The sequence below is a fragment of the Bradyrhizobium elkanii WSM2783 genome, assembly GCF_000472865.1.
GTDB classification, from domain to species: Bacteria; Pseudomonadota; Alphaproteobacteria; order Rhizobiales; family Xanthobacteraceae; genus Bradyrhizobium; species Bradyrhizobium elkanii_A.
Genome location: NZ_AXAP01000058.1, coordinates 1 through 53,417, shown reverse-complemented (window position 1 = coordinate 53,417; position 53,417 = coordinate 1). Strand labels below are relative to the sequence as shown.

Genomic DNA, 53,417 nt, shown 5'->3' with positions numbered 1-53,417 from the left:
GACGCAAGCCTCCATCCCGATCAAGCACGGCGGCAGGTTGGCGAGCCGCGTTTCCACCTGGCCGCGTGACCACTTCTGTCGCAGCACGATGGCACCGCGGTGATCATGACCCACGAGGTGGAACGAGTTCTTGCCGATATCGATGCCGATCACGGCGATCGCTGCGTTGAGCTTCTGAGACATGGTGTGCTCCTTGTCTTGAGCGCCCCTTGCCAGCTTCTCGCACTGGCAGGGCCGGAGCACGGCCGGACCATTCCATTAGCGGACACTGGGCTTGCTGCCGCAAGAGAATGGTCACCCCCTGAACGCCTCCAGCGGCATCCTTAGTTTGCGGAAACAAGTTTCAATCCGATCACGCCTGCCACAATCAAAGCAATGCAAAGCATCCGCGCCGGCGACGCAGAGTCGCCCAGCACTGCGATACCCAGAACCGCGGTACCGGCGGCGCCGATACCGGTCCAGACGGCGTACCCCGTTCCTACGGGAAGTGTGCGGAGCGCCTGCGAGAGAAGAAAGACACTCGATAAACCGGTGGCAGCCGTAAACACCGCGGGTATCAGCAACGTGAATCCTGCGGACCACTTCATACCGAAGGCGAATCCGATCTCGAGAAGGCCGGCGGAGACCAATATCATCCATGCCATGTGGGTCAATCCATTCGCTAGTCGCCGGGGTTACGGCCTGGCGGCGCTCGTGAGGGGCCCGGATGCGCATGGACGAATCTCCGTGCGCGACGCGTTGCTGATGGCGCCTCAAGCCTTACTGGCGGCGGCAGGGATCGAGCGGAACGAAATTCCCAATCGATTGAACGCGCTCATCAAGCCGATCGCATAGGTGAGGTCAGCGAGTTCCTTGTCGCTGAATTCGCGAGCGGCGGCCTCATAGTCGGCATCGGGAACGCCGGTTTCGGCGACCCGCGTCACAGCTTCGGTCCAAGCCAGCGCAGCGCGTTCGCGCTCACTAAAGACATCCCCTGCGTCGCGCCATACAGGCACCAGCACGAGCTTGTCTGCGGCGACGCCACACTTGAGCAGATCGCGGGAGTGCATATCGATACAGTAGGCACAGCCGTTGATCTCCGACACCCGCAGGTACACGAGATTGACCAGTTGCTTTGGAAGGCCGCTTTTTTGAAGATAAACGTAGACACCTCCGAAAGCCTTGAAGCCTTCCGGTGAAGCCTTGGCGTAATCGATGCGCTTGTTCATGATTGAAATCCTCATCTGGTTGAAGGATTCCATCGTCTCGTATCTTGGCCTATTCAAGAAGGTCCAAGATTGGCCTTTGTAGCTGGGCCATGATTCCAGGCTCCAGAAGATCGGGCCCAAACTGCCGTCACATCAGTTTTAAGATGCGCCGTCCGAAATTTTCGGCCGTGCGCCGAGAGTCAATATTCGTAAAATTCAGAAGAAGGGCCGAAACTCCGTCGTTACGCGTCGTCCAGTCCGTGAGCGCCTCCGCGTACAGATTCTGTTCCCGCATGCTTGCAACGAGCCGGCGGTCTGAACGGTTGCCTCGCAGACGCAAGATCAGGTGCATGCCCCCGGGCTGCAAATCTATGCGCACATATTTTCCCAGCACGCTTTCCAGGCCTGCCGCAGTCGCTTCCCGACGCTCCGCATAGAGTTTTCGCATCCGCTGGATATGGCGTGCAAAATGTCCCTCACCGATGAATGCAGTGACGATGGTTTGCGTCAGCCCGGGACAGCCCGCCGAAAGGCTTTCAGTGACCTGCTCAAACTGCTCGACCTGCCCTTCCGGCACCACGAGATAGGCGAGGCGGATGCCTGGAAATAGCACCTTGCTGAATGTGCCAGCATAGAGCACCCGCCCATCACGATCGAGGCTCTTCAACGCAGGGAGCGGGCGGCTGACATAGCGGTATTCGCCGTCGTAATCGTCTTCGATGATCCATGCCTTGTTTCGCGCGGACCAGTCCAACAACGCGAGGCGCCGGGGTAACGACAAGGACATGCCGAGCGGGCTCTGATGTGCAGGTGTGACCACCGCCGCGTGCGCCCGGGGCGCCAGCTTGACGGCATCGGAAACAACCATGCCCTCCCCGTCGACCGGCACCGAGACGCCTTCAATGTGCATACGGTTAAATATTTCCCGTGTGGGCGGGTATCCGGGGTCTTCGAGCCAGACGCGATTACCCGCTTTCAATAGGGCATGACCAATCAGTTCAACAGTTTGACGATATCCCGAGGTAACGAACACCTGTGAGGGCGAGCAGCTGAGTCCCCGCGAAACCTGGAGGTATCTGGCGATTTCCGCACGCAGCAGCGGCAAGCCGTACATAGGAGGATGGATCATATCAGAAGGCTGCATGGCTCGCACACTGCGCGCGCCAAGGCGCGCCCAGATCTTGCGGGGGAACGCATCCAAGGCCGGCAAGCCCATCTGGAACGGCAGGATGGAATCCGGGCGAAAACTGACAGTGTCGACGTTGGGATTCGGCAGCGGCACCGGGCCAGTAATGGCCGTTCGCGGCTTGAGCTCCGGGCTGACAACGGTCCCCGCTTGCCCCCGTGCCTCGATATACCCCTCCGCGGCCAGCAAGGAATAAGCAGTTTCAATGGTACCTCTGGCCAGCCCCAATTCCTTGGTCAGCGACCGCGCCGAGGGAATGCGGTCACCAGGCTTCAGCATTCCAGTAGCGATAGCGTCGCGAAACCGATCGTAAATTTGCCGGTAGAACGGTGCGGCCGCCGTTGGATCAAGCGGGGAGATTTTTTCAGGTTTCACGGCAGGCATGGCCCGATCCGACCTGTGGAGGAACGAAACCTACTATGCCACAACGGCTCGGATCGGTCTCCACCTCTCGCGGGCTGCAACGCCGAGACTATCGCACGGGCAATCATGGACCACTCGCAAAGCTCATTTATGGCCCTTGGATGCAGGCTGCAATTGCTTATCGTTGATGAACAGAGTTAGACCGCAGCGATTGGAAAGCAGATGATGAAAATACTGCATTTGATTTGCAGCCCCCGCGGACAGGCATCGGAGAGCTACAGATTATCTCAAAAAATCATCGACTATTTGCTGGATAGCGAGCCCACGGCAACCGTCATCATTCGACCGATCGGCCGCGCCATCGCCGATCTCGATGAAAGCTACGCGACTGCTCTTGGGAGCACCGAGCGATCGTCCGCGGAACTGTTTGCCGAGGGCTCCATGTCCCGGTCAGAAGAACTGATTCAGGAGCTGGAGAGCGCCGATTTCGTGGTCATCGCAACTCCAATGCATAACTTTACGGTGCCCGTCGCTCTGAAGGCGTGGATCGATCACGTCGTTCGAGTCCGTCGAACTTTCAACGTGACTTCCGAAGGAAAACTGGGCGCACTGCGCGACCGTCCAGTCTTTGTCGCGGTGTCCTCGGGCGGAAGATTTTCTGGCGAGCGCACGCATCAGCCGGATTTTCTCACGCCGTATCTGAAAGCTATCCTGAGCACCATCGGCCTGCATGACCTGACGTTCTTCTCCGTTGAAGGCTCGGCCCTTGGTCCCGATGCGTTCGCCAAAGCCCGCACCAGAGCCGATCAAGCGATGCAGGGGCTCTTTCTCCGTTTTGCGCGTAATTCAAAGGCGTCGTTTCAGCAAGTGGTATGAGCAGCGGTCGCATCGATTCAATTTGCATTCGTGGAGAACAGCATGACTATCGTCAAAGCCGCTGCCGTACAGATCAGCCCCGTGCTCTACAGCCGGGAAGGAACGGTGCAAAAAGTAATTCAGAAGATCGGGGAACTCGCCAAGCTGGGGGCTCAGTTCGCCACGTTCCCCGAAACGGTGGTGCCGTATTATCCCTATTTCTCATTCGTGCAGACCCCTTTCGAAATCAGAACCGGCAAGGAGCACCTCAGGCTGCTCGATCAGGCGGTAACGGTACCCTCGGCCACTACAAAGGCTATCGCCGAGGCTGCGAGGCGGGCCAGGATGGTCGTGTCGATAGGCGTCAATGAGCGGGACGGCGGCACGCTCTACAACACGCAATTGTTGTTCGACGCAGACGGCGACCTAATCCAGCGCCGTCGCAAGATCAGTCCCACTTTCCATGAGCGCATGATTTGGGGCCAGGGCGACGGCTCCGGGTTGCGCGCGGTGGACAGCGCCGTCGGTCGTATCGGCCAGTTGGCATGCTGGGAGCATTACAATCCGCTGGCGCGCTACGCTTTGATGGCGGACGGCGAGCAGATCCATTCGGCGATGTATCCGGGTTCATTCGCAGGTGACCGATTTGCCGAGCAGACACAAGTCAATATCCGTCAACACGCCCTTGAAGCCGGCTGTTTCGTCGTCAACGCAACAGCGTGGTTGGATAGCGAACAGCAAGCGCAGATCATGAAGGACACCGGGTGCAGCATGGGACCAATCTCCGGCGGCTGCTTCACAGCAATCATTTCGCCCGAAGGTGAATTGATCGGCGAAGCCCTCCGTTCCGGTGAAGGTCAGGTGATTGCCGATCTCGATTTCGCGTTGATCGATCGGCGCAAGCAGCTCATGGACTCGCGCGGCCACTACAGTCGACCTGAAGTTCTCAGCCTGGCCATAGACCGCACAGCGGCGGCGCACATCCATGAACGCGGTACGCATCCTTTGCCGATCGTCGTTGAGCCAATTGATGAAGATAAGGTCGAGGCAGCTTAGTGCGGGCGCAATTGCGCGAGGGTGTGTTCTTTGGAGGTCCGGGCTGCAAATCCATTGTGCTCGTATTGAATGGCGGACTCCCGGCGCTCAGTTCGGTCGCCGACACGTCCGTTCCTGGCCCATGGCCGAAACCCGGATTGAAGATTGCCACGTCAGCTCACTGGGGTAGACCGATCGAGCTTGTGGGGCCTTCGATCGCCCGCCCTTGACCCGGAACAGACGTTTGATCTGAACGGCTGATGGGCAATAACCCCTTACGCTCTCGATGATGCCTGATCGTTCCTATTCACCAATCAGTCTGGCGGAACGACTAGCCGCTCTCCGCTTGATGCAATCGGGAAAGCATGTTGCTTAAGCGAGGCGCCACAACGTCGCGGGTGCCGAGGCGTTGCACGGGCTCGCGCGCTGAACCGCTGCGCGAAATCGTCAGACCGGAAGACGAAAATCGGGAGTCCAACCCAGCTCTGCGCGTGCCTTTTCTGTCGCCACGCTTCTGTTGGACTGTGCGATGTTATAGATGCCCGGGCCGCCGTGATCGATGGCCAGCAGAGCGGCATAGGCAGCCGCATCCACATGAATGGGCGCAGAATTTGACGGCTCGTCCGAAGCAGTTCCGGGGCCATAAAGCTGGCCGTAGCGGAGGACGACGCCCTCGAGCGGCGGCGATTTCAAAGTGAGATCTTCGAGCGCAATCAGTCCCTGCACGTTAATACCGCTCTCTCCCTCGGCCCCGGTATCCAGCGGGTCCGTCTCCGCGTGCGGCTCGGCCCCCGGTGCGTAGGCCCACGCGTTGCTTTGCGCCACCAACCGGTGCGCACCCGCGGCAATTGCGGCCCCGACAAGGTTCCGCGTTCCTTCGCTACGGATGCGAGCGGTGCGAACGATCGCTGCTCCCATCTCACGTGGGTTAAGATCTTTCGGGAGGTCGGTGAGCTGATGTATCACGACATCCGGTCGTGCCGATGCGACGGCGCGCAACAACGCCGGCGCGTCGAAGACGTCGACCACGACCGGGTCCGCCCCGAGCGAGCGCAGCACGTCGGCATTCGCTTGCGACCTGGTGCTGCCACAGACGTAATGGCCAGCGCCGTGTAGGAGCGGCGTCAGGCGTCTGCCGATGGCCCCGGACGCACCTGCAAGGAAGATCCTGTAACCCATCACCGTTACTCCTTTGTCATCCTGCGCCCCGACGCCAAGGGCGAGACCGGAAGCAGGTGCGGACATTCAGATTTCCACCCGGCCGCAGCCAGCGCATCCAGTGGAATTTCGCTTTCACGATCGCTTGACAAAAAGGTTTTTGTTGGAGGCCAGTTCGATCGCACCACACTAGGTCGGGATACGAATGCGAGGTCGGCTTGTGGCCCATCACGTCGATCCTGCGATTGATCGAAAGGGCCGCTATCGAGGGGTAACCGGACCACCAGCGGAATCGGGAAGACAGCCGCTCATGAGGCGTAGCGCAAGATCGTAGTCCGTCGCTGGTTATCCGGCCGGATCGCGTTGGCGGCCGCTGCATCATAGGGGTATAGCGAAGCAGTAGTGCCCATCTTCATCGGCCGTGGCGCGCCATTTCGGTGCCGGGACGCACGTTGTCGGCGCCGGACCATGGATGACGTAGGCGTAGCACGCTCTGTTCGGTGCTTGGCAACGATAGGCGCAATCCGCGTCGCGCCGCCACGCACCGGCTACTGTGCATGGGGTTGTTTTCGACTTTTTTGTTTTGGGGCATGAAAGCGGCAGGCTGAACCGGGTCTCATCCGGCTCCTGCCCGCTACTTCATCAACCGCACGCCCTTGGTCGTGAAGCGCTGCGTCTTGCCGCCCGGGCGCATGGGACGCTTCGCCGTTATTCGATACAAAACCGCAAGCACTCGATTCCCTGCATGACCGCTGTCGGTACGAGGTGTTGTGCGATCATGCAGCCTCACGAAACGAGTGTGGCACTAAAATAAATCTCGACCTTCATCAGCTTGGAGACGGGGCAGCCGGCTTTTGCGCTTGCGGCGATCGACTGGAACGTGTCGTGGTCGACGCCCGGTATCTTCGCCGTGGTGGTGAGATGCGCCGAGGTGATCGAAAAGCCGTCGCCGTCCTTCTCGATGGTGATTTCTGATTTGCTGTCGACCTGCTCCGGCACGAAATTCGCCTGACCGAGCTGTCTGACGAATGACATGGTGAAGCACGCGGCATGCGCTGCACCTAACAGCTCCTCCGGATTGGTGCCCGGCTTCTCGCCGTAGCGGCTGAAGAAGGTGTAGGGATGATTGTCCAGCGCGTGGCTCTCGGTCGAGACTGAACCCTTGCCTTCGCGCAGGCTGCCATTCCAGGCGGCGGATCCGAAACGTTTCATCGGTCTTTACTCCTTCCTGTTGTGCATGCCCCGCAGCTTACGAGCGCGCCAGCGCCGCCGCTCGTCTCTTCCCGGTCTCGATCATGTCGAGAGCACGGCGGTCCCAACTATGTTCACCTCATCCGCGTTGGCCGGCAGCCTCCAGGATCAGTTGCGTGATTTCATCAGGTTGAGAGATCAGCGACAGGTGACTCGCCTTGACCTCGATGGTCTTGGCTCCCATGCGCTTGGCCATGAATCGTTCGAGGTCCGGATTGATCGTGCGGTCCTCGGTCGAGACGGCGTAGTAGCTCGGCTTTGATCGCCAGGCCGCGTTCGTGGTCTTGCCGGAGAGCAACGCCTTGTGGAACGGCTGCTGGACCGCATAGAGCACCTTGGCCTTCGCCTCCGGCAGGTCGCCCGCGAAGTCGCGCAGGAAAGCCTCCTCGGAAAGCCGTCCTTCATCGCCGTCGAACACGATGCCGGCCGTCGCCGGCGGGGTCGGATAGGTCTTGGCGAGCGCAGTGTAGTCCTCGCCGGCATCCGGCGCGCGCGCCGCCACATAGACGAGCGCAGAGACGTTCGGATGCACACCGGCCTCGGTGACGATCATGCCGGAGAAGGAATGGCCGACCAGAACCGTCGGGCCGTCCTGCCGAGCGAGCACGCGCTCGGCTGATGCGACCGCTTCGGGCAGCGTGGTCAGCGGATTCTGCACGGAGGTCGCGTTGAGGCCGGCCGTCTGCAATCGCGCGATCACCTCGGACCAGCACGAGCCGTCGGCGAACAGCCCATGCACCAGCACGACGTTGCGCGCCTTCGGCGGGGTTGCGTTTGCGGCCATGCCGCGTGTGGAGATCAGCGAGGCGGCTGCGCCGGCAAGCAGAGCAGTCGAAAAAGCTCGTCTGTTCATCATCGTGATGTCGCTTCCTTTGATCACGAGAGGGATCGTCTTGATGGCGCGGAATGGCCGCGCGGTCTCAAGCAGGTCCCTGCATCAACGCGTCGATGCCGGGCCAATGCGCGGCGAAGATGCCGCGCACGAACGCCTCGCGGTTGTTCTCGATGCTTTAGTGGTCGGGAGGATAGTTGACCATGATGCAGAAGGATTTCGGGATCGCACGGAGCTTGGTGTTGCCGAGTCAGTGATCAGCTCGAGCCGCGCCGTTGCCGAGGTGAAAACGCGCTACTGGGTCGATGCGATGGCCGGTCAAGCGCACGAATCTTAAGCATCCGCGGATCGCGGCGCGCTTCGATCGCTTTTGTCCTCGACTGCGATCGCCAGCAGCCATATGGCAAACCCCGCCAAAGCCAGCCCGCAGCCGACCCAGCCGGTCGATGTCCATCCGTAGCCGGCAGAGATGGCGAGGCCGCCGAGCCACGGGCCGAGCGCATTTGCGGTGTTGAAAGCCGAATGGTTGAGGGCGGCCGGAAGGGCCTGGGCTTCGCCCGACACATCCATCAGCCGGGTCTGCAGCACAGTTCCGAGCGCTCCGCCCAAACCGATGAGAAATGCGTCGATCGTCATGGTCCAGATGTTCAACGCTGCCCAGGGGAATACAGCCAACGCGGCGGAACTCCAGATCAGTAGGCCGCCCGCCGTCGGCATGATTGCGCGGTCGGCGACCCGTGGCACCACAATATTGCCGATGGTCAGGACGAGCCCGAACGCTGACAGCACCAACGGCACGAGGGCGGGCGAAACGTGCGTCACTTCCATCAGCGTCGTCGCGGTGTAGGTGTAAACCGCAAACAGGCCGCCAAAGCCGATGGCGCCGATTGCGAGCGTGAGCCAGACTTGGCCGCGCCTCAATGCGTCAAGCTCACGCAACGCGCTTGCCTTCGGGGCCGGGTGATCGACGGGCGCGAACCATGCAACCATTGAAAGGGCCGCGATGGCGAGCGCAGCGACGACGCCAAAGCTCCAGCGCCAGCCGGCCGCCTGACCCAGCCAGTTCGCGAGCGGGACACCGATCACGGTCGCAACCGTCAGGCCAAGGAACATCTTTCCGACGGCCTGTGTCCGCTTGTGGAATGGCACCAGCGAGGCTGCCACCATGGCCGCCGTGCCAAAGTAGGCCCCATGCGGGACGCCGCTCAGGAAACGGAACGCCAGCATCCAGTGATAGCTGGGCGCGAACGCGCTCAGCGCGTTGCCGACAGCGAACATGGCCATCAGCAACAAAAGGACGTTGCGACGCGCCAAGCGAGCCGTCAGTACAGCAAGCACGGGCGCACCGATCACCACGCCCAACGCATACATGCTGATGACGTTTCCGGCTGTCGGCTCATCAATCCGCAGATCCGGCGCGAAATAGGGCAACAGGCTCATGGTTGCGAATTCAGTGGTGCCGATCGCAAAGCCGCCCATGGCTAACGCGAACAGGACAAGGCCGGTCCCTCCAGGGGCGGCATTCTGCTTTTCCATATCTTTCCCGAGTTTTTGGAATGCCGATCCAAGCGCCCTAAGGCTTGATCGGATGAATGGCTCGATCAGATGGCGGTGGCTCGATCATTGACGGTTACCGCCTGCGATCGAATCCCATAACGGATGTGGGGAGATGTTCAGAGGGTGTGCAACGCATGTATTCCATGCGTCCGGCACGGCTGGAGCGCGCGTCATTCATCGGAGGTTGAGACCTGAGGGATAGAGGCACCTGAGCAAGAGCAGGCACACTGAATTACATGACATCGATCAAATAGACATGCATCCCATCAGATTCAAATAATGCCTGTGTGATGTCGGTCAGGTCCCGGCCAAGCCATTGCTATCGGGCACGCAGCCCTTCGTCCTGGATCGCTCGCGAGCAGAGGTGTCGCCGGCGTGAAATCAACCTGCTTCTCATGGCGCCACGCCAGACCGACAGAGCAAGCGGCGGTGTCAGGGCAGCCGAGCGCCCTGGGGAGTCATCTCAGGATTTTCGAAGGTGTAGATATCTGGCACGCCATTCCGAATGGCACGCCAATCGCGAACCGCGATCGCAGCACATCACTGCGCGCTGGATCCGCCCTCCACGATCTTCTCGTTCAGCTTCTGATCCACGATCTGCACGGTTCGGTCGATCTCGGCATTGGGCGCGCCAAGCTGATGCGAAATCAGCTTCACCAGCAGGTCGACCCGCTCGATGAAGGGCGCTCCGCTCGCCACCGCGCGCGCCGCCGATGAAGGCTTGAGAAGGCTTTCCGCCGCCTTGGCGTATTTCTCGAACGGCACCTGGTCCTTCGGGTCGGCTCCCAGTCGGCGAGCGATCCCATCGACGTGCTCATAGATCGACTGCGAGCGCTTCAGATCGGCGTGCACCGCGTCGCGGATCGATTGCGGCTCCTGTGGCGTGATGCAGCGGTAATTGCCGGTCAATAGCATCGACCATTTGGCCAGCGGGACGAACAGCGAGTCGAACACTTTGAGCTTCACCGGAACGTCCTGGCCATCCAGCTTCACCGCGTCGATGTCAGCCTCCAGCTCGCGAAGCAGCCGGTTATGTGCCTCATCCGCAAATGCCGCTGCCTTGAAATTTGTCGGCAGGCCGACATGAAGGACATTCGCCGCCTCGTCCGGTGGGCGGAAGGCCTGCGGATCAGGCGAGCACAGCGAAACCAGTCCCGGCTTGAACCGTTCCCATACCTGCGCATTGGTATAGGCCTCTTCGAGGTCCATCTCCGCCAGCGCCGGAATCCGTTTGAGATAGGGCAAGGGCGGCATGTTCATGATCGAAAGGCAAGGCAGCTTCGCCTCGGCGATCTTGATCATCAGAACCCGGATCGTGTGGTTGGTGTATTGCGGCTCCTGCATGGCAAGGCCAACCAGATCGTAACGGGAGAGGTCGACGTCTGCAGGCGGTGACGCGTCCAGGGTCCCGGGCAGATCACGCGAAAAGATCGAGCGGTGCGTCGGCTCGTCACGCAGCTTGATGCGAACTTCGGTGCCGTCGCGATTGATGAGCTCTGCGGTCTTCTTGCGACAAACCAAGGTCACGTTGTGACCGGCCATCAGCAGCTTCGTCGCGAGCAATGAGCCATACGAGGCTCCAAGGATCAGAACGTTGCGCGCCATGCTCCCTCTCCCAAAGGTTTTCCTCCAACGCCCCCAACCCAAGCCAGTCTCGAATCTTCGTCGGGTATCCGCTTGGGCGAAGGAACGGCGCGGGCCGAACCTTTACATCAGACGGGGACGGCCTCTTCGGGCAAGGAGCATACCTGTCTATCGCCAATTGACGAGCATTACAATCACACAGCGCTTCGCGCTTTCAGTCCGCAGAAGAAGTCTCTCCTTCAGCTTGCATCATTCGCACCGATAGTGGTGGCCGTCACGGCCAAGGAATGTGCCGGTCGCGGGACTGTACGAGCGGTGGCGCTGTGCGCAGGTGCCGATGCCGCTGTCCTCTTCGTTATAATATTGCAGAACAGAAGGTGGTCCCGATTCCAGCCTGGCCGCGGGCGTGGGCGCGCCGCCGTTCAGGATGTCTGCATTGGGATGATAGAACGCGTACAGTCCGGGCTCCTGGATGGCGGCCTGAGCAAATACTGGTGTTGCGGCTGCTACCGATAGCATCGCCGCGGCCGCGAGGATCTTGAGTGAGGTCATCGAAATTCTCCATCGGTCGATACGAAAACCCGATCGACGCGCGCGACTCCGCGTGACGCACCGTCAGGCGGTGCGCGGTCAAACGCGAGTTTTTCGTATTGGGTTGTCCGAATGCTCGGATCTTTCGATTCAAGATCTAAGTGGCCTGCGCGCGCATCCCACTAAATTCTGCTTTACGATTCTCAACTCGAGTTGACGGCGGGAGCGCTGCCGAGCGCCGACCGAATCCGCGGCGTGACCATCATCACGAAGCAGCGAAACGCGAGCCAAGTGCTTTCACGCTATGTCGGTAGCCAGCACTTCTTTGTGCTGGCTGCGCAGCGTCCCTAAACGCGAATTTAGTGGGAGCGACGAGAAAGAACCCTACCTTTCCTTGTGTAACGTTCTTTATGTCACCACTCGAAAGGACAAAGCCATGAAAGTCGCAATGGTAGCATTGGTCGCCGCGTCCATGCTCTCAAGCACGTACGCTTTTGCCAATACGGCGCGTCATGAATCGATGGTCAGGAGCTATCCTGTATACAGAGAGGCTACCCCGCCGGTCATGCTGCATCCGAACTACGGCAATCCGAACGGCGATCCGGATGGTCCGACCACGTTGAGCGGTACCGGCGATTCTCAATTCGGCGGTTCGTCAGCCGGCACCAGCGGTTACAACTGAGTGAAAGCTGCAGTTGAGCCGGCTTTGCTTGAAAGCCACTGTGCCCGCTCCAATGTAACGACGCGCGAACCTCGCGCGTCGTTGAAGTGACGCGAGACGGCGTTACCTCGACCGCCGAGGTGACGTCACTTCTTCGGGGCCGATCGTCTGTTCCGGCGAACGGTGCCGAACACGACTTGCGATGGATAGGGAGAAGCTGAGCGCTGAGGCATGCTCCCGAGGAAGCCTGCGGCGCCGATCCATGCGACGGTGGGTTGTGCGGCAAAATCGCCGGGAAATACGCCATTGGTCGGGAAGTCGCGATTGTCGTTGCGGTTGTCATAGAACCAGCCGCTCGTCTGGCCGTATCGGATGGCGCGATACCCAAACTCGGTCGCTGATCCCCGCGAGATAGCTGGCGCTGCCAGGATCGTCGCGCAAATTATGATCTTCAATCTACCCATTGGCTTTCCTATGGCCGGATCGTGCCCCAGTCGCCCTTCCAACCCGCAAGCTTTCCGCGACGAAACTGCAGATAGAGCCCGTCGCTTCGGCTCGACAGCGCACTTCCCTTGACGTTGGGCAGCGCCAGATAGAGTTCGTTGCCGGGGCGTCCTCGCATAAAGGTCAAGTGCACGCCGAGCGTGCGCGCGACCTCATCGGGCTTCATCCCGAACCGAAGCGAGGGTGCGCTCTGCTGTGCAGCCGCAGACGTTGCTTCGAGTGCTGCCAGAGCGAGCGCCATCACGAGCAAGCCGGTGTTCTTCATCCGAGACACCCATTTGAGGCAGGGCAAACGCAAGCCAATGCGGCGAAGGCGGACATCATTGTAGCGAGACCAGCGTCCCGGCCGGCGTCCAACCGCCGCCGAGCGCCTGAAACAGACTGGTCGCTGCCAATAATTTCGAGAGCCGCACCTGAACCAGCGTGGTCTCCGCGGTGAAGAGCGTCTGTTCGGCCTGCAGGACCGTAATCAGATTGATCGTGCCGCCCCGCAACTGCTTTTCCGCCACATCGAATGCCGTTCGCGAACTCGCAACGACCTGCGCTTGCAGCCGCTCCTGGAGCGTGAACTTCTGCAACGCGATGAGCGCCTTCTCGACGTCGGAGAATGCCGACAGAACCGCCTTGCGATAGGCCTGCAGGTCCTGAAGCTGCACGCCTTTGGCCTGCTTCAACTGGCTCTCGAGCAGGAAGCCATCGAAGATCGGCTGGGTGAGGCTGGCCGCGAGGGTGGAGAACGCCGCCCCGGGCGTGAACAGCGAGGCCAGCGCGCTGCTCTGGAATCCGCCGGTGCCGGTGAGTTGGATCTGCGGAAAGAAGGCCGCGCGAGCCTGCTCGACGCTGAAGTTCGATGCCGCAAGCAGCGCCTCCGCCTGGCGGATATCCGGCCGTTGGTAAAGCAGTTCAGATGGCAGGCCGGGGGTCACCCGAGGCACTTTGATGCGGCTGGTCGATCCGCCCCGCACCGAGAAGTTCGCCGGCGCTCGTCCAACAAGGACGGCGAGCGCGGCAATGTTCTGACCGATGGTGACTTCGAGAGGAGGAATCGCCGCCCGCTGCGTTCCTGTCAGCGCCTCCTGTTGCGAAACGTCGAGCTGCGAGGCTGTTCCGCCGGCAAACTGCGTCTTGATCAGCGCTAGGATTCGCTCGGCCGCTGCGAGGTTCGCGTGCGTCACCCGCAACTGGTCCTGCGCCGCCAGAATCTGGAAATACGTGTTGGCCACCGTGACGATCGCGGTCAGCGTGACCACCTCGCGATTATATCTGGAGGCTGTCGCGCTCTCTTCCGCTGCATGGAGCGCTGCCTGGTTCTTGCCCCAGAAGTCGAGCATGTAGCTCGCAGTGAGGCTGGTGCTGAATTGTGAGAAGTTCGAACTTCCGCCGCCGCGTCCGCCTCCGGTCCCGGTGACGCCCCCGCCAAGGTTGCTGCCGCTGCTGATGGCGCTGCTTGTGGAGCCGAAATGCGCGCGCTCGGCGCTGGCTGCTCCCGTCAGGGACGGCAATAGCGGCGAGCCAGCCACGCCGACCTGGGCGTCGGCCTGCACGACCTGGGCGATCGCGACTGCAATGTCGAGATTGTTGATCTGCGTCGCGTCCATCAGTGACGTCAGTTCGCCGGAGCCGAAGCCGCGCCACCAGTCCAGGACCGGGAGCGCGGCGTCAGGACCCGCCGAACTTGCCGCGCGATATTTCTCCGGCACTTCGAGATTGAGCTCGGGCCGTTCGGATCCCAGGATGCAGCCGGACAGGCCTGGGCCGAACGCCAGTACGATTAACGCGGAAATCGCGCGGGTGCGACCGTCTCCCCACGGCAAGATCGCCCGGGCCAGACTTCGGTGTCGGACTCGTAGTACCGAGGATTTCGACATCTCACTCGCCTGGCTGCAGTGAGGGCTTGGGCAGGTTGGGAGGCGTGTTGCCCCTTCGACGTTGGCCCCAGAGCCGGAACCTGTCCAGATACAAATAGATCACAGGTGTCGAATAAAGTGTCAGCATCTGGCTGAGGATAAGGCCGCCGACGATGGCGATGCCGAGCGGTTGGCGCAGTTCGCCGCCTTCCCCCATTCCGACGGCAAGCGGCAGAGCGCCGAGCAGTGCGGCCATGGTCGTCATCATGATCGGGCGGAACCGGAGCAGGCAGGCCTCGCGGATGGCATCGAGCGGATCGAGGCCGCGCTTGCGCTCAGCGTCAAGCGCAAAGTCGATCATCATGATCGCGTTCTTCTTCACGATGCCGATCAGCAGGATCACGCCGATCAGCGCCATGATGCTGAACTCGGTGCGGAACGCGATCAGCGCCAGCAGCGCGCCCACGCCGGCCGACGGCAGCGTCGAGAGGATGGTCAGGGGATGGATGTAGCTCTCATAGAGCACGCCGAGCACGATGTAGATGGTCACCAAGGCGGCCAGGATGAGCAGCGGCTGATTGCTGAGCGAATCCTGGAAGACCTTTGCCGTGCCCTGGAAGGTGCCGCGGATTGTCGCGGGCACGCCGATCCGGTTCATGGTGGCCTCGATGGTGCTGACGGCGTTGCCGAGCGACACGTTGGGAGGCAGGTTGAAGGAGATCGTGTTGGCGACGAGAAGTCCCTGATGATTGACGGAGAGCGGTGTTGCGCCCCGACCGAAATGCGCGACCGCCGAAAGCGGAATCATCGTTTCGCTGCTGGTGCTGACCGCCGCGCCGGTCGAGGCCACGCCTTTGCCGGTCGACCCGATCGAATTGGTCGCAAGATTGCGCGCGGCCTGTGCGTTGGCCGAGTTGGCGGTAACAGATGTTCCCGGCGTCACTACTGTTCCCGCCACCGCGTTGGTTGCCTGCGAGCCGCCGACCGATCCGCCGGAGGTGCTGATGTAGACATCCTTGAGCGTCTCCGGATTCTGCCAGTAGCGCGGTGCTACCTCCATGATCACGTGATACTGGTTGCGCGAGACATAGATGGTCGAGACCTGGCGCTGGCCGAACGCGTCATAGAGCGTGTTGTCGATCTGGCTGACGGTGATCCCGAGCCGCGCCGCGGCGTCGCGATCGATGACCAGATTGGATTCGAGCCCCTTGTCCTGCTGATCGCTGTTGACGTCTGCGAGATTGGACTCGCGCTGCAGCGCCGCCGTGATCTTCGGTGTCCATTCGTTGAGCTCTTCCAGCGCCGGGCTCTGCAGCGTGTACTGGTACTGTGCGCTGGATAGCCGCCCGCCGACGCGGATGTCCTGCACCGACTGCAGAAACAGGGTTGCCCCGGGCACGGTGGCGAGCTCGCGCCGCAACCGCGCGATCACCTGGTCGGCGCCGACTTTGCGCTGCTCGAGCGGGCGCAGCGAGACGAAAACGAAGCCGGAATTGGTCTGGTTGCTGCCGGTGAAGCCGACGACGGCGTCCACCGCGGGATCGTGCTTGATGATGGTGACGAACTGCGTCAGCTTCTGCTGCATCAACTGGAACGAAATGCTCTGGTCCGCCTGGATCGAGCCGACCAGCCGTCCGGTGTCCTGCTGAGGGAAGAAGCCCTTGGGGATCACGCCGTAGAGATAGAAGTTGAGCCCCAGCACCGCGGCGAGGATCAGCATTACGGATCTCGGGTGCGCGAGCGCGGCCGAGAGCGTCCGCCGATAGAAGCCGAGCATCGCTTCGAAGAAGCGCTCGCTGGCGCGATAGAGCCAGCCGTGGACCTGGTTGCTTTCCCGGCGCAGCAGCACCGAGCACATCATCGGCGTGGTCGCGAGCGAGACCGCAAGCGAGATCAGGATCGAGATCGAGATCGTCATCGCGAATTCGCGGAACAGCCGGCCGACGATGCCGCCCATCAAGAGGATCGGGATGAACACCGCGATCAGCGAGATGCTCATCGAAAGCACGGTGAAGCCGACCTCGCCCGAGCCCTTCAGCGCCGCCTCAAACGGCGACATCCCGTGCTCGATATAGCGGGTGATGTTTTCGAGCACGACGATGGCGTCGTCGACGACAAAGCCGGTCGCCACCGTCAGCGCCATCAGCGACAAATTATCGAGGCTGTAGCCGACCAGATACATGACGCCGAAGGTCGCGACCAGCGACACCGAGACCGCGACCACAGGGATCAACGTCGCGCGGGCGTTGCGGAGGAACGAGAACACCACGAGGATCACCAGCAGCACGGCTAGCACCAGGGTCCGCTCGACGTCATGCAGCGAGGTGCGGATGGTGGTCGAGCGGTCGACCGCCAGATCGATGTCGATCGCGGGCGAGACCGAAGCCTTGAGCTGGGGCATCAGCGCCTTGACCAGATCGACCGTGCTGATGATGTTGGCATTCGGCTGCCGGTACAGGATGATCAGGACGGCGGGCTTGCCGTTGGCGAGGCCGGCGTTGCGCAGGTTCTCCACGGAATCGGTGACCTCTCCGACATCGGAGAGATGCACGGCCGCGCCATTGCGATAGGCGACGACCATTGACTTGTAGTCGTCGGCCTTGTTGGCCTGGTCGTTGGCATAGATCTGGTAGCGCCGCTCGCCGACGTCGATCCCGCCCTTGGGGCTGTGCGCATTGGCGCTGGCGAGCGCGGCGCGCACGTCCTCGAGCCCGATGCCGTATTTGTAGAGCGCCTGCGGAACCAGGTCGACGCGCACCGCCGGCAGCGAGCTGCCGCCGACAATGACCTCGCCGATCCCCTCGACCTGCGAGAGCTTTTGCGCCAGCACGGTGGAGGCGGCGTCGTAGAGGTCGCCGCGAGTCAGCGTATCGGAGGTCAGCGTCAGGATCAGGATCGGCGCGTCGGCGGGATTGACCTTGCGGTAGGTCGGATTGCTGCGCAGGCTGGTCGGAAGGTCGGCGCGGGCGGCGTTGATCGCGGCTTGCACGTCGCGCGCCGCGCCGTTGATGTCGCGGTTCAGACCGAACTGCAGGGTGATGCGCGTCGAGCCCACTGTGCTTTGCGAGGTCATCTCGGTGACGTCGGCGATCTGGCCGAGATGGCGCTCGAGCGGGCTTGCGACCGTGGTCGCGACGTCCTCGGGGCTCGCGCCCGGCAGCGTCGCCTGCACCGAGATGGTCGGGAAGTCGACCTGCGGCAGCGGCGAGACCGGCAGCTTGAAGAACGCCACCACGCCCGCCGCCGCAAGCCCGAAGGTCAGCAGTGTGGTCGCAACCGGCCGGCGGATGAAGGGCGTTGACGGGTCCATGGCTCAGTGGGCTCCGCGTGTTTCGCGGGCACCGCCGGGCCCTCCGGCAAGCCGCACGGCGAGGCGGTCGAACCACAGATAGATCACGGGCGTCGTGAACAAGGTGAGCAACTGGCTGACCAGAAGGCCGCCGACGATGGAAATGCCGAGCGGGTGCCGCAGCTCCGATCCGGCACCGGTTCCGAGCATCAGCGGCAGCGCGCCGAGCACTGCGGCCATGGTCGTCATGATGATCGGCCGGAACCGCAGCAGGCACGCCTGGTAGATCGCCTCGCGCGGCGACCGGCCTTCGTTGCGTTCGGCATCGAGCGCGAAGTCGATCATCATGATCGCGTTCTTCTTGACGATGCCGATTAATAGAATGATGCCGATGATCGCGACGATCGTGAGGTCCTGCCCCGCCATCATCAGCGCGAGCAATGCGCCGATCCCGGCCGAAGGCAGGGTCGAGAGAATCGTGAGCGGGTGGATGAAGCTCTCATAGAGCACGCCCAGCACGATATAGACCGTGACGATCGCGGCCAGGATCAGGAACAGTTGGTTCGAGAGCGAGGCTTGAAAGGCGAGCGCTGCGCCCTGGAAACTCGTGATGATGCCGAGCGGCTGGCCGATGTCGATCTGCGCCTGCTTGACGGCGGCGACCGCCTCTCCCAGCGACGCATCGGGCGCCAGGTTGAACGATATGGTGGCCGAGGGGAACTGGCCGAGATGCGAAACCTGCAACGGCGCGATGTCCTCGTGCATCTTGGCCAGCACCGGCAACGGCACCGGCGCGCCTCCGACCGAGGAGGGCAGGTAGATCGACGACAGCGATTGCAAGGAGTTCTGCAGCGTCGGATCGGCTTCCAGGATCACCCGGTACTGGTTTGAGTTGGTGAACACCGTCGAGACGATGCGCTGGCCGAAGGAGTCGTAGAGCGCATTGTCGACGGTCGCGGGCGTGATTCCGAACCGCGCCGCCTGCTCGCGGTCGATGTCGACGAAGACCGCAAGTCCCTTGGCGGACATATCGGTCGAGACGTCGGTGAACGCGGGAAGCTGCCGCAATCTGTCGACGAGCTTCGGGGCCCATTCGGCGAGCTGGGCCGGGTCGGCGTCCTGCAGGATGAACTGATATTGCGCCTTGCTGACGGTGCCTTCGATGGTCAAATCCTGCACCGGCTGCATGTAGAGCGCGACGCCGATCAGCGATGCCGTGCTGTCCTTGAGACGGCGCATGACGCTCGCGATATCGGATTTTCGCTGATCGTGCGGCTTCAGGTTGATCAGGATGCGGCCGCTGTTGAGCGTGGTGTTGGTGCCGTCGACGCCGATGAAGGAGGAAAGGCTCTCGACGTCGGGATCCCGGAGGATGACGTCGGCCAGTTGCTGCTGCCGCTCGGCCATCGCGGCGTATGAGACCGATTGCGGCGCCTCCGAAATCGCCTGAATGACGCCGGTGTCCTGCAGCGGGAAGAACCCCTTGGGGATCGCGACATAGAGCAGGGCGGTCAAGCCGAAGGTGGCGAGCGCCACCAGCAGCACCAGGGTCTGGCGGTCCAGCACCCAGTTCAGCATCCGGGCATAGATCGCGATGACATGATCGAAGCCTTCGCGGCTCAGACGCTGGAGCACGTTCTCATGCGTCTCGCCTTCCGCCTTGAGCAGTTTGGCGCAGGCCATCGGAACCAGCGTCAGTGACACCACGGCGGATACCAGGATGGTGACGGACAGCGTGATGGCGAATTCGCGGAACAGGCGGCCGACCACGTCACCCATGAACAGCAGCGGAATCAGCACCGCGATCAGCGACACCGTCAGCGAGATGATCGTGAAGCCGATCTGCTCGGAGCCACGGAGCGCGGCCGCTAGCGGCGCTTCGCCGTCCTCGATGTAGCGGGAGATGTTCTCGATGACGACGATCGCGTCATCGACCACGAAGCCGGTCGCGATCGTGAGCGCCATCAGGGAGAGGTTGTTGAGGCTGAAGCCGAACAGATACATCGCCCCCAGGGTGCCGACCAGCGAGAGCGGCACGGAGAGGCTTGGGATCAGCGTCGCGCGCGGACTGCGCAGGAATACGAAGATCACCAGCACGACCAGCACGACTGCGAGCGAGAGCTCGTATTCCACGTCCCTGACCGAGGCGCGGATGGTCACGGTGCGGTCGGTCAGGATGTTCAGGTCGATGGCGGCGGGCAATGCCGCCTGTAGCTGCGGCAACACCGCCTTGATCCCCTCGACCACCGAGATGACGTTGGCCCCGGGCTGGCGCTGGATGTTGAGGATGATCGCCGGCGTCGTATTCATCCAGGCGCCGAGCTTGTCGTTCTCGGCGCCGTCAATGACGTCGCCGATGTCGCTGAGACGGACCGGAGAGCCGTTCTTGTAGGCCACGATCAGGGATTTGTAGCCACCGGCACCGCGGATCTGGTCGTTGGCGTTGATGGTGTAGGAGCGCATCGCGCCGTCAAAATTGCCCTTGGGCGTGTTGACATTGGCATTGCCGAGGGTGGTGCGCAGGTCGTCGATATTGAGGCCATAGGCGGCAAGCTTGCGGATGTCGGCGCGGACGCGGACCGCCGGCCGCTGGCCGCCGCTGATGCTGACGAGGCCTACTCCCGGAAACTGCGAGATCTTCTGCGCCAGGCGGGTGTAGACGAAATCCTGGACCTGCGTCAGCGGCATGGTCTTCGACGTCAGGCCAAGGGTCAGGATCGGGGCATCGGCCGGATTGACCTTGGCATAGATCGGCGGCGCCGGAAGATCTGATGGCAGCAGATTGCCGGCGGCATTGATCGCGGCCTGCACCTCCTGCTCGGCGACATCGAGCGAGATCGTCAATCCGAACTGCAGCGTGATGACCGAAGCGCCGGCCGAGCTGACTGAACTCATCTGGCTCAGGTTCGGCATCTGGCCGAACTGCACCTCCAGCGGGGCCGTGACGGACGACGTCATCACGTCAGGACTGGCGCCGGGATAGAAGGTCTGGACCTGGATCGTCGGGTAATCGACCTCGGGCAGGGCGGCGACGGGCAGGAAGCGGAATGCCAGCATTCCCGACAGCATGATGGCGATCATCAAGAGCGTTGTCGCCACCGGTCTGTGGATGAATGGCCGCGAGGGGTTCATTCGTGTCCACCCCCGGAGCGCCGCCCCTTGCCGTCCACCGCTTTCGAATCCGGCGGCTTGGCTGCAGCGGCCGACTCGCCCGCCCCCGTTGGAGGTCGAATGACGATCCTGGCGCCTTCCCGCAGCTTGTCGGCGCCATCGATCACGATGCGGTCGCCGGGGGAAAGTCCGGACTGAACCTCGACCCGGTCTCCTTCAGTGACGCCAAGCTTGACCGGGCGCACCGAGACCGTGCTGTCACCGTTGACGAGATAGACGAAGGTGCCGGGCGTGCCGCGCTGGATGCCGGCCGTCGATATCGTCGTCACGTCCTTGTGGGTGTCCAGCAGGAGACGCACGTTGACGAACTGATTGGGATACAGCGTCCGCGCTTCGTTCGAGAATTGCGCGCGCAGCTTGATCGTGCCGGTGGTCGGATCGATCTGGCTGTCGAAGGTCTGCAGCGCCCCGCTGGCCAGCTTGTTGGTGCCGCTGCGATCGTAGGCCGCGGCCGGCAGCACCGCTCCCTCGCGGAGCCGCGTAGCGATCGCCTGAAGCTGGTCCTCCGGAAGTGTGAACAGGACGCTGATCGGCTGCAGTTGCGTGATCACCACGATGCCGGTGGCATCACCGGGGGTGACGTAGTTGCCCTGATCGACCTGCCGCAATCCGACGCGCCCATCCAGCGGCGACAGGATGTGGCAATAGCGCAGGTTCACTTCAGCAGCCTGCACCGAGGCGCGGTCCGCTTCAACCGTGCCTTCGTTCTGGGCGACCAGGGCTATTTGCGTGTCGAGCTGTTGGTGCGGCACGGCGTTCTGCTTCGCCAGGCCCTGGTAGCGGGCAAGATCGACCTGGGCGCCCTTCAGCATGGCTTGGTCGCGCGCAAGCTGTCCCTTGGCCTGGGCTAGCGCCGCTTCGAAGGGGCGGGAGTCGATCTCCGCGATCAGATCACCCTTCTTGACTTCATCGCCTTCCTTGAACGCGATGCGGGTCAAATATCCGCTGATCTGGCTTCTGATCGTGACGGTGGCGAGTGAAGAGACCGTGCCGAGCCCATTGAGGTTGATCCCGATATCGCCCTTGCCGACAGTCTCGGCGACAACGGACATCGGCGGGGCGGTTCGCTTGCCGGCTGTTTCCTGTGGCGTGCCTGCGGGCTTCGTCCACCAGACGATGCCGGCAGCCAGCAGGAGAATAACGGCGATCGCGAACCCAATGCGCCCGCGAGCCGGGCGCACGACTTTTTTCCCAGGCGCAATCGAAGGGGGGTCCGTCGACTTCCTCAGCTGCTGATCCATGGGTCACCTGCGAAAGCGCATGAAGAACCCGCGTGGGGCGCGTGTCGCCGCAGCCCGGTTCCTGCAACATTCCAGGTCGACATATTGAACGATTAAGGGCCGGAAAGCCCATTAACATTCGGTAGGGAGGCTCAACAAAGGCTGATGGTTCCGCGCGTTTGGCGGCAATCGGCGGCTTCAGTCTAATTCTTGGCCAGATCGGCCTGCGAAGCCATTTCGGCCCGCCGCTCATAGCTCTCGGCAAGAACCTTGAGACGATCGGCAACTGCCTGGTCGCTCACGCTTTCCGCGACCCGGCGCAAGGTCTGCGCTGGGCTCGAATATTCTCTGCTCGGCATACTCAACTCCGCAACTCATGGTTTCAAACACTTATGTAGGTGCGCGGTGCATGATGCCGAATTCACAAAGTCGGGAGTGAGCGATCTGTATGAAGCGACGCAATTTGCATAGTGGCGGCCGGCGCCGTCTCATTCGGCCGGCGTTGCCTGGGGCTGGACGGACGAGGTTGCCGCCTCCTTCTCGCCGAACAGCCAGATCTGCAGCCGGTCGAGATAGAGATAGACCACCGGCGTCGTGTACAGCGTGAGGATCTGCGACACGGCGAGGCCGCCGACAATGGCATAGCCGAGCGGCTGCCTGATCTCCGAGCCCGCGCCGGTGCCCACCATCATCGGCACGGCGCCGAGCATTGCCGCCATCGTGGTCATCAGGATCGGCCTGAACCGCTTGATGCAGGCCTGGTAGATCGCCTCTTCCGTGCTGAGTCCTTCATTGTGTTCGGCGTGGATCGCGAAGTCGACCAGCATGATGCCGTTCTTCTTGACGATGCCGATCAGCAGGATGAGGCCGACAATCGCGATCACGGTCAGATCGAAATGGGCCGCCATCAGCAACAGCAGCGCGCCGACGCCGGCCGATGGCAGGGTCGAGATGATGGTGATCGGATGGATCGTGCTTTCATAGAGGATGCCGAGGATCAGGTAGATCACGAACAGCGAGGCGAGGATCAGGATCGGCGTGCTCGACAGCGAGGCGCCGAAGGCCTGGGCGTTGCCCTGGAAGCTGGTCTGCAGCGAGAGCGGCGGATTCAGCTCCTTCTTCACTGCATCAATGGTGCTCACGGCCTGGCCGATGGCGGCACCCGGCGCAAGGTTGAACGAGATCGTCACCGACGGGAACTGCCCCTGGTGATTGACGACGAGCGGCGAGACCTTCACGACCGAATCGACCAGCGTCGACAACGGCACCTGCTGCCCGCTCGAAGATTTCACATAGATGCCGTTAAGCGCATCGGGCGAATACTGGAACTTCGGATTGACCTCCATGACGACATGGTACTGCTGCAGCGTGGTGTAGATCGTCGAGACGATGCGCTGACCGAACGCATCGTCCAGCGTGTTATCGATGGTAAAGGGCAGGATGCCGTAGCTCGAGGCGACTTCACGCTTGATGGTGATGTCGAGCAGCGGCCCGGCATTGAGCTGGTCGGTGGTGACATCGGTGATCGAGGGGATCGTTCTGATCTTGTCGAGGAACAGGCCCGCCCAACGGGTGAGCTCGCCCGGATCGGCATCGTTCATCGTGTACTGGAATTGCGTCTTGTTCAGCCGGGCTCCGATCGTGATGTCCTGAGCGGGCTGCATGTACAGCGTGACGCCCTGGATTTTGGCGAGGTTGGTCCGCAATCGCGCGGTCACTTTGTCGATCGGATCACGCCGGTCGGCTGGCTTGAGCTGGATGTAGACGCGCCCGTCATTGACCGTGTAGACGCCGCCGCCGGCGCCCACCGCGGCCCCGACGGAAGCGACGGCGGGATCGCGCATGATGACGTCGAGCAGGGCTTGCTGGCGCTGGGCCATCGCCTTGAACGAGATATCCTGCGACGCCTCCGACTGACCGAGGATCAACCCAGTATCCTGCTCCGGGAAGAAGCCCTTGGGAATGACGACGTAGAGATAACCAGTCAGCACGATGGTGCCGAGCATCACCATCAGCGTGATGAAGCGATGACGCAGCACGATCCTGAGGCCGGCCTCATAGAGATTGAGCAGCGCGTCGAATCCGCGTTCGGACAATCGATAGAGCCGGCCGTGCGAGTTGTTTTCGGGCTTGAGCAGATATGCGCACATCATCGGCGTCAGCGTGCGCGAGATCACCAGTGAGAGAACGAGCGCCACGCTCACCGTCATCGCGAACTCGCGGAACAGCAGCCCGACATAGCCGCTCATCAGGAACAGCGGGATGAAGACGGCGATGAGCGAGAACGTGATCGCCATGACGGTGAAGCCGATCTCGCCGGACCCCTTCATCGCCGCGTCATAGGGCGAGAGGCCTTCCTCGATGTGACGCGTGATATTCTCGATCTCGACGACGGCGTCGTCGACCACGAAGCCGACCGCAATCGACAGCGCCATCAGCGACAAATTGTCGAGGCTGTAGCCCATTTCGTAGAGGATCGCGAAAGTGCCGACCAGCGACAGCGGCACGGTGACGGCCGGGATGATGGTCGCCCAGAAGCTGCGCAGGAAGATGAAGATCACCATGACGACGAGCCCGATCGTCAGGAGCAGCGTGAACTGCACGTCGGCGATCGATGCGCGGATGGTATCGGTGCGGTCGGAAATGACGTTGATCTTGATGCCCGCGGGAATCGAGGCTTGCAGCACCGGCATCATCGCCTTGATGCGCGCGACCGTGTCGATGACATTGGCGCCGGGCTGACGCTGGATCGCCAGGAGGATCGCCCTCTGATTGTTGTACCAGCCGGCGATCAGGTCGTTTTCCGGCGCGCTGATCGCGCGTCCGATGTCGCGGATGCGGACCGGAGATCCATTGCGATAGGCGACGACGAGATCGGCGTATTGGTCGGGCTTGAACAGTTGATCATTGGTGTTGAGCGTGTAGGTCTGGCGCGGGCTGTTGAGCGTGCCCTTCGCCAGATCGACATTGGCCTGGCCCAGCACCGTCCGCAGGTCCTCGAGATTGATGCCCCGGGCGGCCAATGCCTCGGGGTCAACCTGGATGCGGACGGAGGGCTTCTGCTGACCGCCGACCCCGACGAGGCCGACGCCGGAGATCTGCGAAATCTTCTGCAGCAGGATGTTTTCGGAATAGGCGTCCACCGTGGTCAGCGGCAGGCTGTCCGAGGTGATGCCGAGCACCAGGATCGGCGTGTCGGCCGGATTGACCTTGCGGATCGTCGGCGGATACGGCAGGCCCGTCGGCAAGTAAGGGGAAGCGGCGTTGATGGCCGACAGCGTGTCGCTCACCGCGCCGTCGATCTGGCGGCTGAGATCGAACTGCAGCGTGATCTGGGTGTAGCCGAGCGCACTCGCCGACGTCATCTGGGTGAGGCCTGGAATTTCGCCGAACTGCAGCTCGAGCGGCGATGCCACCGAGGACGCCATGGTCTGCGGATCGGCGCCCGGCAACTGCGCGGTCACCGTCAGCGTGGGGTAGTTGACGTTCGGCAGTGCCGCCACCGGCATCAGCGGATAGGCGACCAGTCCAGCTACGAACAAGCCCACCATGAGCAGGGCGGTCGCGATCGGCCGTCGGATGAACGGTGCGGAAATATTCATGGGATTGGCGTCTGCATTGCGTCCTGCGCGGCGGCTTCCTCGGCCGCCTTGCCATGGAGCGCGATCACATGTGTGCCGGGCTGCAGCTTGTATTGGCCGTCGACCACCACCCGCTCATTTGCCGAGAGTCCGGAATCGATCAGCGCCTGTCCGTCGCTGATTTGCGCCACCTTGACCTGGCGGATCGCAACGGTGTTGTCGGGATTGACGACCCACGCATAGGCTCCGTTCGGACCTTGCTGGATCACCGCCGCAGGCACGGTGAGGCCGTTGTGTCTCGTGTCGAGCAGCAATCGCGCGTTGACCAGCTCACCCGGCCAGAGCTTGTTCTCCTTGTTGGAGAAATTGGCCTTGAGCTGAATCGAGCCCGTGGTCTGCAGAATCTCGTTGTTGACGAGGCCAAGCTGGCCCTGGCCGAGCTCGATCGTGTCGTCCTGGTTATAGGCGAGGACGGTGAGCGGCGCCTTGGTGATCTGCTGCTGCTTCTGGATTTGCGGCAGGACCGTCTCCGGAAGTGTGAAGATCAGCGAAATCGGATCGAGCTGGGTCACCACGCAGAGGCCGTTCGTGCTTGACGGGCTGATGATATTGCCGACGTCGATCTGGCGGATCCCGACCACGCCGTCGATCGGTGAGGTCAGACGCGTGAAGCTGAGCTGCACTTTCGCGGCCTCGATCAGCGCCTTGTCGGTTGTGATCGCGCCGTCCAACTGCCCGACTTGCGCTTTCTGGGTTTCGATCAGTTGCGGTGTCGCCCAGCCTTTGGCCCCCAACTGGGTGTAACGGACGAGGTTGGCATTGGCGTTGGCGAGCTGTGCCTGATCGCGTTCCAGTGCTCCGGTGTACTGATCGATCAGTGCCTGATAGGGGCGCGGATCGATCTGCGCCAGCAGGTCGCCGGCATGCACATGCTGGCCTTCGGTGAAGTTGATGGTGAAGATCTGCCCCTGGATCTGGGCGCGCACCACGTCGGTGTTGTAGGCGATCACGGTGCCGACGCCGGTCAGATAGATCGGCACGTCGTGCTGGCTGACCGTTCCGGCGACGATCGGCACCGGGGACGGCCGGGCCGGCGCTGCGGCGGCCGTCTCGAACGGGAAGTCATGCATAGCGTGGAGCAGAGCGCCGGTCGCCACTGCGGCGGTCAGCATGACGGCACCGACAACGATCTTCTTTTTCATGGTCTGGGCTTCGCTGAGAGATTTGTTAGCAACCCGGAATAGCTGCCGATGACGTGACACTGCCCGCAGTGAGGATTGAGCAGGCACTGCCTGCCATCGTGGAGGTGGAGGCGGTTGGAGCGGGAGTAAGAACCGTCGGCACGGTCGGGAGGGCCGCAACCGGTCCAACGACGCCTGGAAGGAGCGATACGCCGGGTGTCGGCACCGGCGCCGCCGAGCTGACGCCGAGGTTGCCGATCTCGGTCGAGTCGAGGGGAATGCCGGTTCGATTGACACCGCCCATTGTCGTGGGTGAGGTCGACGACGGTGTCGATGATGCAATGACGCTGGTCGAGCCCGAACCGCACATCCCGGACGTTCCCGACGTGTCGATGATGCCGGATGCTGTCGCCATGCCGGAGCTCTCAAGCGTGCCTGACGTTGTCGACACGCCCGATGTCGGTGAAATCAATGGCGATAGGCCCGGTGTCGCGGCTGTATTGCCCGCCATGGCCGCGGTTGCAGGCGCGGTCGATCCGACCGCCATTCCGGCACCGTCGAAGGTGGCGGTCGATCCGAACATTTGGGTCGGCGCTGTCCCAACCGTCGAGCAAACTGTGCCGCTGCTTGGAATGGCGATCGTGCCCGTCGCGGGAGCCGCGAGCGGACTGACTCCCGCGGATGAGAGCTCGGTCGCGCCCAGCGGAATTCCCGTTGGCGAGACCGGCGAGCCCGCGTTGCCTAGCGGAGAGGTTGCGTCAAGCGTCGGAGTCGGGGTCGCCGCACCGGTCACTTGCGCGACAGCGGCGTTCGCTGTGAATAATGCAGAAAGAAGGGCGGTCGCCAGGATCGCTGTCAATCGTCTCATCATGACACTTCCTCTCCGTGAATGAAGCGCCTCGCCTCGAATGCACCAGCCGAACCAGCCGGCCGGGTTTCTCCGACGCGTTGAACGTAGGCGCGTTCGGCGGCGCATCCACTAAATTCGTCTTTAGGAATGCAGTGAGATATCGCTTAGGATTTTCTTTGCGCTGCGCGGTGCGCAGCAATAGCGCAGCGCTAATCCACGGATGCGCGCATGCGCAGGACAGCGGGATTTGAATCTACGATACTACCAATAAAAAAGCGGCCGGGACCGCACAAGCGGTCCGGCCTCTTCAGTTTCGACCGTCAGCTCGACTGACAGGATACTCGTTCAACGGTGGTCCGAAGCGACCGGATCAATAATAGCCGTAGCTGTAATAGCCATAGCCGGTGCCGGGTTCACAGGGAACGTTGCCGTCGGTCCAGGGCTGCGAGGCAAACGCGCCTACCCGTGGGGCGGGAACGCAGCCCGGTCCGCCGACATAGACCTGCTCCGGCGCCGCAACGGCAGCGGCATTGGCACGCAGAGCGTGGCGCGTGTGTTCGCGAGCCATCGCGGGAGTTGCAAGCGTCGCCGCAGCGACCAGCGCGATCGACAAGAGCTTGATTGCAGACATGGGTGTTCTCCATCAGGAAGCGGAGCCAATGGAGCGTGGCTCCCCTTTCGAAGTGCGGATCGCGACACCCTGTTTAAAGAGCGCGTCTTCTCACGTTCTCTCAATGCCGCGTGAGCACATTCGTGCGCAGGTTGCAGGCGGAAGCTGCCGGCTCACAACGACGTTACACAACTCAGAGCATGATCCGGACCCGGAGGGCCGCGTTAGCGCAAAACGGGATACAGGTTCTCCGAAAAGATCATGCTCAAACAAGAAGATAGAGCGCGATGATGGTTCGAGGAAAAATCATCCCGCGCCAGCAGCTTGGTTTCAGTTGAAGCTAGACGGCCGTCGAAAGCGTGCGCATTTCGGCCTGCCACGGTGCTATCGTATGTTGCGCGGTGGCGATCGCCACGACTTCGTTCCAGCGCGAAAGAAAGGCGTCGACGCAGGCGGGATCGAATTGGCGCGCCTTGTTGTCCTCGAGGTAACGACGCGCGTCCGCAGGCGGCATCGGGTCCTTGTAGGGACGCTTCATCGTCAGCGCATCGAAGACGTCGGCGACTGCGACGACGCGGGCCGCGATCGGAATGTCGGTTTCCCTGAGCCCGTTGGGATAGCCGCTGCCGTCCCAGCGTTCGTGATGAGCTGCAGCGATCTCGGCTCCAAGCTGGATCAGCTCGCAATGGCTGTCGGCGAGGATGCGTCCGCCGATCACGGCGTGGGTGCGTATGATCGCGATCTCCTCCGCGTTCAGCCGGCCCGGCTTGAGCAGGATGCTGTCGGGTATCGCGACTTTGCCGACGTCATGCAGGGGGGCCGCAAGATAGATATCGCGGATGAGCCGGGACGGCAGGCCGAGTTCTTCGGCGATGATGCGGCTGTATTTCGCTACCCGAAGTGTGTGCTCGCCGGTGTCGTTGTCGCGGTATTCGACGGCGAGCGCCAGACGAAGGATGATCTCCTCCTCGCGCTCCTGCAGCTTCTGCGTGGCACTGGCAACTTCCCGGACGAGATCGGCTGCGCGGTCGTTCAGTTGCCGAACGGCAATGCCGAGCCGGATGAGATTTCTCAGCCGGACCCTGGTCTCCAGAGTTTGCGGATGTTTCGGCAGGAAATCGGTGGCGCCGGCCTCGAGCGCCTGCATGCGCACGTCGTCCGTCTGTACCGAGGTGATCATCACGATCGGAATATTGCCGAAGTTCTCGATCGCACGGAGTTCGCGGATGAATGTGACGCCGTCCATTCTCGGCATCTCGTAGTCAACGAGGACGATGTCATATTGGCGCTGCATCGCCGATGTCATCGCCTGCAGCGGACAGGTGTACGCCGTGACCTGCACGGTACCGTCGGCTTCCAGGAGCCGCGTGAGGAAGTCGAGGACAGAACGACTGTCGTCAACGAGAAGCGCTTGTGTAAGCATCTGACGTCCTGGTACGCACGGTCGGTTGTACGAGACCAAGAGCTACTGTGCAGGCTCTTAACGTCGACCTAAGCCTGACAATCGCCGATTGCACCGCCTGTTCGATGCGCGTGAATGCAGGCGCGAATCCTACCAGGCTACCCGTCGAATCCCGCGCACCGTAATCCTACGGTCATCTTGCATGGAATCGCGGTTGATTAACATCTTAATCACCATCTCTGCCGATACTTCGGCCGAAAGAGATTCGCATTCCGGCTAAAGCGAATCTCTGGGAATGCGGGGGCGGTGAATGGCTGACGTGACAGAGTCCAAACGGTGGCTGCAGTTGCCACCGGACTGCAGCATCGCGTCGATCCGCCAGGTCTACGACACGATCCGCGAGGCCTTCAGCCGCAATGATCGGCTCGAGATCGACTGCTCCGCTGTCGACAAGGCCGACGTCACCTCGATCCAGCTTTTGCTTTCTACCGCGGAGACCGGCAAGGCGCAGGGCCGCCCGGTCGTCCTGACTGCATTCTCGCAAAGCCTCCGTAATACTCTTCGCCGCGCAGGCTTCTCCAGCGATGCGATGATCGACCAACATTTTCACAACAAGGATGGCGCGTGATGGCTACGGTCCTGACGGTCGATGATTCCCCCAGCATCCGCCAGATGATCAAGGTCGTGCTCGAGCCGGCCGGTCACAACGTGATCGAGGCGGGCGACGGGGCGCAGGGCCTGGCGAAGGCGCAGGCGGGCAAGCTTGATCTCGTGATCACCGACCTCAACATGCCCGTCATGAACGGCCTCGAACTGATAAGGGCCCTGCGCAAGCTGCCGTCGCAGGTCGGCCTGCCGATCGTTTTCCTCACCACCGAGTCCAACGACGCGGTGAAGCAGGAAGCCAAGAGCGCCGGCGCCACCGGATGGATCACCAAGCCCTTCAAGCCTGAGCAATTGCTCGCGGTGGTCAACAAGCTGGTGCGGTCATGAGCAGCATGGACCCGACGGAGATATTCCGTCAGGAGGCGAGCGAGCTTTTCGAAACCCTCGAAGGGGCCTTGCTGGATCTTGGCCTGCGTCCCGACGATCGCGAGCTGGTCGACTCGGCGTTTCGCGCCCTGCACACCATCAAAGGCTCCGGCGCCATGTTCGGCTTCGACAAGGTCGCCGCGTTCACCCACGAATTCGAGACCGCCTTCGAGCTGGTCCGCAAGGGCGAGATCAAGCCGACGCAAGAGCTGATAGCGGTCGCGCTGGCGGCGAAGGACTATATCCGTGCCCTGATCGAAGCGCCCGATGACGCTGATTCGATCATCGGCGACGCCATCCTGGATGATCTGAAGCGTTTCGTTTCACCTGTCGAGCAGGTCCTGCCGGTCGAGTCTGAGATCGACACCCCGCCGGCAAGCGAGAGCCGACCGGCGGGCTGGCAACTGCGCCTCGAATTCGAGTCACATATTCTCCGCAACGGCTCCAATCCGCTCGACCTCCTGGATGATCTCTGCAAGCTCGGTCCCTGCTTCGTCGTGCCGGTCACCGATGGCGTGCCGCTATTGGACGAGCTGGAGCCCGAGGACTGCTACCTGAAATGGGACGTCACGCTGCATAGCGGTTGCGACAAGGACGCTATCGACGACGTCTTCATGTTCGTGCAGGACGAGATGAAGCTGACGCTGGTGCCGCTGGCGCAGGTCGAGCGCGCGGCGCCGACGTTCGCAATGGCGGAAGCCGAGCCGGTGGCTCCTCCGGCCCCGGCGCCGACCGCTTCCTCGGCCCCCGCTGCGGCGGAGCCGGCGACGCCGCCGGAACGGAAGCGCGACGAGCCGAAGCGCGCGGAAGAGCGTGGCATCGCCACGGTCCGCGTCCAGGCCGAACGGCTCGATGAGTTGATGGACCGGGTCGGAGAGCTCGTCATCGCCCAGGCGCGGCTCAGCCAGTTGGCCGCGGCCGGCTCCGATCTCTCGATCAAGATGATCGCCGAGGAGATCGAGCGGCTGGCGGCAAGCCTGCGCGACACCACCATGGGCGCACGGATGGTCCCGATCGGCTCGCTGTTCGGACGCTTCCGAAGGTTGGTCCACGATCTGTCCCGCGACCTCGGCAAGCCGGTCGAATTCGTCACCTCGGGCGAGGATACCGAGCTCGACAAGACCATGATCGAATGTCTTGCCGATCCGCTCGTGCACCTGATCCGCAATGCGATCGATCACGGCATCGAGGATTCCGAGACGCGCGCGGCGGCCGGCAAGACCGAGAACGGGCGGATCGAGCTCTATGCGATCCATTCCGGCGCACAGGTTCTCGTCACCGTCAAGGACAATGGCGGCGGGCTCAACACCGCGCGCATCCGCGCCAAGGCGGAAGAGCAGGGGCTGATCGCGCCCGGTGCCGCGATGTCGGATCATGAGATTCATCAGTTCCTGTTCCATCCGGGGTTCTCGACCGCCCAGACCATCTCCGCGCTGTCCGGCCGCGGTGTCGGCATGGACGTGGTCAAGCGCACCATCGAGAACATGCGCGGCTCGATCGATCTGTCGACGAAACCCGGCGCGGGAACGTGCGTCACGCTGCGCCTGCCGCTGACGCTTGCGATCATCGAGGGATTGCTGATCCGCGTCGGCGAGGGCCGCTACATCATTCCGCTCCCGGCGGTCGAGGAGTGCGTCGAGCTCACGGCGGACGACGAGCGTTCGCGTGGGCGCAATTTCCTCAACGTGCGCGGGAATCTCGTGCCCTTCCTGCGGCTCCGTGACATTCTCGATGTGCCCGGATCACCCGGACTGCATCAGAAGACGATCATCATCTCGACCGGCGAGACGCGCGTCGGGCTGGTTGCCGACCAGATCATCGGGAATCATCAGACCGTCATCAAGTCGCTTTCGAAACTGCATTCCGACGTCACGATCTTTTCCGGCGCGACCATCCTTGGTGACGGCACCGCGGCGCTTATTCTCGACGTGGCGCAACTCGTCGCGCTGGCGCAGTCGCGTGCGGAGAAGCAGCAGATGAGCGAGGCGGCATAGATGGCGACAGATCGGCAGCAGGACGCCGGGACCGTCCAGGACGGTTCGATGCAGGTGGTCATGATCGGGCTCGGTGACGAGAAATTCGCGCTCGATGCCGGCCTGGTGCGCGAGATCATCGATCCGGTTCCCGCGACGAAAGTGGCCGGCTCGCGGTCGTTCGTGCCCAGCGTGATCAATGTGCGCGGCAATGTCATTCCGCTGGCCGACCTGCGCATCCGGTTCGGGATGCCGCAGACCGAAGATTCCGCCGATACCCGGATCGTGGTGATCGAGGTCGGCATCGACAATGAGCCGGTCCTGGTCGGCGTCACCGCCGACAAGGTCTACGAGGTCACCGAGATCTCGCGGACCGACGTGCAGCAGACGCCGCGCGTCGGCATGCATTGGAAGCCGGAGTTCATCCGCTTCATCACCAAGTGGCGTGAAGAGTTCGTCATCGTACCGAATATGGAACGTATCCTGAATTGAGGACGTCTCGGGGGCGAGACTTGAGGGGCTGAAAATGAGATTTACTGTCAAGGCGAAGTTGGCCTGTGCCTTCGGCGCGATCATCCTGCTGTCCGCGGTGAGCGGCGCAGTGGCCTATATGAAGCTCAACGACATGGTGGAGACGACGGACAGCCTTGTCGCCCGCGCCGGCCGGATGGAAAAGGCAGCCGAGCTCGAGAAGGATGTCCTGTTTCAGGTCCGGGCCGAGAAGAACGCGATCCTGGTGCCCGAAGGCGACATGGACCGGTTCTTGTCCGAGATCGACAGGACTCGTGGATCTACCTTGAAGCTCAAGGACGAGATTCAGTCCGGCGCGAGCGAACAGGGCAAGCGGCTGATCGAGAACTTCAGCACCGCCTACGCCAAGATGAATTCGGTGCAGGACGAGACGCTCAAACTCGCAAGAACCGACAAGGCCAAGGCCGCCGAGCGATCGATGACCGTTGTCCGCCAGGCGGTTGTTGAGTCCATGGAGGCGGCCGATGCCTATATCGGCTACGCGAAGAAAGCCATGGCTATGCAGGCCGAGCAGGCCAAGGAAGAAGGCCGCCGCGCGACTGTCATGCTGGCAAGCCTGGTTATCGCGTCGCTCGTTGTCGGGCTCGGTGCGGCGCTCTGGATCGCATTCAGCATCGGCCGCTCGCTGGGACGTGCAGTCGGTCTGGCAGGCGCAGTCGCCGACGGCGATCTCAGCCAGAAAATCGACGTAGTCAGCAACGACGAGATCGGAGATCTCGTCAAGTCGCTGAACGTGATGGTCGAGAAACTGCGGCAGATCGTGTCGGAAGCCCTGACCGCGGCGCAGAACGTCTCGGCCGGCAGCCAGGAGCTTTCGGCCAGCGCCGAGCAGCTCTCGCAGGGCGCGACTGAGCAGGCGTCCTCGGCTGAAGAAGCCTCCTCCTCGATGGAGGAGATGGCCTCCAATGTGAAGCAGAACGCCGACAACGCCAACCAGACCGAGAAGATCGCCACGCAATCGGCCAAGGATGCCGAAGCCAGCGGCGCCGCCGTCGGCCGCGCCGTCGAAGCGATGCAGACGATCGCCGAAAAGATCACGATCGTGCAGGAGATCGCGCGGCAGACCGACCTCCTGGCGCTCAATGCCGCGGTCGAAGCGGCGCGCGCCGGCGAGCATGGCAAGGGCTTTGCCGTGGTCGCCTCCGAAGTGCGCAAGCTCGCCGAACGCAGCCAGGCGGCCGCCGCCGAGATCGGCACGCTGTCAACGGAGAGCGTGAAGGTCGCGCAAGAGGCGGGCAGCATGCTTGCCAAGCTCGTGCCCGATATCAAGAAAACCGCGGACCTGGTCCAGGAAATCACGGCGGCCTGCCGCGAGCAGGATGTCGGTTCGGCGCAGATCAACCAGGCGATCCAGCAGCTCGACAAGGTCGGCCAGCAGAACGCCAGCGCATCCGAACAGGTTTCCTCGACCTCGGAAGAACTGGCCTCCCAGGCCGAGCAGTTGCAGTCGACGATCGCCTTCTTCCGCATCGACCAGGGGCGCAAGGCCGCCGCCGCGCCCATCGACAAGGCGGTCAGCCAACTGCGCGCGAAGGCTGCGACAATGGCGGCCGTCGATCGCGGCGCCAGGAAGCCGTCGGCCGCCGCGGCGAAGCCGCAGGGCCGTCGCGCCCTCAAGGTTGCCAATGGCGGCGGCTTCGCTTTCGAGCTGGATGAAGACGGGGACGACCGCGACGCTGATTTTCAGCGCTGAGGAGTGAAGCGTTGGTGGGCTGGCAGGTTGGATTGATTGCGGTCCGACCAACAATTCGAGCATTCTCTTGGGGGCTGAAATGAGACTTACCGTAAAAGCAAAATTGGCCGGCGCCTTTGGCCTCGTCATCCTGTTGTCCATGGTCGCGGGCGCGGTGGGCTACGTGAAGCTCAGCGACATGGTCGGCACGGCCGAGAGTCTCGTTTCGCGGGCCGGACGCATGGACAAGGCCGCCGAACTCGAAAAGGGCATCCTGCTTCAGCTGCGGGCCGAGAAGAACTCCATCATCGCTTCGGAAAAGAACTATGACCAGTTCGTTGCCGACCTGGCGAAGATTCGCGAGCCGCTGCTCAAGACCAGGGACGAGATCTATGCCGGAGCGACCGACCGGGGCAAAAGGCTGATCGATGCTTTCTCGGCCGCCTACGTCAAGATGAATGCCTATCAGGATGAGACGGTCCGCCTCGCCAAGGTCGACAAGGCGGCGGCGACTGATCGTTCGATGAACGAAGGTCGCAAGGTAGTGGCCGATGCGCTGGAAGCCGCAAACGCCTACATCTCGCTCGTCAAGTCGGCGATGGCCGAGCAGACCGAGCAGGCAAGGCAGGACGGGGCGCGCGCCGAGATGCTGTTGGTCATCCTGGTGCTCACCTCGCTCGTGATCGCGGTGGTGGCGGCGACCTGGATTGCGCTCAATATCAGCCGCGGACTCAGCCGTGCCGTAAACCTCGCCGATGCGGTTGCGATCGGTGATCTCAGCCAGAAGATCGACGTTGTCAGCAACGACGAGATCGGCGACCTCGTCAAGTCGCTGAATGCGATGACCGTGAACCTGAACGGAACGGCGGCCGTCGCCAACGAGATCGCGCAGGGCAACCTCACTGTCGACGCCAAGCGCCTGTCGGACAAGGATACGCTCGGCATGGCCCTGGAGCGCATGGTCGAGAAGCTCCGCACGATCGTCGCGGAAGCGCTGACGGCGGCGCAGAACGTCTCGGCCGGCAGCCAGGAGCTCTCGGCCAGCGCCGAACAGCTCTCGCAAGGCGCGACCGAGCAGGCCTCCTCGGCCGAAGAAGCCTCCTCCTCGATGGAGGAAATGGCGGCCAATGTGAAGCAGAACGCCGAGAACGCCAACCAGACCGAGAAGATCGCAGGGCAGTCGGCGAAGGATGCCGAAGCCAGCGGCGCCGCGGTCGGCCGCGCCGTCGAGGCAATGCAGACGATCGCCGAGAAGATCACCATTGTGCAGGAGATCGCGCGCCAGACCGACCTGCTCGCCCTGAACGCGGCGGTCGAGGCCGCGCGCGCCGGCGAGCATGGCAAGGGCTTTGCGGTGGTCGCCTCCGAAGTCCGCAAGCTCGCCGAGCGCAGCCAGGCGGCCGCAGCCGAGATCGGCACGCTGTCGGCGGAGAGCGTGAAGGTGGCACAGGAAGCGGGCAGCATGCTGGCCAAGCTGGTGCCTGACATCAAGCGGACGGCGGAGCTGGTGGAAGAGATCACGGCGGCCTGCCGCGATCAGGATGTCGGTTCCGCGCAGATCAACCAGGCGATCCAGCAGCTCGACAAGGTCGGCCAGCAGAACGCCAGCGCATCCGAGCAGGTCTCCTCGACCTCGGAAGAGCTCGCCTCCCAGGCCGAACAGTTGCAGTCGACGATCGCCTATTTCCGTATCGACCAGGCAAAGGACAGGCCCGCGGCTGCGATGCCGATCGACCGGGCCGTCGGCCAGCTCCGCGCGAAAGCCGCGAGCATGGCGGCCGCCGACCGCAAGCCCGTCGCCAAGCCGGCACGCGCGCTCAAGGCCGCCGCCGGCGGTGGCTTCGCCTTCGCGATGGAAGACAGCGACGATCGCGACGCCGATTTTCAGCGCTAGAGCATGATCCGGAAAAGTGGGGAACCGGTTTTCCGAAAAGATCATGCTCAGAAAAGAAACACGCGGGGGCCGGCCTTCGAGGCAAGTCCCCGCGATCTCTGACCGGAAGGATGCAACATGGCCGGCACCGCTCAATATCTGACGCTTGGTCTCGCCGGGGAGACCTTCGGCATCAGCATCTGCAATGTCCGCGAAATCCTCGACATGCGGCCGATTTCGCGTCTGCCGCACGCGCCGCATTTCATGCTCGGCATGATCGACGTGCGCGGCAGCGGTTATCCGATCGTCGACCTCCGCCTGAAGCTCGATCTGCCGAGCGTGCCGGCGACGGAGGCGACGCGCATCATCATCCTGGACGTGCCGATGAACGACCGCCTGGTTGGCGTCGGCTTCGTGGCGGACTGCGTGTTCGAGGTCACCGACATCGACGAGGACTCGATCGGTCCCGTGCCCTCGGTCGGCGGACGCTGGCAATCCGACTACATCGCGGGCATCGGACGCAAGGGAGAAAAGTTCGTCATCATCTTCGATCTCGCACGACTGATGGCCGACGCGGAAGTGTCCGCCGACGAGGCCCGCGTCGACGCATCAGCCGCAGCCTAGACTTGCGACATCGGCGATGCTGGGAGCCGGGGTACATTTATCCGATCGTCAATTCCGCACGATCGCTGAATTGATCGAGGGGCAGGTCGGCATCAAGCTGCCTGCTGGCAAGCGCCTGATGCTGGAAGGGCGGCTGCACAAGCGCGTCCGCGCGCTCAACTATTCCGGGCTCAACGAATATGTCGAGCATCTGTTCGACAATGGCCTGCCCGACAACGAGCTGACCCATCTGATCGATGTGGTCACGACCAACAAGACGGATTTCTTCCGCGAGCCGGCGCATTTCACCTTCTTGAAGGAGGTCGCGGTGCCGGCGCTCCTGAAGCCCCGCGGTCGCGGCTCGCACGGGTTGAAGATATGGAGCGCGGCCTGCTCGACCGGCATGGAAGCCTATACGACCGCGATGGTTCTCGACGACATGACGAGGTCTGGCACAAGGTTCCAGTTTCGCATCCTCGGAACGGACATCTCGACTGCGGTGCTGCGGCTTGCCAAAGCCGCCATCTACACGCGCGACGTCATCGCGCCGGTCCCTTCCGAGTTCGTGAAGCGCTACTTCCTGTCGTCGAAGGACCGATCGAGCAACGAAGTCCGCATGGTGCCGGAATTGCGGCGACTGACGAATTTCATGCGGATGAATTTAATGGATTCCAGCTATCCTGTGGACCGTGACGTCGACATCATCTTCTGCCGGAACGTCCTGATCTATTTCGACAGGAAGACGCAGCGCAAGGTCGTCGATCAGCTTTGCTCGCACTTACGGCCGGGAGGCTATCTGCTGGTGGGGCATTCCGAATCGATGATCCACAACACGGTGCCGACGTTGAAGCAGGTTCAGCCGACAGTTTTTAGAGTCTAGCGACGTGGAGCGCACGGCAATGCCAAAGCAGAAACTTCGCGTGCTGATCGTGGATGATTCGGCGTCGGTACGCCAAATTCTCACGACCATCCTGAGCGAGGATCCGGATATCGAGGTGATGGCGACCGCGTCCGATCCGTTCGCTGCGGCGCGGCGGCTGCAGAACGAATTGCCCGACGTGATCATCCTCGACATCGAGATGCCGCGCATGGATGGGATCACGTTCCTGCGCAAGATCATGGCGCAGCGCCCGATCCCGGTGATCATCTGCTCCTCGCTCACCGAAGAGGGCTCCGATCAGATGTTCGAAGCCTTCGAGGCCGGCGCGGTCGATATCGTTCCCAAGCCACGGATCGATACCCGGCAGGCGCTGCTGGAATGTTCAAACCGGCTGCGCGAAGCCGTGAAGTCGGCCGCGCGTGCACGCGTGCGTCCACGTCAGCAGCGGCGCAGTATCGAAAAGAAGCTGACGGCGGATGCCATCATGCCGCCGCCGATCCAGGGGCGCTCGCGCCCCACCACCGAACGGATCGTCTGCATCGGCGTCTCGACCGGCGGCACCGAGGCGCTGCTCGACGTGCTGGAGGCGCTGCCGCCGAGTTGCCCGGGGATCCTGATCGTTCAGCACATGCCGCAGGGCTTCACCGCGGCGTTCGCGCGGCGTCTCAACGCCGCCTGTCAGATTGCGGTGAAAGAGGCGGAGGATGGCGAGCCGGTGCAGCCGGGCTGCGCCTATATCGCGCCCGGCGCGCGCCACATGCTGCTGCAACGAACCGGCCTGCGTTACAGCATCGCCATCAAGGACGGCCCGCCGGTGTCGCGGCATCGGCCCTCGGCCGACGTCCTGTTCCGTTCGGCGGCCCAATATGCCGGCCGCAATGCGCTCGGCATCATCATGACGGGAATGGGCGACGACGGCGCGAGGGGCCTTTTGGAGATGCGCAAGCTTGGCGCGGCGACGCGCGCGCAGGACGAAGAGAGCTGCGTGGTGTTCGGCATGCCGAAAGAGGCGATCGCGCACGGCGCCGTGGAGAAGGTGGTTTCGCTCAACCACATCGCGCGCGAGATCATGCTCTGGCACCAGGCCGGACAACCTGCCCTGACGGAATGATGCAATGATCTCTCCCGACGTCCAGACCGACACGGTTACTGCGGCGGTTGCCTCCATCGAGGAGGTGTCGTCCCGCATCGAGGATAGTTTTGCCAAGGTCGGCAATCATCTCGGTCGCGGTCACGCCCTGTTCAAGGAGCTCGAGGGCGCGCTCACTGGCCTCTCGCGCGAAATGTCGGGCGCGGAGATCGAAGGCGCCTCGACGGCGCTTCAGGATATCGCCGGCTGCTTGAACGCGCTGGCCGAGGCACTGCCGGCGGAAAGCGCGCTTCTCGGCCGGATCGGCGAGGATGCCGAGGCGGCATCCGCGCAGATCGCGCCGCTCTTCAAGCATATCCAGATGATCTCCATCATCGCGCGGAGCGCGCGCATCGAGGCGGCGTCGCTGGACGGCGAGCGCGACAGCTTCCTTGATTTCACAAAGGAGGTATTCGAGCTCGGGCAATCGGTGCAGCATTCGATCGAAGGCTGCGCGCGCGATCAGAAGCTGCTGTCGGTAGCGGTCGAAACTGCGCTCAACAGGCAGAAGGAATTCGAGAAGCTCTATCGGGGGCAGCTTCTCTCGGCGAGCGCCGGTCTGATCTCGGCTTATGCAGGGATGCGCGAGCAGCAGGACAAGAGCGTCCATCTTGTCGAGCTCGCGGGCAGGAGCACCAAGAAGATCGCCGATGCCGTCGGCAGCGCGATCATCTCGCTGCAGTCGGGCGACAGCACGCGGCAACGTCTGGAGCATGTCTGCGGCGGCTTGCGGCGCGTCGCTGTCGCAGCGGTAAGCACCGTTCCGGCGCTCGAAGCGGATGCCAGTGCGCGAAGAGCCCAGATCATCTGCCAGCTCCAGGCCGCGCAACTCAAGGATTCGGATCGCGAGTTCGGCGATGATATCGGCGCGATCGTCCGTTCGCTGAATGCCATCCTTGCCGATGCGACCGGCGTGGTTGCGCAAGGTCGCTCGGTATATGGCGGCCATGACGGCGAGGCCCCGTCATTCCTTGCCGTCATCAAGCAAACGCTGGCGCAGGCCTCGGAGCTGATTGCGACCTGCGAGAATTCGGGCAGATCGGTCGATGCTGCCCTCTCCGTCGTCGAGGATACGCTCGGCAAGTTTCGTCTGGCGATCGCGGGCCTTGGCGAGGCCGTCGTCGACATCATCCTGATCGGCATGAATGCCAGCCTCAAGGCCGGCCATCTGGGCGTGAAGGGCAATGCGTTCGTCGTGATCGCCAACGAGCTCAAGATGACCGCGGATCAGGTCTCCGCCGGCGCTTCCAGGCTGAAGCCGATCCTCGACCGCATCGAGCGCGCTGCCGGCGATCTCAAGGAGTTGCGCGCTCATGGAAATCCAGCGCAATTGACCAGGCTCGAGCCGTCGATTCTGCAAACGCTGCAGGAGATCGAGGCCGGCAACGCGCGGCTCGATCGGTTGATGGACCGGCTCGTCCACGAGGGTGCCGAATTCGAGGCCTTGATGGGTGGTGCCCACGATCTGATGACCACGCTCGGCGAGGCATCCGCGTCCCTCCCGGCTGCTGCCTCGCGCCTCGAGGCGTCGAGCGCAACGATCGGAAAGCTGTCGCTGACTTCGAGCGATGAGGCGGTGCTGGACGATCTGTTCGCGCAGTACACGATGGAACGGGAGCGGCAGGTCCATCGGGACGTCCTGCAGCGCCTCGGCGTGATGTCAAAATCCACGCCGCACCGGCCCGAGCCGGAGGTGCACGACGACGGCGTGCTGCTGTTCTAGAGCATGATCCGGAAAAGCGTGAAGCGGTTTTCCGGATCATGCTCTAGCCATCTCATCACGCTCGAACAGGCCTCGCCGGGAGTTTGGCAGGAATAGATTTCTGTCACAAAGAGACTATATGAGCTAGTTTCCGGCCGAAGCCGCGCCCGCTTGCGAGCCGCTTTGCGGGCCGGATGATTCCACGGAAGACAGGCACGAACGAGATGACCGGATGCTGGCGCGGGGTTCGCTATTGGGCGCGCATGTCGGCGCTGAAGCCCCTCAGCCCGTGCGCGCGATCGTCACGGTAAGCACTGCGCGATGAAATCCTTCGTGACCGATGACGATCCGGATGCCTCGCTGTTCGGGCAGGGCTTTCGGCTGATGCTGTTTCCGGCGATCGTCGGGTTACTTTTCGTGGGCGGCGTGTATTGGCTTCACCTTCAGCTCCACAGGGCTGGCGGGCAGGCCGAGCCGACGGCAGTCGTCGAGGTCCGGCTGTTGCCGCGTCCGGATCCGCTGCCGATCCCGGTGAACCAAGCTTCGCAGTCAACGGCCGTGAACGCAGCAAACCCGGGCAAGGCTCCGACTGAGACGCCGGCCGAGATGTCGCGCAACACGCTCGCGGCACTCCCGGTCGAAGAGACGTCGTCTTCCGAAGCAGCCGTTTCGAGCAGGATCCCGCTGCGTTCCGCGGACGCCGTGCCAACCCCCGCGAAGCTGCAGTTCAGGGACATCCTGGTGCGTCATATCGACAAATTCCAGCGCTATCCGCGGGCCGCCAAGCGGCAGCATCTGCAGGGAACGGTGCTTGCGGTCTTCTCGGTCGGCCGCGATGGGAAATTGCTCGGCGCCTGGGTCAAGACCAGCTCCGGTCAAGCCGTGCTCGATCAGGCCGCAATCGATACCATTCGCCGCGCCCAGCCGCTGCCGCAGATACCGCCGGCTCTTCCCGATTCCATGACAGTGGAAGTCGCGCTCGGCTTCGATCCGTCGTGAGATCCGGGGCTGCCTAGCCCCGTGACGCTTCCGCCGCGTCGAACGCCGATCTCGCCATCGCGATCTTGGTCTGGCTTGTCTCCGCCCAAGTGACGAGTTGGGCCACGGGTTCGAGCAGGGATTCGCCGAGTTCTGTCAATCCGTACTCCACGCTCGGCGGCTTGGTCGGGAACACGCGGCGCGTGATCATGCCGTCGCGCTCGAGGTCGCGAAGCGTTTGCGTCAGCATGCGCTTGGAGATGTCGGGGATCGACCGCCGGATCTCGCTGAAGCGATGCGGCCGCTGCGCGAGCACGATCAAGATCAGCGTGGTCCACTTGTCGCCGAGACGATCCAGGATGCCGCGGACCGGGCAAAGCGCGAGGTCGAACTCGCCGCCGCGCCAGGTCTGGAAGCGCTGCCCCAGGCACTCCTGGGCCGACCCAAGGTTATTTTCGCGTAACCCTGTCACCAAAACCTGCCTCCTTCCGCGATCTCCGGTGGCCTCGTATCTAGGCTTGGTCTCTATTTTAGACCAGGAAGAGGAACATGACAATTTCCGAACGTATCGCCATCACCGGGGTAACCGGCCAGTTGGGCCGCCTCGTCATCGCCGAGCTCTTGCGGATCGCCCCCGGTGCGCATCTGGTTGGTATCGTCCGTGACCCCGTCGCCGCCAAAGACCTGGCGGAGCGCGGCGTCGAGCTTCGCACAGCAAATTATGAAGACCCCGCCGCCCTTAAGGCTGCCCTCACAGGTGCGGACAAGGTGCTTCTGATCTCTTCGAGCGAGATCGGGCAGCGCGTCCGCCAGCACGGCCATGTCATCGATGCGGCGAAAGCGACGGGTGTGAAGCTGCTCGCCTACACCAGCATCCTCCATGCCGACACTAGCCCGCTGGCGCTGGCGGAGGAGCACCGCAAGACGGAAGCGCTGATCCGCGCATCCGGCGTGCCCTTCGTGTTCCTCCGCAACGGCTGGTACACCGAGAACTACACCGGCAATATTGCCGCTGCCGTCGAGCATGGGGCCGTACTGGGCGCCGCAGGACAGGGCCGCATCTCCCTCGCCGCGCGCGCCGATTACGCCGCGGCTGCGACAGCCGTGCTCGCAAGCCGCGATAATCAGGCGGGCCAGATCTACGAGCTTGCCGGCGATAATGGCTATACGCTCGCCGACTATGCCGCCGAGATCGCCAGGCAGTCCGGCAAGCCCGTCGTCTACAAGGATTTGCCGGAGGCCGATTACAAGGCTGCGCTGGTGTCGATCGGCCTGCCGGAAGCCTTCGCGGTGCTCCTGGCGGACAGCGACGCCAAAGCGGCCAATGGCGCACTCTATGACGCCTCCAGGCAATTGAACGCGCTCATCGGTCGCCCGACGACGCCGCTGGCCGAATCGGTGTCAGCAGCGCTCGCGCGATAGAGGGTCTGTAGCCCGGGTGGAGCGCCAGCGTAACCCGGGGCCGCTCTCGAGCTCAGCAATAACGGCCCGTCATTCCGGGGCGCGCGTAGCGCGAGCCCGGAATCCATCAGGCCGCAAGGGGCGGCGGAGAAATGGATTCCGGGCTCGATGCTGCGCATCGCCCCGGAATGACGGCAGTGGGCGTGGCGGAACCGGAATCAACTAACTCCGGCCGCTGATCGAACGGGCTACGATGCTGCCGCATAGCCCTGCGGCAGCGTCACGCCCCCAAGGTTCTGGACCGCCTGGGTATCTATTGCGCTGTGTCAAACGATTGCCCGCCGGCCCGGCTAGGGTCGCCTCCGGACTTCTGGAGGTATCATCTTGAACAGTGCCCCTGACCTGACCATGGATGACGGCGCGGTCCGCTCGCTCCATCCGCGTGGCGCGTGGACGGTTGCCAATGTCGAGATTCTGGAGCGGCTGTGCGCGGGCATCCAGCCGCGGCTTGCGCAGGGCATCCGCAAGATCGACCTGAGCGGGATCACCGCGCTGGACACGGTGGGCGCCTGGCTGATCGAGAAACTGGCGCGCGGCGGAACGACGCAAGCGAGCGAAGCCGAGATAACCGGCCTTTCCGCCAGCTATTCCGGATTGATCGGCGAAGTTCGGAAATTGAACCGCAGGCCGCCGGCGCCCGCGCGGCGCACCAACGCGCTCGCCGACCTGCTCGAGCGGGTCGGACGTGGCGTGATCGCCGAGACCATGGTCTTCCTCGACATGCTCGGCAGTGTCGGCATCGCGCTGTTCCGGACGATGCGCCATCCGCGATCGTTTCGCTTCACCTCCACCGTCTATCAACTCGGCCAGGTCGGCTGGCGTGCGATCCCGATCATGGTGCTGATCACGTTCCTGATCGGTGCCATCATCGCCCAGCAGGGCATTTTCCATTTCCGCAAGTTCGGCGCAGATTCCTATGTCGTCGACATGGTCGGCATCCTGGTGCTGCGCGAACTCGGCGTCCTGATCGTCGCGATCATGGTGGCCGGACGTTCCGGCAGCGCCTACACCGCCGAGATCGGCTCGATGAAGATGCGCGAGGAGATCGACGCGCTCACGACCATGGGCCTCGATCCCGTCGAGGTGCTGATCCTGCCGCGCGTGCTGGCGCTGGTGATTGCGCTGCCGATCCTCACCTTCCTGGGGTCGATGGCCGCGCTCTATGGCGGCGGGCTCGTCACCTGGCTCTATGGCGGCATGGGCCCGGCGATCTTCATCGCGCGGCTGCATGAGGCGGTCTCGATCAACAGTTTCGAGGTCGGCATGATCAAGGCGCCGTTCATGGCGCTGGTCATCGGCCTGATCGCGGCGAGCGAAGGGCTTCGCGTCAAGGGCAGCGCGGAATCGCTCGGGCAGCAGACGACGTCCTCCGTCGTCAAGTCGATCTTCCTGGTCATCGTGCTCGACGGCCTGTTCGCCGTGTTCTTCGCCTCGATCGGAATGTAGCCGTGACCGAAGAACGTATCGCCATCCACGTGCAGGATCTGGTCGTCGGCTTCGGCCGCAAGATCGTGCTCGACCATCTCAATCTCGATGTCCGTCAGGGCGAAATCCTGGGTCTCGTCGGCGCGTCCGGCGGCGGCAAATCCGTGCTGATGCGCACAATCATCGGATTGCTGCCGAAACGCGGCGGCATCATCGAGCTTGCCGAAAACGGCGGCAGGAGCGGTGTGCTGTTCCAGCAGGGCGCGCTGTTCTCGGCGCTGAACGCGCGGCAGAACGTGCAATTTCCGCTGCGCGAGGCCGCGCATCTGTCGCCGTCGCTGCTGGACGAGATCGCCAATGCGAAGCTCGAGATGGTCGGCCTCACCGTCGATGATGGCGACAAGTTTCCTTCCGAACTTTCCGGCGGCATGGTCAAGCGCGTGGCGCTGGCGCGTGCGCTCGCGCTCGATCCTGCGCTCCTGTTCCTGGACGAGCCGACGTCCGGATTGGACCCGATCGCCGCCGGCGAATTCGATTCCCTGATCAAGACGCTGCAGCGGACGCTCGGCTTCACCGTCTTCATGGTCACCCACGACCTCAACACGCTCTACGCGGTCTGCGACCGCGTCGCGGCGCTGGCCGACGGCAAGATCGCCGCGCTCGGTCCGCTGAAATCGGTGCTGGAATCCGACCATCCCTGGGTGCGAGCCTATTTCCACGGCGCGCGAGCGCAAATGCTTCATCTCAACGCTTAACGGAACGACATCAATGGAAACGCGCGCACCCTTTATCGTTGTCGGCGCCTTCGTCCTGGCGGCGATCGTCGCCGTGTTCGGCTTCGTCTACTGGCTCAACAACACCGGCGGCATCGGCAAGCGCGAGACCTACCAGGTCGTGTTCAATGGTCCCGTTCCCGGCCTGCTCGTGGGTGCCCCGGTGTTGTTCAACGGCATCCGTGTCGGCGAAGTCACTTCGCTCGAATTCGTGCCCGACCGGCCGCGTGACGTTCATGCCACCATCGCCGTGCTCGAGCACACGCCGGTGCGCGCCGATACCAAAGTCGGCCTCGATTTCCAGGGCCTCACTGGCGTGCCTGTGGTGGCGCTGGAAGGCGGCGAGCGCATCGACGCGCCGCGCGTGCAAGGGCCGCTGATCGCCGAGAAAGGGGCAGGGCAGAGCATGACGCAGGCCGCGCGCGATGCGCTGCGCAAGGTCGATACGGTGCTCAGCGAAAATTCCGCAACCCTGCATGACGCGATCGGCAACATCGGCACCTTTGCGGACGGGCTGGCGCGCAACACCCCGCGCCTGGACAATATCATCGCCGGTCTCGATCGGACCATGGGCGGCGGTGGCGCCCCAGCGCGCAAGACGACTTTTGACCTCAGCCCCGCCAGCCGGTTCGATGCGCCGGTCCGCCCCTTCAAGGGAACGCTTTCCATTGCCGAGCCGACGGCGATCACTGCGCTGCAGACCCAGCGCTTCCTGTTCGCGGGCGGCGAGGACAAGGATTTTGCCGACGCGCAATGGAGCGACGCCCTGCCGCAGCTCGTGCAGGCGAAACTGCTGCAGAGTTTCGAGAACTACGACATTGCCCATCCGCCGTTCCGTCCCGACGCCGCGCCGGAAGGCTCGTCCCGCCTGCTGCTCGACCTGCGCCAGTTCGAGATCGTCACGGCGCCACAGCCGCACGCCGTGATCGCGCTGTCCGCCAAGCTCCTCGATGCGTCAGGACATCTGCGCGCTGCGCGCGTCTTCCAGCAGGAAGCGCCGATCGAGACGCTCGCCCCCGCCCCGGCCGCAAAGGCCTTCAACGCCGCCTGCGATGCACTGGCGCGCGAGTTGATCCCATGGACGGCGGCCCACGAAGCCGAAGCATCCAGGTAGGTCCTGCGAAGCCGATGTGACCGCTATCCGTTGCAACAAACAGCGGATCAGGCGGCTGTTGGTGCGGCGGGCGGTTCCCTGATCATCAGGACGTCGCATGGCAGTTCGGCCATGAGATGTTTGCCGACGCTTGCAATCAGCATTTCGGAGAGTGCGCCGCGCCCCTCGGTGCCGAGCACGACAAGGTCGACGTCCATATCGCGCACGCCTCGGCGCAGCACTTCATCCGGCGTCCCAAGTTCGATGAACGAACGTGCACGCCGCCTGATCGTCTCGCCGCATGTCATTGTCGTGAGGAAGGCCTTGTAGTCCCGCTCGACAGCCTGCTGACATTGCCGTCGATAGGCAGCGGAATCGTGGGCCAACCCACTCATCGGTATCTCGTAGGCGTGGAATATCATGAGCGCCTGGTCGGGGAAGCAGCGGACCGCGGCCTCGAGTGCATGGCGTGATGAATCTGAAAAGTCGATCGCCGCGGCGATGCGGCCGTAAGCCCGCTGTCCCCTTTTCTTCACGATCAGGATCGGTGTGTGCGAACTGCGAAGCAGGCGATCGACCGTCGTGCCAAGGAAAAGTCGCCCGAACGGCTCATCCCTTGCAACCCCGGTGATGATGAGATCGCATCCTTTCTTTTCGGCGGTGCGCACGATCGACTCGGCCGGGTCGCCTTCATCGATCACGATGTCGGCCATCTTCGCCAGCGGGCCGATATCGGCCAGCAACTGCTTTGCCGCCACGCTGACGGGATCGGGAGGGCGTCGCCAGGATGGAACGTTCGGATCGAAATCCGCATCCCGAAGTTTTTCGAGAACGTGCAGGATCACGAGCTTCGCCTGCCACGACTGCGACAGCAGCACGGCGCGATCGAGCGCGCGGTCGCAGCGGGGGCTGAGATCGGTGGCGAGCAGAATTGATCTCGGCGGTTCTTTCGTCGCGCTTGCTTCGCTCATGTGACTCTACCTTTCAGCCATGCGGCCGTTTCGATCGCCGGGTTCCGGCGCGAGACCGCAACGATCTTGGCTGCGACATTTCGTTCACCTGCATTCTGCAGCGCCGATCGCGTCGTGTCGATTGACATGGATCATCCCGACAAGCGCGGTTCCCGGTACCAGGAAACGTCGTCGCAACGTATCATTGCAGCATGCACAGAAAATCCTCCGATCCGACGATGCACGAGGCGCACCGGCAGACGGCGGCGGAGACGGTGGCCGCCCTGCATACCGATGCCGAGCGGGGCCTGAGCAGTGCGGAGGCCGCCCAGCGCCTCGCGCGCGATGGCCGAAACGAATTGGACACAGTGCCACCGCGTCCCGAATGGCTGAAATTCCTCGATCAGTTCACCGACGTGCTGGTGCTCCTGTTGATCGCGGCGGCGGTGATCTCGATCGCGATCTGGCTGAATGAGCACGAAACCGCGCTGCCCTACGAGGCCATCGCGATCCTTGCCATCGTGCTGCTCAACGCGCTCATGGGCTACATTCAGGAGGCCCGGGCGGAGCGCGCCGCAGCCGCGTTGCGTGAGATGTCCGCTGCGCACTCCAACGTAGTCCGCGATGGCGAGCGGCGCAACATCCCGGCGGCGGAACTGGTGCCGGGCGATATCATCGTCATCGCAGAAGGCGACACCATTCCGGCCGACGCCCGGCTGATCGTGTCAGCCGCGCTGCAGACGGCCGAAGCCGCGCTCACCGGCGAAAGCCTGCCGGTGAGCAAGCACGTCGCGCCGGTGGCTGACAAGGCCGAGCTCGGCGACCGGCACAACATGATCTTCAGCGGGACCACCGCGGTCAACGGGCATGGCCGTGCGGTGGTCACCGCGACCGGGATGAAGACGCAGATGGGCCGGATCGCCGGCATGCTGCGGGAGGCGCCGCGGGAGACCACGCCGCTGCAGCGCGAGCTCGCGCGCGTCGGCAAGGTGCTTGCGATCACGGTCGTGCTGATTGCAGTGGCCATGATCGGCACGATCTTTCTCGTCAGCGACATCAACGGCTTCTCCGAGATTTTCGCGGTGCTGCTGCTCGGCGTGGCGCTGGCCGTCGCCGCGGTTCCGGAAGGATTGCCGGCAGTGGTCACCGCCGTGCTGTCCATCGGCATGCAGCGGATGGCGAAGAAGAATGCCATCATCCGCCGTCTCGCCGCCGTGGAAGCGCTCGGTTCGGCGACCGTCATCGCATCCGACAAGACCGGCACCTTGACCAGGAACGAGATGACGGTGCGCCGGGTCGTGACGGCGAGCGGCTGCACCAATGTCTCTGGCACCGGCTATGCGCCGGAGGGCGACGTGCATCTTGCCAGTGATGCGTCGGACAAAGGCGCGCTGCAGTTCGAGCTCGAGCGCACGCTGACGGCGGCCGAACGCGCGAACAACGCGCTGCTGGAGGAACGTGATGGCGCCTGGATCGTGCAGGGCGATCCGACCGAAGGCGCATTGATCGTGGCCGCATGCAAGGCAGGCCTGCTCCCTGCCGCGCTCGATCAGCGCTTCGAGCGGATCGGCGAGATTCCGTTCTCGTCCGAGCGCAAATTGATGAGCACGGTGCATACGGATGCCGAGCGGCGCGACCGCCTGATCGCGGTGACCAAGGGCGCGCCCGATGTCCTGCTCGCGCGCTGCACCCACGAACTCGTCGGGCGAGACGCCGTCGCACTCACCGACGCGCGCAAGGCCGAGATCATGGCGAGCAATGATGCGCTGGCCGAGGAAGCATTGCGGACGCTTGGAGTTGCGTTCCGATCGCTACCGGCAGAAAGGTCGCAGTATGATTCATTCGATGAGAATGTGGAGCAGGACCTCGTCTTTCTCGGCCTGATCGGCATGATCGATCCGCCGCGCCGGGAAGCGCGCGATGCGGTCGCCCTTAGCCGGGCGGCAGGCATCCGCCCCATCATGATCACCGGCGATCATCCCAAGACCGCGGCGATTATCGCCGCCGAGCTCGGCATCATCACGTCAGGCCAGCGCGCGGTGTCCGGCGCCGAGCTGGAGGCTATGACGGAGCAAGAACTCGACCGCGATGTGCAAGAGGTCTCGGTCTATGCCCGCGTCAATCCCAGTCACAAGCTGCGCATCGTGCGGGCACTGCAGCGGGCAGGGGAAACTGTGGCGATGACCGGGGACGGCGTCAACGATGCCCCGGCGCTGAAGGCGGCCGACATTGGCGTCGCCATGGGGGTTACGGGCACGGACGTCTCCAAGGAGGCGGCCGACATGGTGCTCGCCGACGACAACTTTGCCACCATCGTCGCCGCGGTCGAGGAGGGCCGCGCGATCTTCGACAACATCCGGAAATTCCTGCGCTACCTGCTGTCGTCGAATATCGGCGAGGTCTTGACGATGTTCTTCGGCGTTGTGCTGGCCGATACAATCGGACTTTCCGCCGCCAGCGGTGTGGTCGTGCTTCCACTGCTGGCGACGCAGATTCTCTGGATCAACCTTGTGACCGACGGCGCGCCCGCGCTCGCCGTCGCCGTCGACCCGGCGGACCCCGCGATCATGCAGCGCCCGCCGCGCCCGCGTGATGAGGGCGTCATGACGTGGCCGATGTGGGGCGGGATTTTCCTGGTCGGGATCATCATGGCGGTTGGCACATTGCTGGTGCTGGACGCCTCGCTTCCGGGCGGCCTGATCGAAGGTTCAGGCACGATTGCCTATGGGCGCACCATGGCCTTCACGACGCTGGTGCTGTTCCAGCTTTTCAACGTCTTCAACGCCCGCTCCGACGAGCTCAGCGCATTCCATGGCCTCTTCACCAATGGCTGGCTCTGGGCGGCAGTCGCGCTTTCGCTCCTGCTGCACGCGCTGGTTGTCTACGTGCCTTTCCTCCAGGAGGCGTTCTCGACCGTCAGCCTGAGCGCCGGCGACTGGCTGTTCTGTGCGGCGGTTGCAAGCTCGGTGCTGTGGTTGCGCGAACTGAGCAAGCTCGCGATCCGCGGGTTCGGCGGCCGTTCGAGCCGCCATTTGGCGCCCCGGTGACCAGCAAACACGCAATGTAGCCGCAATCCAGCGGCTCTATGGAACCAGGTCAACTTGAATTGCCTGGGTCAGGGTGGTGCGAATACTTCTGGTTGAGGACGAAGACGAGATGGCGTCGGCCTTGTCTGCGGTCCTGAAAAGCTACGACATGCTGGCCGACCGGGTGACCTCGCTGATGGAGGCCGCGGAAATCATGGTGGCGGGCGCCTATGACGCGATCCTGCTCGACCGCAACCTGCCTGATGGCGACGGCATCAGCCTGATCCCGAAGCTCCGCGCCAAGGCGATCCCGACCCCCGTCATCGTGCTGACGGCGCGGGGCGAATTGTCGGACCGCGTCACCGGCCTCGACACCGGCGCCGACGACTATCTGGCCAAGCCGTTCGCGGCCGAGGAATTGCTGGCGCGGCTGCGGGCGGTGTGGCGGCGGTCCGCCGACCTGCAGCCCGATATCGTCAGGCTCGGGCGGCTGAGCTTCAACCTGAACCATTGCGAGGCCGAGGTCGACGGCCGCCTCCTGGAATTGCCGCGCCGCGAACTGCTGGTGCTGCAAACCCTGATGCGGCGGATGGGGCGCACGGTCGTGCGCTCGTCACTCGAGGCTGCCGTCTATTCGCTCGACGAAGAGGTGCAGTCGAATGCGCTGGACACGCATGTCTCGCGCCTGCGCCGCAAGCTCAGCGAGGCCGGCGCCGGCGTCGAGATCCACGGCATCCGCGGCGTCGGCTATCTCCTGCGGGCGGCATCATGAAGTCGATGAACACGGCGTCGCTGCGCTCGCGCCTGATCCGCCGATTGATCCCGCTGCACGCGGTGCTGCTCGTCGCTTTTGTTGTTTTGCTCATTGCAACTCTGTGGGCGTCCGGTTGCGTATATCGGCGCGACGATGGTCGCGGCATCGATGTGCTGCGCGACGCGGTAACGCGCAGCGCCGACGGAACGCTTGTCCTGCGCGAGACCCCGGCGCTGAAGGAGCTGCGCGGCGATACGCGGAATTTGTGGTTCGTGATCCACGACAAGTCCGGCCATTCCCTCTCCGAGGGAGACGTGCCGCCGGAGTTTGCCCGTCTCGGCGGCGGGCTCGGCGATATCGACGGCGAAATTCGCAGTTGGGATCGCGCCAGTGACGATTCGCGTCATATCAGCGGACAGATGAAAGTGGTCGAGACCGCGGCAGGCCCGGTGCAGATCATCGTCACCAGCGAGATCAGGATCTCGGATGCGCAGTCGCTGCTGCAGATCACGCTGGCTTTCTTCGGGCTGATGTTGCCCGGCTTTGCCCTGATGGCGCTGACGACGCTGGTGGCGACTCCGCTCGTGGTGCGCAACGCGCTCGCGGGTCTTGACGAAGCCGCGCATCAGGCCGGCGAGATCGATATCGACAAGCGCGGCGCCCGGCTGCCGGTTGGCGCCGTCCCCACCGAGATCGCGCCGCTGGTGAGCGCCGTCAATGACGCCTTGGGACGGCTCGATGAAGGCTATGAACGGCATCGACGCTTCCTCGCCGATGCCGCGCACGAATTACGAACGCCGATCGCGATCCTCACCACGCGCCTGGAAGGCCTGCCGCAAAGCGCCGAGAAGGCGCGCCTGATCGAGGACGTCTCGCGGCTTGCGACGCTGACCGAGCAGTTGCTCGATCTGCAGCGGCTCGAGCAGCGGCTGGCGCAATCGTCCGCCATCGATCTTGCAGGTCTCTGCGCACAGGTGATCGCCGATCTCGCGCCGCTCGCGATCGCGGCCGGCTATGAGATCTCGTTGCAGCATGAGGGTGCGCGGATCGACGTGTGGGGCGATCGGGGCGCGCTCGAACGTGCCGTCGTCAATCTGGTGCAGAATGCGATCCAGCATGGCGGTCATCGCGGCGCCATCGTCGTTGCCGTCAGCGCACCGGCGACGGTCGAAGTCCGCGACCAGGGCCCCGGCATTCCGGCTTCAGAGCGCGAGCGCATCTTCGAGCCGTTCCACCGCCTGCAGCCGCGGCACCGCGGCGCGGGCCTCGGCCTCAACCTCGTGCGCGAGATCATCCATCTGCATCGCGGCGAGGTGAGCGTCACCGAACGAAGCGGTCACGGCGCCTGCTTCCGCATCTCCCTCCCACCGATCGCGCTCCCCGCCTTGGCCGTGAGTTGAGAGCCAGTAGCCCGGGTGAAGCGAAGCGCAACCCGGGATATCTCTATCAAAATCGACGACCGGTCCCGGGTGACACTGACGCTCCACCCGGGCTACGGCACCGAAGGTTTCGCTCGGCGGCCGGAGCTAATTTACTCCGGCTTCGCCACGCCCACCGCCGTCATTCCGGGACGATGCGCAGCATCGGGCCCGGAATCCATTTCTCCGCCGTTGCCCGCGGCCTGATGGATTCCGGGCTCGCGCTGCGCGCGCCCCGGAATGACAACCGGTTATTGCTGAGGTCGAGAGCGGACCCCAGGGTACGCTG

General features: G+C 63.2%; 45 protein-coding genes and 1 pseudogene. 23 read left to right on the top strand and 23 right to left on the bottom strand.

Going from position 1 to position 53,417, the window contains the following annotated elements:
- The 4 genes and pseudogenes from YY7_RS0134865 to YY7_RS0134845 form a co-directional block, all read right to left on the bottom strand.
- Nucleotides 1-183: pseudogene (locus YY7_RS0134865) on the bottom strand (IS110 family transposase); the annotation flags it as partial.
- A 140-nt stretch (nt 184-323) separates the two neighbouring features.
- A complete protein-coding gene (locus YY7_RS0134860) occupies nt 324-644 on the bottom strand; it encodes a DMT family transporter (protein WP_028167233.1) in 321 nt (106 codons plus the stop codon).
- Between the two features lie 108 nt (nt 645-752).
- Nucleotides 753-1,208, bottom strand: a complete 456-nt coding sequence (locus tag YY7_RS0134855; protein WP_028167232.1) for a carboxymuconolactone decarboxylase family protein — start codon at nt 1,206-1,208, stop codon at nt 753-755.
- A gap of 127 nt (nt 1,209-1,335) precedes the next feature.
- The gene (locus tag YY7_RS0134845; protein WP_028167231.1) at nt 1,336-2,757 is read right to left on the bottom strand and encodes a PLP-dependent aminotransferase family protein; all 1,422 of its coding nucleotides are present in this window, start codon (nt 2,755-2,757) and stop codon (nt 1,336-1,338) included.
- Nucleotides 2,758-2,958: 201 nt separating this feature from the next.
- On the opposite strand from YY7_RS0134845, the gene YY7_RS0134840 reads away from it, so the two are divergent.
- Both YY7_RS0134840 and YY7_RS0134835 read left to right on the top strand, forming a co-directional pair.
- The gene (locus tag YY7_RS0134840) at nt 2,959-3,612 is read left to right on the top strand and encodes an FMN-dependent NADH-azoreductase (RefSeq protein WP_245287519.1); all 654 of its coding nucleotides are present in this window, start codon (nt 2,959-2,961) and stop codon (nt 3,610-3,612) included.
- Nucleotides 3,613-3,654: 42 nt separating this feature from the next.
- The gene (locus YY7_RS0134835; protein WP_028167229.1) at nt 3,655-4,647 is read left to right on the top strand and encodes a nitrilase-related carbon-nitrogen hydrolase; all 993 of its coding nucleotides are present in this window, start codon (nt 3,655-3,657) and stop codon (nt 4,645-4,647) included.
- A gap of 426 nt (nt 4,648-5,073) precedes the next feature.
- Here YY7_RS0134835 and YY7_RS0134830 read toward each other — a convergent pair whose 3' ends face one another.
- The 3 genes from YY7_RS0134830 to YY7_RS0134820 all read right to left on the bottom strand — a co-directional run bounded on the left by YY7_RS0134830 (nt 5,074) and on the right by YY7_RS0134820 (nt 7,891).
- Nucleotides 5,074-5,871 (bottom strand): NAD-dependent epimerase/dehydratase family protein, encoded by a 798-nt coding sequence (locus YY7_RS0134830; RefSeq protein ID WP_245287518.1) that lies wholly within the window; start codon nt 5,869-5,871, stop codon nt 5,074-5,076.
- 699 nt (nt 5,872-6,570) lie between these two features.
- The gene (locus YY7_RS0134825; protein ID WP_028167227.1) at nt 6,571-6,996 is read right to left on the bottom strand and encodes an OsmC family protein; all 426 of its coding nucleotides are present in this window, start codon (nt 6,994-6,996) and stop codon (nt 6,571-6,573) included.
- A 118-nt stretch (nt 6,997-7,114) separates the two neighbouring features.
- On the bottom strand, nt 7,115-7,891 hold the full coding sequence (locus YY7_RS0134820) for an alpha/beta fold hydrolase (RefSeq protein ID WP_035691689.1): 777 nt from the start codon (nt 7,889-7,891) through the stop codon (nt 7,115-7,117).
- 103 nt (nt 7,892-7,994) lie between these two features.
- Between YY7_RS0134820 and YY7_RS0134815 the strand changes: the two genes are divergently transcribed.
- A complete protein-coding gene (locus YY7_RS0134815) occupies nt 7,995-8,204 on the top strand; it encodes a hypothetical protein (protein ID WP_155255434.1) in 210 nt (69 codons plus the stop codon).
- Here YY7_RS0134815 and YY7_RS0134810 read toward each other — a convergent pair.
- The 3 genes from YY7_RS0134810 to YY7_RS53805 form a co-directional block, all read right to left on the bottom strand.
- A complete protein-coding gene (locus YY7_RS0134810) occupies nt 8,201-9,403 on the bottom strand; it encodes an MFS transporter (protein WP_028167224.1) in 1,203 nt (400 codons plus the stop codon). The genes YY7_RS0134815 and YY7_RS0134810 overlap by 4 nt on opposite strands.
- 561 nt (nt 9,404-9,964) lie before the next feature.
- The gene (locus tag YY7_RS0134805) at nt 9,965-11,029 is read right to left on the bottom strand and encodes a ketopantoate reductase family protein (RefSeq protein WP_028167223.1); all 1,065 of its coding nucleotides are present in this window, start codon (nt 11,027-11,029) and stop codon (nt 9,965-9,967) included.
- A 228-nt stretch (nt 11,030-11,257) separates the two neighbouring features.
- Complete coding sequence (locus YY7_RS53805) at nt 11,258-11,560, bottom strand: BA14K family protein (RefSeq protein WP_035691683.1); 303 nt, start codon at nt 11,558-11,560, stop codon at nt 11,258-11,260.
- Between the two features lie 415 nt (nt 11,561-11,975).
- Between YY7_RS53805 and YY7_RS0134790 the strand changes: the two genes are divergently transcribed.
- Nucleotides 11,976-12,221, top strand: a complete 246-nt coding sequence (locus YY7_RS0134790) for a hypothetical protein (protein WP_028167222.1) — start codon at nt 11,976-11,978, stop codon at nt 12,219-12,221.
- Nucleotides 12,222-12,346: 125 nt separating this feature from the next.
- On the opposite strand, the gene YY7_RS53800 is transcribed toward YY7_RS0134790, so the two are convergent.
- From YY7_RS53800 to YY7_RS0134745, 9 genes are all read right to left on the bottom strand, one after another.
- Nucleotides 12,347-12,664 carry a hypothetical protein gene (locus YY7_RS53800; protein ID WP_035691681.1) on the bottom strand — a complete coding sequence of 106 codons (318 nt, stop codon included), beginning with the start codon at nt 12,662-12,664 and terminating at the stop codon, nt 12,347-12,349.
- Between the two features lie 8 nt (nt 12,665-12,672).
- A complete protein-coding gene (locus YY7_RS0134780; protein WP_028167221.1) occupies nt 12,673-12,969 on the bottom strand; it encodes a hypothetical protein in 297 nt (98 codons plus the stop codon).
- Between the two features lie 55 nt (nt 12,970-13,024).
- Entirely contained in the window at nt 13,025-14,572 is a 1,548-nt protein-coding gene (locus YY7_RS0134775) for an efflux transporter outer membrane subunit (protein WP_080663983.1), read from the bottom strand.
- 1 nt (nt 14,573) lies between these two features.
- Nucleotides 14,574-17,861: an efflux RND transporter permease subunit gene (locus YY7_RS0134770; RefSeq protein ID WP_028167219.1), complete on the bottom strand. Its 3,288-nt coding sequence runs from the start codon at nt 17,859-17,861 to the stop codon at nt 14,574-14,576.
- A 3-nt stretch (nt 17,862-17,864) separates the two neighbouring features.
- Nucleotides 17,865-20,972 (bottom strand): MdtB/MuxB family multidrug efflux RND transporter permease subunit, encoded by a 3,108-nt coding sequence (locus YY7_RS0134765; protein ID WP_028167218.1) that lies wholly within the window; start codon nt 20,970-20,972, stop codon nt 17,865-17,867.
- On the bottom strand, nt 20,969-22,192 hold the full coding sequence (locus YY7_RS53795) for an MdtA/MuxA family multidrug efflux RND transporter periplasmic adaptor subunit (protein ID WP_245287517.1): 1,224 nt from the start codon (nt 22,190-22,192) through the stop codon (nt 20,969-20,971). The genes YY7_RS0134765 and YY7_RS53795 overlap by 4 nt, the downstream gene beginning before the upstream one ends.
- Nucleotides 22,193-22,434: 242 nt before the next feature.
- The gene (locus YY7_RS62200) at nt 22,435-22,590 is read right to left on the bottom strand and encodes a hypothetical protein (protein WP_165435208.1); all 156 of its coding nucleotides are present in this window, start codon (nt 22,588-22,590) and stop codon (nt 22,435-22,437) included.
- 129 nt (nt 22,591-22,719) lie between these two features.
- A complete protein-coding gene (locus YY7_RS0134750) occupies nt 22,720-25,833 on the bottom strand; it encodes an efflux RND transporter permease subunit (RefSeq protein WP_028167217.1) in 3,114 nt (1,037 codons plus the stop codon).
- The gene (locus YY7_RS0134745) at nt 25,830-27,014 is read right to left on the bottom strand and encodes an efflux RND transporter periplasmic adaptor subunit (RefSeq protein ID WP_028167216.1); all 1,185 of its coding nucleotides are present in this window, start codon (nt 27,012-27,014) and stop codon (nt 25,830-25,832) included. Before YY7_RS0134745 ends, YY7_RS0134750 begins: the two co-directional genes overlap by 4 nt.
- 53 nt (nt 27,015-27,067) lie before the next feature.
- On the opposite strand from YY7_RS0134745, the gene YY7_RS0134740 reads away from it, so the two are divergent.
- Entirely contained in the window at nt 27,068-27,886 is an 819-nt protein-coding gene (locus tag YY7_RS0134740) for a hypothetical protein (protein ID WP_155255433.1), read from the top strand.
- Nucleotides 27,887-28,213: 327 nt separating this feature from the next.
- On the opposite strand, the gene YY7_RS0134735 is transcribed toward YY7_RS0134740, so the two are convergent.
- Together YY7_RS0134735 and YY7_RS53790 are read right to left on the bottom strand one after the other, a co-directional pair.
- Entirely contained in the window at nt 28,214-28,474 is a 261-nt protein-coding gene (locus tag YY7_RS0134735; RefSeq protein ID WP_028167214.1) for a hypothetical protein, read from the bottom strand.
- 319 nt (nt 28,475-28,793) lie between these two features.
- The gene (locus YY7_RS53790; RefSeq protein ID WP_035691679.1) at nt 28,794-29,876 is read right to left on the bottom strand and encodes an HD domain-containing phosphohydrolase; all 1,083 of its coding nucleotides are present in this window, start codon (nt 29,874-29,876) and stop codon (nt 28,794-28,796) included.
- Between the two features lie 289 nt (nt 29,877-30,165).
- Here YY7_RS53790 and YY7_RS0134725 point away from each other — a divergent pair, with 289 nt between their 5' ends.
- From YY7_RS0134725 to YY7_RS53785, 11 genes are all read left to right on the top strand, one after another.
- Nucleotides 30,166-30,483 carry an STAS domain-containing protein gene (locus YY7_RS0134725; protein ID WP_028167213.1) on the top strand — a complete coding sequence of 106 codons (318 nt, stop codon included), beginning with the start codon at nt 30,166-30,168 and terminating at the stop codon, nt 30,481-30,483.
- The gene (locus YY7_RS0134720) at nt 30,483-30,848 is read left to right on the top strand and encodes a response regulator (RefSeq protein ID WP_027580048.1); all 366 of its coding nucleotides are present in this window, start codon (nt 30,483-30,485) and stop codon (nt 30,846-30,848) included. The genes YY7_RS0134725 and YY7_RS0134720 overlap by 1 nt, the downstream gene beginning before the upstream one ends.
- Nucleotides 30,845-32,881 (top strand): chemotaxis protein CheA, encoded by a 2,037-nt coding sequence (locus YY7_RS0134715; RefSeq protein WP_028167212.1) that lies wholly within the window; start codon nt 30,845-30,847, stop codon nt 32,879-32,881. Before YY7_RS0134720 ends, YY7_RS0134715 begins: the two co-directional genes overlap by 4 nt.
- A complete protein-coding gene (locus YY7_RS0134710; protein ID WP_028167211.1) occupies nt 32,882-33,352 on the top strand; it encodes a chemotaxis protein CheW in 471 nt (156 codons plus the stop codon).
- Between the two features lie 34 nt (nt 33,353-33,386).
- Nucleotides 33,387-35,084 carry a methyl-accepting chemotaxis protein gene (locus YY7_RS0134705; protein WP_028167210.1) on the top strand — a complete coding sequence of 566 codons (1,698 nt, stop codon included), beginning with the start codon at nt 33,387-33,389 and terminating at the stop codon, nt 35,082-35,084.
- A 79-nt stretch (nt 35,085-35,163) separates the two neighbouring features.
- Nucleotides 35,164-36,957: a methyl-accepting chemotaxis protein gene (locus YY7_RS0134700; protein ID WP_028167209.1), complete on the top strand. Its 1,794-nt coding sequence runs from the start codon at nt 35,164-35,166 to the stop codon at nt 36,955-36,957.
- A gap of 117 nt (nt 36,958-37,074) precedes the next feature.
- Nucleotides 37,075-37,560 carry a chemotaxis protein CheW gene (locus tag YY7_RS0134695; RefSeq protein ID WP_028167208.1) on the top strand — a complete coding sequence of 162 codons (486 nt, stop codon included), beginning with the start codon at nt 37,075-37,077 and terminating at the stop codon, nt 37,558-37,560.
- 16 nt (nt 37,561-37,576) lie between these two features.
- Nucleotides 37,577-38,419 carry a CheR family methyltransferase gene (locus tag YY7_RS0134690; RefSeq protein WP_028167207.1) on the top strand — a complete coding sequence of 281 codons (843 nt, stop codon included), beginning with the start codon at nt 37,577-37,579 and terminating at the stop codon, nt 38,417-38,419.
- A 19-nt stretch (nt 38,420-38,438) separates the two neighbouring features.
- Nucleotides 38,439-39,530 carry a protein-glutamate methylesterase/protein-glutamine glutaminase gene (locus YY7_RS0134685; protein ID WP_028167206.1) on the top strand — a complete coding sequence of 364 codons (1,092 nt, stop codon included), beginning with the start codon at nt 38,439-38,441 and terminating at the stop codon, nt 39,528-39,530.
- A gap of 4 nt (nt 39,531-39,534) precedes the next feature.
- Nucleotides 39,535-41,271: a hypothetical protein gene (locus YY7_RS0134680; RefSeq protein ID WP_028167205.1), complete on the top strand. Its 1,737-nt coding sequence runs from the start codon at nt 39,535-39,537 to the stop codon at nt 41,269-41,271.
- Nucleotides 41,272-41,583: 312 nt separating this feature from the next.
- On the top strand, nt 41,584-42,249 hold the full coding sequence (locus YY7_RS53785) for an energy transducer TonB (RefSeq protein ID WP_196237371.1): 666 nt from the start codon (nt 41,584-41,586) through the stop codon (nt 42,247-42,249).
- A 13-nt stretch (nt 42,250-42,262) separates the two neighbouring features.
- On the opposite strand, the gene YY7_RS0134670 is transcribed toward YY7_RS53785, so the two are convergent.
- Nucleotides 42,263-42,700: a winged helix-turn-helix transcriptional regulator gene (locus YY7_RS0134670; protein ID WP_028167204.1), complete on the bottom strand. Its 438-nt coding sequence runs from the start codon at nt 42,698-42,700 to the stop codon at nt 42,263-42,265.
- 77 nt (nt 42,701-42,777) lie between these two features.
- On the opposite strand from YY7_RS0134670, the gene YY7_RS0134665 reads away from it, so the two are divergent.
- From YY7_RS0134665 to YY7_RS0134650, 4 genes are all read left to right on the top strand, one after another.
- Nucleotides 42,778-43,650: an SDR family oxidoreductase gene (locus tag YY7_RS0134665; RefSeq protein ID WP_028167203.1), complete on the top strand. Its 873-nt coding sequence runs from the start codon at nt 42,778-42,780 to the stop codon at nt 43,648-43,650.
- Between the two features lie 363 nt (nt 43,651-44,013).
- Nucleotides 44,014-45,135 (top strand): MlaE family lipid ABC transporter permease subunit, encoded by a 1,122-nt coding sequence (locus YY7_RS0134660; protein WP_028167202.1) that lies wholly within the window; start codon nt 44,014-44,016, stop codon nt 45,133-45,135.
- A 2-nt stretch (nt 45,136-45,137) separates the two neighbouring features.
- Nucleotides 45,138-45,869 carry an ABC transporter ATP-binding protein gene (locus tag YY7_RS0134655; RefSeq protein WP_028167201.1) on the top strand — a complete coding sequence of 244 codons (732 nt, stop codon included), beginning with the start codon at nt 45,138-45,140 and terminating at the stop codon, nt 45,867-45,869.
- 13 nt (nt 45,870-45,882) lie between these two features.
- Entirely contained in the window at nt 45,883-47,001 is a 1,119-nt protein-coding gene (locus tag YY7_RS0134650) for an ABC-type transport auxiliary lipoprotein family protein (protein WP_028167200.1), read from the top strand.
- Nucleotides 47,002-47,048: 47 nt separating this feature from the next.
- Here YY7_RS0134650 and YY7_RS0134645 read toward each other — a convergent pair whose 3' ends face one another.
- Nucleotides 47,049-47,951: a universal stress protein gene (locus tag YY7_RS0134645; protein ID WP_035691677.1), complete on the bottom strand. Its 903-nt coding sequence runs from the start codon at nt 47,949-47,951 to the stop codon at nt 47,049-47,051.
- A 191-nt stretch (nt 47,952-48,142) separates the two neighbouring features.
- Between YY7_RS0134645 and YY7_RS0134635 the strand changes: the two genes are divergently transcribed.
- From YY7_RS0134635 to YY7_RS0134625, 3 genes are all read left to right on the top strand, one after another.
- Complete coding sequence (locus YY7_RS0134635) at nt 48,143-50,977, top strand: cation-translocating P-type ATPase (RefSeq protein WP_035691675.1); 2,835 nt, start codon at nt 48,143-48,145, stop codon at nt 50,975-50,977.
- 76 nt (nt 50,978-51,053) lie between these two features.
- Nucleotides 51,054-51,728, top strand: coding sequence for a response regulator transcription factor (locus YY7_RS0134630; protein ID WP_028167197.1), 675 nt, complete (start codon nt 51,054-51,056; stop codon nt 51,726-51,728).
- On the top strand, nt 51,725-53,110 hold the full coding sequence (locus tag YY7_RS0134625; RefSeq protein ID WP_035691673.1) for a sensor histidine kinase: 1,386 nt from the start codon (nt 51,725-51,727) through the stop codon (nt 53,108-53,110). Before YY7_RS0134630 ends, YY7_RS0134625 begins: the two co-directional genes overlap by 4 nt.
- Nucleotides 53,111-53,417: the final 307 nt, after the last annotated feature.

Coding starts and splice junctions, on each gene's coding strand:
- YY7_RS0134860 (WP_028167233.1), bottom strand. CDS start 644: ATGGCATGGATGATATTGGTCTCCGCCGGCCTTCTCGAGATCGGATTC.
- YY7_RS0134855 (WP_028167232.1), bottom strand. CDS start 1,208: ATGAACAAGCGCATCGATTACGCCAAGGCTTCACCGGAAGGCTTCAAG.
- YY7_RS0134845 (WP_028167231.1), bottom strand. CDS start 2,757: ATGCCTGCCGTGAAACCTGAAAAAATCTCCCCGCTTGATCCAACGGCG.
- YY7_RS0134840 (WP_245287519.1), top strand. CDS start 2,959: ATGATGAAAATACTGCATTTGATTTGCAGCCCCCGCGGACAGGCATCG.
- YY7_RS0134835 (WP_028167229.1), top strand. CDS start 3,655: ATGACTATCGTCAAAGCCGCTGCCGTACAGATCAGCCCCGTGCTCTAC.
- YY7_RS0134830 (WP_245287518.1), bottom strand. CDS start 5,871: ATGTCCGCACCTGCTTCCGGTCTCGCCCTTGGCGTCGGGGCGCAGGAT.
- YY7_RS0134825 (WP_028167227.1), bottom strand. CDS start 6,996: ATGAAACGTTTCGGATCCGCCGCCTGGAATGGCAGCCTGCGCGAAGGC.
- YY7_RS0134820 (WP_035691689.1), bottom strand. CDS start 7,891: ATGATGAACAGACGAGCTTTTTCGACTGCTCTGCTTGCCGGCGCAGCC.
- YY7_RS0134815 (WP_155255434.1), top strand. CDS start 7,995: ATGCGCGGCGAAGATGCCGCGCACGAACGCCTCGCGGTTGTTCTCGAT.
- YY7_RS0134810 (WP_028167224.1), bottom strand. CDS start 9,403: ATGGAAAAGCAGAATGCCGCCCCTGGAGGGACCGGCCTTGTCCTGTTC.
- YY7_RS0134805 (WP_028167223.1), bottom strand. CDS start 11,029: ATGGCGCGCAACGTTCTGATCCTTGGAGCCTCGTATGGCTCATTGCTC.
- YY7_RS53805 (WP_035691683.1), bottom strand. CDS start 11,560: ATGACCTCACTCAAGATCCTCGCGGCCGCGGCGATGCTATCGGTAGCA.
- YY7_RS0134790 (WP_028167222.1), top strand. CDS start 11,976: ATGAAAGTCGCAATGGTAGCATTGGTCGCCGCGTCCATGCTCTCAAGC.
- YY7_RS53800 (WP_035691681.1), bottom strand. CDS start 12,664: ATGGGTAGATTGAAGATCATAATTTGCGCGACGATCCTGGCAGCGCCA.
- YY7_RS0134780 (WP_028167221.1), bottom strand. CDS start 12,969: ATGAAGAACACCGGCTTGCTCGTGATGGCGCTCGCTCTGGCAGCACTC.
- YY7_RS0134775 (WP_080663983.1), bottom strand. CDS start 14,572: ATGTCGAAATCCTCGGTACTACGAGTCCGACACCGAAGTCTGGCCCGG.
- YY7_RS0134770 (WP_028167219.1), bottom strand. CDS start 17,861: ATGGACCCGTCAACGCCCTTCATCCGCCGGCCGGTTGCGACCACACTG.
- YY7_RS0134765 (WP_028167218.1), bottom strand. CDS start 20,972: ATGAACCCCTCGCGGCCATTCATCCACAGACCGGTGGCGACAACGCTC.
- YY7_RS62200 (WP_165435208.1), bottom strand. CDS start 22,590: ATGCCGAGCAGAGAATATTCGAGCCCAGCGCAGACCTTGCGCCGGGTC.
- YY7_RS0134750 (WP_028167217.1), bottom strand. CDS start 25,833: ATGAATATTTCCGCACCGTTCATCCGACGGCCGATCGCGACCGCCCTG.
- YY7_RS0134745 (WP_028167216.1), bottom strand. CDS start 27,014: ATGAAAAAGAAGATCGTTGTCGGTGCCGTCATGCTGACCGCCGCAGTG.
- YY7_RS0134735 (WP_028167214.1), bottom strand. CDS start 28,474: ATGTCTGCAATCAAGCTCTTGTCGATCGCGCTGGTCGCTGCGGCGACG.
- YY7_RS53790 (WP_035691679.1), bottom strand. CDS start 29,876: ATGCTTACACAAGCGCTTCTCGTTGACGACAGTCGTTCTGTCCTCGAC.
- YY7_RS0134725 (WP_028167213.1), top strand. CDS start 30,166: ATGGCTGACGTGACAGAGTCCAAACGGTGGCTGCAGTTGCCACCGGAC.
- YY7_RS0134720 (WP_027580048.1), top strand. CDS start 30,483: ATGGCTACGGTCCTGACGGTCGATGATTCCCCCAGCATCCGCCAGATG.
- YY7_RS0134715 (WP_028167212.1), top strand. CDS start 30,845: ATGAGCAGCATGGACCCGACGGAGATATTCCGTCAGGAGGCGAGCGAG.
- YY7_RS0134710 (WP_028167211.1), top strand. CDS start 32,882: ATGGCGACAGATCGGCAGCAGGACGCCGGGACCGTCCAGGACGGTTCG.
- YY7_RS0134705 (WP_028167210.1), top strand. CDS start 33,387: ATGAGATTTACTGTCAAGGCGAAGTTGGCCTGTGCCTTCGGCGCGATC.
- YY7_RS0134700 (WP_028167209.1), top strand. CDS start 35,164: ATGAGACTTACCGTAAAAGCAAAATTGGCCGGCGCCTTTGGCCTCGTC.
- YY7_RS0134695 (WP_028167208.1), top strand. CDS start 37,075: ATGGCCGGCACCGCTCAATATCTGACGCTTGGTCTCGCCGGGGAGACC.
- YY7_RS0134690 (WP_028167207.1), top strand. CDS start 37,577: ATGCTGGGAGCCGGGGTACATTTATCCGATCGTCAATTCCGCACGATC.
- YY7_RS0134685 (WP_028167206.1), top strand. CDS start 38,439: ATGCCAAAGCAGAAACTTCGCGTGCTGATCGTGGATGATTCGGCGTCG.
- YY7_RS0134680 (WP_028167205.1), top strand. CDS start 39,535: ATGATCTCTCCCGACGTCCAGACCGACACGGTTACTGCGGCGGTTGCC.
- YY7_RS0134665 (WP_028167203.1), top strand. CDS start 42,778: ATGACAATTTCCGAACGTATCGCCATCACCGGGGTAACCGGCCAGTTG.
- YY7_RS0134650 (WP_028167200.1), top strand. CDS start 45,883: ATGGAAACGCGCGCACCCTTTATCGTTGTCGGCGCCTTCGTCCTGGCG.
- YY7_RS0134645 (WP_035691677.1), bottom strand. CDS start 47,951: ATGAGCGAAGCAAGCGCGACGAAAGAACCGCCGAGATCAATTCTGCTC.
- YY7_RS0134635 (WP_035691675.1), top strand. CDS start 48,143: ATGCACAGAAAATCCTCCGATCCGACGATGCACGAGGCGCACCGGCAG.
- YY7_RS0134625 (WP_035691673.1), top strand. CDS start 51,725: ATGAAGTCGATGAACACGGCGTCGCTGCGCTCGCGCCTGATCCGCCGA.